Raw genomic sequence first — 54920 nt, 5'->3', positions numbered from 1 at the left:
GCTGGCCCGGCTTCGACGCATGGGTCGCCGATCACCCGGCCGAAGATCCCGGCATGACAACGGAATCCGACGACGTGGCGTTCCTGATGTACACCTCAGGCACCACCGGCCCGCCCAAGGGCGTGATGCTGAGCAACCACAACTACTTCAGCAAGGCCGCGGGCATCGCCGAGCGGTGGCGGTTCGACTGCGACAGCACGAGCCTGGCGGTGATGCCGATGTTTCACATGGCCGGTTCGGGTTGGGCGTTGGTCGGGCTGTCCGAGGGCTGCACCACGGTGGTGCTGCGCGACGTCGATCCGCGGGCGATCCTCGATGCGGTTGCGCGCCATCGCATCACCAACATGCTTCTGGTGCCCGCGGTGATCCAGATGCTTGTGTCCACCCCCGGCGACAGCGACTTCTCCAACGTGCGCGCCGTCGTCTACGGGGCATCCCCCATCACCGACGACGTCTTGGTGAAGGGGCTGAAGCGATTCGGCTGCGAATTCCTGCAAGTCTACGGACTGACCGAAACCACCGGCTCCATAACGCAACTCGACGACCACGACCCGGTTCGCCGGCCGGGCCTGCTGCGGTCGTGCGGCAAGCCCTATCCATGGGTGGACGTCAGGATCGTCGACAAGGCAGGCGTGGACGTGCCGTCCGGCAGCGTCGGCGAATTGTGGACACGGTCAGCGCAGAACATGCTCGGCTATTGGAACAACCCCGATGCGACGGCTGCCACCCTCACCCCGGACGGCTGGCTGAAGACCGGTGACGCCGGCTACGTCGACGACGAAGGCTACCTCTATCTGCACGACCGGGTGAAGGACATGATCGTGTCCGGCGGCGAGAACGTATCGCCCGCCGAAGTCGAGAACGTCCTCATGACTCATCCGGCCGTCGCCGACGTCGCGGTCATCGGCGTTCCCGACGAGCGGTGGGGCGAGGCGGTCAAGGCCGTCGTGGTTCCCGTTGCCGGTGCCACCCCGCGTGACACCGAGTTGATTGCCTACGCCCGTGACCGACTCGCGGGCTTCAAGCTGCCCAAATCGGTGGACTTCACCTCAGCGCTGCCGCGCACGCCCAGCAGCAAGCTGCTCAAGCGCGCACTGCGGGAACCGTATTGGGAGGGTGTCGGGCGCCAAATCGGCTGACCCGGCGTGATAGACACTGGAGCATGGAGATCCTGGCCAGCCGGATGCTGATACGGCCGGCCGACTATGAGGCGTCGCTGCAGTTCTACCGCGACCGGCTCGGCCTGGCGATCGCCCGCGAGTACGGCGCGGGCACGGTGTTCTACGCCGGCCAATCCCTGATCGAACTCGCGGGCCACGGGTCACCGTGTGCCGGTGGGACGATGTGGCTTCAGGTTCGCGACGTCTACGCCACCGAAGAAGAGCTCACGAGCCGAGGCGTCGAGATCGTGCGCAGCGCAAAGCAGGAACCGTGGGGTTTGCATGAAATGCACGTCGTCGATCCCGACGGGGTGCTGCTGATCTTCGTGCAGGTGCCCGAGGACCACCCACTGCGGCGTGACACCAGGCGCTGAGCTCAGCGGACCGGCGCCGCCAGCGGCCACCCGACGGACGCCAGCCGCGCAGCGACCTGGTGGATCTCCTCGGGGTTGGGTTCCTTCTCGATCACCGCATGCACCGCCTCGCGGATCTCACCCTCGGTGACGGTGTCGGAATCGTTTGCCCTGAGGATCGCCTGCGCCGCCTTGACCACCTCTTCTTCGGTCAGCGACCGCTTCAGCAGCGCCAGTAGAGGGAAGTAGTCCTTCTGCGGAATGCCTTCGGGATACCCCGCGAGAAGCCACCCGAGCACGTTGTCGACGACACTGCGGTTCTGGGTCATCAGCCTCAGCTCTTCTTCAGCATTGGGAACGGGTCGATACCGAGGTGATGGATGATCGTCGTCCTGGTGATCCACAGGATCGCGATCAGGATCACCACCCCGACGAACGCGAACAAGGCCAACCCGAGAAACTTCAGCGCGGGGTTGGGTGCACTGACGGTGCCGTCCGGATGTTCGCCGCCGTCGCCAGCGGAGAACGCGACGATGCCCGCCGCGAAGACCGCGGGCAGTCCGGCGCCAAGGATGAGTCCCACGATGAGGACCTTGATGATGGCTTCGAGATACGTCATCGCAGATTTCCTTTGCTAGCCGGGAGCGGCGATCAGACCGTGGCCTTTGGCGTGGCTTCCTTCGAAGCCTCGCGCACCTCGACGGGCACGACCGAATTTGTCGAGGCGTCCCAATCGGCGTTGACGTTGTTGCTGTCGACCTTCTGCTGCTGGGCCCGCCACCACATGTAGCCGGAAAGCGCGACCAGGATGACGAAGATCACGCCGTCTCCCGCCAGTTCCGACCCGGTGACCGACTCGATTCCGCTGGAGAGCCAATAGGCAAGTGCCCCAACGAATGCCGCGGCCGGCAGGGTGATCAACCACGCGACGGCCATGCGCCCCGCAACGGCCCAGCGGACCTCCGCGCCCGGCTTGCCCACGCCGCTTCCCAGGATCGACCCGGTCGCGACGTGGGTGGTCGACAGTGCCATTCCAGCGGCGCTGGAGCTGAGGATTATCGCGGCCGAGGAGGCTTCTGCGGCCAGGCCCTGCGGCGACTCGATCTCGACGAGACCCTTTCCGAGTGTGCGGATCACCCGCCAGCCACCGATGTAGGTGCCCAGACCGATGGCGAGGGCACAGCTGAAGATGATCCAGAACGGCAGGCCGTTCTGCTTCACGTCGCCCGTCAGGTGGCCGGTGGTGATCAGCGCGAGCGCGATGACACCCATCGTCTTCTGAGCGTCGTTGGTGCCGTGAGACAGCGCGACCAGCGACGCGGTCGCGATCTGGCCCCAGCGGAAACCCTGTTCACGGCGCTTGGCCATCACGTTGCGGGTGAGCCGATACACCAGCCAGGTTCCGCAGGCGGCGACGAGGCAGGCGATCACGGGGGCGGCGACCGCGGGGATGAGCACCTTGGAGGTGATGCCACCCCAGTTCACTCCGGCGGTGCCGAGCGCGGCCAGGCCGGCGCCGATCAAGCCGCCGAACAACGCGTGCGACGAACTCGACGGAATGCCGAACAGCCACGTCACCAGGTTCCACAGGATCCCGCCGATCAGGCCGGCGAAGATGATCGTCAGACCCATCGACGGGGTGATGGCCGGGATCAGGTGGCCGGTCTTGCCGTCCTGCACCTTGAGCACCGAGGTGGTCACCGTGACGGCCACCTCCACCGAGAGGAACGCACCGACGAGGTTGAGGACGCCCGCCAACAACACGGCCGTCTTCGGCTTGAGCGCACCCGTGGCAATCGACGTCGCCATGGCGTTGCCCGTGTCGTGGAACCCATTGGTGAAGTCGAACGCCAGCGCCGTTGCTATCAGCAACAGCAGGATGATCGTCTCTGCGCTCATGGCGCTAATTCTGCTGCGCAAACCCGGCATTTGCCTAGCGACCCGCCGCCCCGCTCGCGCTGTCCGACCAGTGAGTTTGCCCCGCGGGCCGAGCTGTTCATCAACTATTCACCAGCTGTCCGGCGACCGTTAGCGTGCGTCGCTGCCAGGTCCGAGCACTACCATCGGTCCGGCATGTGAGTCGAGGCTGCCGGGCCGTCCGTGGGGAGGTGACACTGTGACCAAATTTCTCGCCAGAATCGTGGCGTGGATCACCGCCGGCTATCCCGAAGGGGTACCGGGTCCGGACCGGGTTCCGCTGTTCGCCCTCCTCAAACCGCGGTTGACCGACGACGAGGTGAAGACGGTTGCGACCGAGTTGATCAACCGCGGCGAATTCGATCACGTCGACATCGGCGTGCTGATCACCCAGATCACCGACGAACTTCCGGCGCCCAATGACGTGGAGCGGGTGCGGAATCGACTGGCCGTCAAGGGGTGGCCACTTGACGAGCCCCGCGACGACGAGGAGTCAGAATAGCCGAGCTTCAACCCGTTGCCGTCCCATCGGGCGAGTCAGCGCTGTCACTGCTGCCGGTGGTGGCCGACGCACTCGCCGGTCGAGTGTGCATGCTTCCGGTGCCCGCCGACGACGAAGGTCAAACCTCGCTGCTGACAACGTCATTGCGGGCCGGCGAGCCGATCGACGACGACGTCGCGGTGGTGGTGTCGACATCGGGCACAACAGGGACACCCAAGGGGGCGATGTTGACCGCGGCGACGTTGACCGCCAGCGCAGATGCCACGCACCGCCGGTTGGGCGGTCAGGGGGCGTGGTTGTTGGCGCTGCCCGCTCATCACGTCGCGGGCCTACAGGTGCTGGTGCGCAGTGTCATCGCCGGCACCACCCCGGCCACGGTGTCGCCGGCATTCGACGCGCCCGAATTGGCCTCCGCTATCGCTTCATTGGGCTCGGGCAGGCGATATGCGTCGTTGGTGGCGGTGCAGTTGGACAGGGCGTTGCGTGACCCGGTTGCGACGGCGGCACTTGCCGAGCTGGACGCCGTGTTGATCGGCGGCGGGCCGATGCCGTACGGCGTGGCCGAAAAAGCCTCTGCGGCAGGGATATCAGTGGTACGGACGTATGGGATGAGCGAGACCGCGGGCGGTTGTGTGTACAACGGCGTGCCGCTGGACGGGGTTCAGGTGCGCATCGACGACAACCGGGTCGTGCTCGGTGGCGCGACGCTGGCCAAAGGTTATCGCAATCCTGTGCAGCCGGATCCGTTCGACGAGCCGGGCTGGTTCCGCACTGATGACGTTGGTGTCCTTGATGATTCGGGCGTATTGCGGGTTCTGGGCCGGGTCGACGATGCGATCAGCACCGGCGGATTGACGGTGCTGCCCCAGCTGGTGGAGGCGGCGCTGGCGACACATCCGGCGATTGCGGAGTCCGCGGTGTTCGGTGTGGCCGATGATCGGTGGGGCCAGCGGGTGGTCGCGGCGATCGTCGTCGTATCCGAAGGTGCCGCACCGACGTTGGCCGAGTTGCGCACGCACGTCGCATCGACACTGCCTGTCACGGCCGCGCCGCGGGAGGTTCACGTCGTCGATGAACTACCGCGTCGCGGCATCGGAAAGGTGGACCGCAGGGCACTCGCTGCGCGATACGGCTAGTCCGACGGATTCGCGCAAACTGGGGCAGCGGCGAAACTGTATTCCAGCAGCGAAAGTGCGAGAAACGGCCTGCTGGAATACAGTTTCGGCGATTCGGTTCGTCAGATCTGGTTGATGCCGCCGTCGACGGGGAGGTCGGCACCGGTGGTGAAGCTGCTCAGGTCCGAGGCCAGGAACACCACTGCATTCGCCACCTCCTCGACTGCGGCGTAGCGGGCCAGCGGGACGCCGCTGATCTGATACTTCTCGAACTGGCTGGCCGCGTCGGGGCCGGGAAACAGGAGTTCGGCAAGCGCGTTGATGCCGGGTGTCTCGGTGGCGCCGGGGCTGACGACATTCACGCGAATGTTGCGCCCCCGCAACTCACTTGCCCACGTACGGGCCAACGACCGCAACGCCGCCTTGATCGCCGCGTACACCCCGATGCCGTCGCTGCCCTTGGCGTTGGTGTTCGACGAATTCAGGATGATCGAGCCACCGTCGTTGAGCAGCGGCAGCGCCTTCTGCACGGTGAACACCGCGCCCTTGAAGTCGATGTCCAGCAGATGGTCGAGGTGCTCCTCGGTGATGTCCCCGATCCGAGCGACGTCGATGACGGCGGCGTTGGCGAACACGACGTCGATTCGACGACCACTGTCACCAATCGCCGCGTACAACCGGTCGAGGTCTTCCGCCTTGCTCACGTCGCCCTGTACACCGGTGACGTTGTCACCGATTTCCTTGACGGCCGCATCGAGTTCGGCCTGACGACGCCCGGTGACGAAGACGTATGCGCCCTCTTCGACGAACCGCTTGGCGGTGGCCAAGCCGATGCCCGTGGTGCCGCCGGTGATCACCGCTGTCTTGCCCTTGAGGAGTGCCATAGCTGTGCCCTTTCCAATTCTGGACCATACGGTCAAGAACTAGGACACCGCCCGCGCGGAATCTATTCCGCTATGCGGACAGCAGGTCGATCATCTCCTCAGCGGCCGCCTTGAGCGCGGCGGGTTTCGTCCCGCCCTTGTGCAGCGCCTCCTGGCCACGCATGAACGCCAGCACGGTCGTGCCCAGCACCTGCGGGTTGCGCTGCTTGTCGATGTCACCGTCGCGCTGAGCCTCCTCGATGCACTGGCCGAGCTCAGCCGCCCATGTGGCATAGGCACTCTCGACGGCCCGTTCCACCACGTCGTCGGTGGCGCTCAGTTCGGCGGCGCTCTTGGCCATCATGCAACCGCGCCGCGACTTGTCCGCCGCGATGTCCTTGACCTGGCCGCGGATGTGCCGCACTAATCGGTCATAGGCGCTGAACCTCGGATCCCGCAACGCGCCGCGAACGCGGTCCATCGCAGCGTCGATGTAGTCGTCGAGGGCCCTCATGAACAGTGCGTGCTTATCGCCGAACGCCCCGTAGAGCGACCCCTTGCCCAGACCGGTCACCGACGTGAGGTCGTCGACCGATGTGGCGGCGTATCCGTGCGACCAGAACTGGTCACGGGCGGCGGCGATCACGTCGCCTTCGTCGAACTTGCGGGGTCGTGGCATGCGTCCAGCGTACGTCAGTTATGGAACGAACGGTACGGATCAGCTCTTGACCAGCACCGCACGCGTATACAGCAGATGAAAACCCCTGCGCTGCACGTTCTGCTGCGACTTCGATCCTGGCGCGGTGGTGACGACGGCGATGTCGCAGCCCGCACGCACGGCGTCGGCCAGTCGCGCCGACAACAACGCGGTCTGCACTCCCCGCCTGCGATGGGCAGGCGCGGTCGCCGCGCCGGTCAACTGCGCGACGCCGTCCGACACCCGCATGCTTGCACCGCCGGCCACCGCGCCGTCGCGGAACGCGAGATAGGGTGCGGCGCCTGCCCGTTGCATATCGTCGATCACCCGCGCGATCGCCTCGCGTGGAAAGTCCTCGTGCGTGGGCACGTCCTCCTCGTCCGGGTGAGCGAAGCCGTCGACCACCACATCGAGCCACGCGGCCGGATCGTCACTGGGCCGCACTTGGACTCCCGGCGGTGTGAGCGGCCGCGGATCGTCGTCCAGCGACCGCCCGAGCACGTTCTCGAACGACACCAGTTGATAGCCGCGGGCCGTCAGGGCCGCACCGATCGCCGGATCGGCAAGGTTGGACAACTCGACCTGGGTCGGGACGCCGCGCGCGGCGAATTCCCGCTCGATGCCGTCGATCGCGTCGCCATCCGGCACTCCTTCGAAGCCGAGACCGACGACCTTGTTCAGCGGCGAGCCGTCCTCGGCGTAGCACGCGGCGCCCCCTGCGATCGGGATGACGAACACTCCGGCACCCACCCGCTGCCTGGCGAACTCGGTGGCGGCGGTGATCATCTGTGTCTCGACACGCTCGATGCGCTCGGCCAGGTGTGTGCTGCCGAAGACCGGCGCGGCGTCGGTAGTCATCGAATCGTCAGATTAGCTGCGACGAGCGCCCAATAGGCTGACGTCGTGCGGATCGGTCACAGGGAGGCGGTGGCGGTCGCCGTCGGCGTGCTTCTGGTGGTCGCGGCGTTCGTCGTGCCGCACCTGCACCTGGGCATCGTCACGCCGCTGATTCGCGCGTCGCCCGCCCGGCTGCACAGCTTCGCCGACACCGCGCCGATCTTCGGATGGTGGAATGCTCATGTCGGCTGGGGAACCGTCCCGGCGATTGTGATCGGCATCGCCGCCGTGCTGTGGGGCCGAGCCGTCGCCGCCCGACTGCCGTGGCGGGCGTTGCCGTTGGCCACCTGGGCCACCGCGTGCGCGTGGGCGTTCGCCCTTGCGATGATCGACGGTTGGTACCGCGGCTTCGCTCATCGCCTCGCCGCCCAGCACGAGTACCTGCGCCAGGTGCCCAGCGTCACCGATATCGGAGAAGCGGTGCGCACCTTCGCGAGCAGAATCCCTGACTTTCAACCGAATTCGTGGATCACCCATGTGTCCGGTCATCCACCTGGCGCGTTGTTGACATTCGTCTGGCTGGACCGCATCGGGCTTGGCGGTGGCGCATGGGCGGGACTGCTGTGCCTGCTCGCCGGATCGAGCGCCGCGGCGGCGATCGTCGTTGCACTGCGCGCGTTGGCGGATGAAAGCACCGCCCGGTCGGCGGCGCCCTTCGTCGCCGTGGCGCCGACGGCCATCTGGGTCGCGGTGTCAGCGGACGGCTATTACGCGGGCGTGGCGGCCTGGGGAATCGCACTGTTGGCCTTGGCGGTTCGGCGCACGGCGCGCTGGCCCGTGCTCGCCGCCGCGGGTTCGGGGCTGCTGCTCGGCTGGGGCATCTTCCTCAACTATGGACTGGGATTGATGGCGCTGCCTGCGGTGGCCGTGTTGATCACGGCGGCGAATTGGCGATCGGCCGTCGCGGCATTGGTGCCCGCGGTCCTCGCCGCGCTGGCCGTCGTCGGTGTGTTCGCGCTCGCCGGGTTCTGGTGGTTCGACGGTTACACGCTGGTGCAACACCGGTATTGGCAGGGCATCGCGAACGACCGGCCGTTCCAATACTGGTCGTGGGCGAACCTCGCGTCGGTGGTGTGCGCGATCGGGCTTGGCAGCGTTGCCGGCATCGGCCGACTGTTCGACATCGCGGCGATCAGGCGGCGGTCGGGATTGCACCTGGTCGTGCTCGCCGCGCTGTTGTCGATTGTGTGTGCAGATCTGTCGATGCTGAGTAAGGCTGAGACGGAACGCATTTGGTTGCCGTTCATGGTGTGGCTCACCGCGGCAGGGGCGGCGTTGCCGTTGCGGACGCAGCGTTGGTGGCTCGCCGTCAACGTCGTCGGCGCGCTGTTGGTCAACCACTTCATCCTGACGAACTGGTAGTCAACGGCGCAGCCGGGTTTCGCGATTCACGTACGACAGCTTCTCGGGATTGCGCACGATGTAGAGCCCCGAAACCAGACCGTCGTCGATGCGTACCGCGACCACGTTGTCGATCTGGTTGTCGAGACGAATGATCAGCGCCGGTCCGCCGTTGATCTGCACGGTTTCGACGGAGAGTTCTCCGACGATCTTCGGCAGGCCGAGCGCCAGCATGCGCGCCACCCTGTGCGCACCCCTGATCGGCCGCTGCAGCGCCTGTTTGACCCCGCCGCCATCGCTCAACAGCACCACGTCAGGGGCGAGGACGTCGACCAGGCCCTGCAGATCACCCGTTTCCACCGCCCGCCGGAACGCCTCGAGCGCATCCCGGGTTTCGCCGGTGGACACGACGCCCCGCGGTCTGCGGGCCGCCACGTGCGACCGCGCCCGGTGCGCGATCTGGCGGACTGCGGCCGAACTCTTGTCGACGGCTTCGGCGATCTCGTCGTACTCCAACTCGAACACCTCGCGCAGCAGGAACACCGCCCGTTCGGTGGGCGTCAGCGTCTCCATCACCAACAACATCGCCATCGAGACGCTGTCGGCCAATTCGACGTCGTCGGCGACATCGGGGGTGGTGAGCAGGGGCTCTGGCAGCCACGGCCCGACGTAGGCCTCCCTGCGGCGGCCGAGCGTGCGTAACCTCCCAAGGGCCTGTCGAGTGGCGATCCGGACCAGGTACGCCCGCTGGTCACGCACCGTTTCGAGGTCGACGTCCACCCACCGCAACCAGGTTTCTTGTAACACGTCTTCGGCGTCGGCGGCCGAACCCAGCAGCTCATAGGCGGCCGTGAAGAGCAGGTTGCGATGAGCGAGGAAGACCTGGGTGGCGATGTCGGACATGTCCATCAGACACCGGTGGGCCCCGATTTGTGACATCGGATCGATTGTCACAAACGGCGGCCCGCCGGCATCTCATGTGCACCACGACAGAGGAGGAAGAATGGACGCCCGAATCGACCTGATGAACAACGACCTGGCCGCCGCGTTCGCCAAGCGGTTCGTCAACGCCAGCCTGGTGATCGACCAGTCGACGCTGCCGAAGGCCACCCAGGAGTTGGTCAGCCTGCGCGCCAGTCAGATCAACGGCTGCGCCGTGTGCGTCGACATGCACACCAAGGAGGCCGCGGCGGCCGGAGAAGATGCGGTGCGGCTCAACCTGGTGGCGGCGTGGCGTGAGGCGATCGTGTTCACCGATGCCGAACGCGCCGCGCTGGCGCTGGCGGAGGAAGGCACCCGGCTCGCCGACGCCAACGGCGGCGTGGCCGACCAGACCTGGGCGCTGGTCCGTGAGCACTACGACGACGACCAAGCTGCCGCGCTGGTCTGCCTGATCGCGCTGATCAATGCGGCCAATCGGCTCAACGTGATCGTACGCAATCCTGCCGGAACCTATCGGGCCGGGATGCTCGCCGGTATGTCCTGAGCAGTCGCCGAGATTCTCATTTCGCGACCAGGCTGGCCACCACGCGGCGGCCGATCGGGTGGATCCCTGCGACCGTGAGACCCACGTCGTCGGCTAGCCGCGCCGCGCAGTCGACGCCGACCGACGCCCACTGGAACCAGGGGCCGATCGCCCGCGCCGATTCGAGCCGGACCCATCCGGTGTGGATTCCCTCGACGGCCGAATCGAATTCGGCCAGACAGCGTCCGCCCTGGCGTAGCAGTTCGCCTGCCCGGCGCAGGATGCGCCACGGATCACCGCCGAGGCCGACGTTGCCGTCGGCCAGCAGCACGGTGTGCCACCGACCGGCCCCCGGCAACGGGTCGAACACGTCGCGGCGTAGGGCCGGGGCGCCGCTGCGGCGCGCGAGCGTGACCGCGGTGGCCGACTGGTCGACTCCCAACGCGGGCACTCCGCGCTGCACCAGGCGGACCACCAACCGGCCAGGGCCGCAACCCAAGTCGATGGTCGGGCCGCTGCACAGCCCGACAAGCGTGCGGTCGAAGTGGGCATCGGCGTTCCGGCCACCCAGCCACCTGCGTACCGGTAGCCGATCGAGGCGGCCGTCGTCGTGTCGTAGCCAGCAGCGCTCGCCGTTCAATGCGCGGTCGTAGAGGTTACCGAGCATGGGTCACACCCCGGGTCGCGCGCGCGAACCGACTTTCCGGCGCACATTGCGCGCGGACCACGTCGACGTCCTCGACGGTGTCCACGTCGGCCAGGGTGGGAACAAGGCTGACATTGGCGGTCGTGCCGCCGAGCGCGGCCAGCGTTACCGCTCCGGTGTCGGGTCGCGACATCGGGACCGAGCGCAGGCAGTCGGCCGCAGGGGCGTCGGTGACGCCAAGCACCCACCATCCCCCGTCGCGCGCGAGGCCCAGCACCGCGTCGGCAGCCAGCAGCTCACGCGTGCATTCGGCCAGCAGGTCGCCGGTGACCTGCGGGGTGTCCATGCCGATCTGCAAAACGGGAAGTCCGTTCGTGGCTACTGAGGCGTCCGCGTGCGCGTTGGCCAACCGAGCCGCGAAGTCTGCACCGCGCTGCGGCACCACGGTGAAATCAGCCAAGCGCGAACGGATTTCGTCGCCGGAGCTGGCGGCGTCGAGGTTGCCGGTCAGTGCCACCACCCGCGCGGCTACCGGCGCATCGGCCACCGCATCCAACGTGTCCAGCAGCGCGGCCGCCGCGATATCGGCCGCTGCGCGGTCTCCCACGCTGGCCGCCAGCCGCGTCTTGGCCTGCCCGGGCACGGGAGCCTTGGCCACCACCAACACCACCACCGGGATCACGAGATCACTCGCCAAAAGTCCAGTGCGGCAATGAAACTCCCCCGCAATGACCCGCTCACCTTCGACTTTCCGCCGGTGCGCGGGCCGTATGACACGTCGCGTTCGACCACCCGCCAGCCGGCTTGGGCCGCACGAACCAGCAGTTCGAGCGGATAGCCGGACCGCCGATCCGTTACGCCCAGCGCCAGCAGCGCCTCGCGGCGCGCCACCCGCATCGGTGCGATGTCGTGAACGGGCAACCCGTAGCGGGTACGCAACCGCCAGCACACCGCGGCGGTGCCGAGGCGGGCATGCCACGGCCAGCGCAGTCCCGCGACGGCGCGGCGACGACCGATGGCCATATCGGCGCCGCGGTCGAGTTCCTCGACAAGCGCAGGCAGCTCACGTGCGTCCAGCGAGCCGTCGGCGTCGATGACCGCCACGATCGGCGTCGAGGCCGCCACCACCCCGGCGTGCACCGCCGAGCCGTAACCCGGCCGCCGTTCGGCGACCACGTCGGCGCCGTGCCTGCGTGCGACGTCCGCTGTGCCGTCGGTGCTGTTGTTGTCGACCACGAGCGGCCTGTACCCATTAGGCATGGCGGCAAGAACCCCTGGCAGCGATGACGCCTCATTGAGGCAGGGCAGCACCACCGTGACGTCCGGCATGGTTTTCGACGGTAGGCCGTCCAAGTTGCCCGCGGCAACGAATGAACAGTGACGGAACAATGACATAGGCGCTGGTAGTGGCGTCGCGAGATTAAGGTCGAAAACATGACACGGGTGTTGATCGCCGATGACGACACCGTGGTGCGCGATGTCGTGCGCCGCTATCTGGAGCGCGACGGCCTCGACGTCTCGATCGCACACGACGGCACCGAGGCGCTCCGGCTGCTCGGATCGCAGCGCATCGACGTCGCGGTACTCGACGTGATGATGCCGGGACCGGACGGCCTGACGCTGTGCCGCAGCCTGCGCCAGCAGGGCGGCTACGCAATGCCGGTGATCCTGCTGACCGCACTCGGTGAGGAGGACGACCGGATCGCCGGACTGGAGGCGGGCGCCGACGACTACCTCACCAAGCCGTTCAGCCCACGAGAGCTGGCGCTGCGGGTCCGTTCGGTGCTGCGGCGGACATCCTCACCGATCGGGGGGCTGCCGCAGGACGTCACCGTCGGCGAAATGACGGTCTCGACCGCCGCGCGTTCGGTGACCATCGCCGGCGAGCCGGTCAGCCTGACCAACCGCGAGTTCGACCTTCTGACGTTCTTCCTCACCCATACCGACACCGTGTTCTCCCGCGAGGAGTTGTTGAAACAGGTGTGGCGCTGGGACTTCGGTGATCTGTCTACGGTCACCGTGCACGTCAAGCGGCTACGATCCAAACTCGGCGAGCACCATCGCGTGCAGACGGTGTGGGGCCGCGGATATCTGTGGAGCGGCGACGAGCGCTCGCGCGAAGAGCAGAAGGCCTAGATCGTGCCGAATGATCTGTGGGAGATCGCGGCGTGGGCGCTGGCATGTTCGGTGCCCGTCGTGCTCGCTGGGGCGCTCGTGATCCGACTGGCGCGGTCGTGGTCGCTGGCGGTCAGCATGGTGGCGCTGGTGCTGATCCCGGTGCTGGCGACCTTCTCCGGTGTGCTTGGCGCCAGCGGGTTCATGATCACCGAGACATTTGAGCGCACCGCAGTGGTACTGGTGATCGTGTCGGTGGTGACCATCCCCGCCGCGGTGATGCTGGCCCGCTATCAGGCCCGAAGAACGGTGTGGGAACAAGAGATCCGCGATTCCGAACGTGCGGCCGAGCATTCGCGCCGCCGACTGGTGGCGTTCGTCAGCCACGACCTGCGCACGCCGTTGGCGGGTATCCGGGCGGTGTCTGAGGCGATCGCCGACGGTGTGGTGCCGGATCCCGAAGTTCGAGTGCACGCGAAAACCATTGAGCAGGAGTCTATTCGGCTCTCTGAGATGGTCGACGACCTGTTCGAGATGTCGAAGATCAATGCGGGCGCGGTGGAACCGGTGCTCGACAGGGTGGCGCTCGACGAAGTCGTCGACGATGTGCTGGCCGCGCACCGGATCGCCGCCGAGCGAGCCGGGGTGCTGCTGAAGGCGGAGTTGCCGGAAAAGCCGGTGCAGGTCCTCGGCAGCGACCGGGCGCTGGTGCGGGTGTTGTCGAATCTTGTCGCGAACGCAATCGCACACACGCCTGCAGGCGGCAAAGTATTGCTGGCGTTGGGTTCCGACGAGAAGAGCGCGTGGGCCCGCGTCGACGACACCGGAGTCGGCATCGACGAGGCCGACCTGCCCAGGGTGTTCGACGTCGCGTATCGCGGTTCCAACGACCGAGTGCCGCGAGCCGATTCGTCGCTGCCCAGCGGTTCCGGGCTGGGCCTTGCGATCGCCGCCGGGTTGGTGCAGGCGCATCGCGGCACGCTGTCGGCGCACAACCTCGCGACGGGGGCGCGCTTCGAGGTGCGGTTGCCGTTGGCCGACTGAGCGCCGCCCGCCGACGGGCCGGTGTTTCGACCGTCCGGCGAAGGGCAACACCCCCGCCATGAAATCGGGTGCAAAAACGGGGATGGCGCTGTTCGGCGGCGCGGCGGCGATGGTGTTGGTGGTCGGCTGCGGCGGCGGTGACAGCGGCAACGAGACAACCACGACCACCACGACCACCACGACCACCACGACAACCACGACCACCACGGCGACGACCACTGCACCGGTGACGACCACCGACACGGCGGTTCCCGGCGGGCCCACCGGAGGCGGCGGCCCTGAGGGTGGTGGCGGCGGCGTTCCCGGCGGCCCCACCGGCGGTGGCGGCCCTGAGGGTGGCGGCGGCGGCGTTCCCGGCGGCCCGACCGGCGGCGGCGGTCCCGGTGGCGGTGGTGGCTCGATCCCGGGTGGACCCACCGGTGGCGGCGGACCAGGTGGAGGCGGCGGCTGCGTTCCGGGTGTGGGCTGCGTCAGCGTGCCGTAACGCGCTCAGTCCGGCAGCGAGTTGCTCAACCGCTCCGTCGCCGCCAGATAGTCCTCGATGAATTCGCGCACCACTTCGCGGGCGGGCTTCACCTTGTTCATCAGGCCCACACCTTGCCCGACGAAGTAGGTCGCCAACGCCTGGGCGCCCTGGTGACCCTGCGAGGCCAATGTGTCGACGCGGCGGATGATCGGCTCGCTCAACATCGACTGCAGTGGTAACGGCAACGGCTTCTGGCCGCCGTCATTCGGCAGCCAGGCGTCCGTCCACTCCGACTTCAGTTGTCGCGCAGGCTTTCCGGTACGCCCGGCGGACCGCACGGTATCCCGTGACGATGCGGCCAGCATCTTCTGCACGGTGTGCGGCGCCGTCTCGGCCTCCTCCGTCGTCAACCACACCGATCCTGTCCACGCGCCGTCGGCGCCCATCGCGACGGTGGCGGCCATCTGCCTGCCTGTCACGATGCCGCCGGCGGCGAGCACAGGGACCGCGCCCTCGATCGCTTCGATCACTTCGGGGATGAGCACCAGCGTGGTGACCTCGCCGCAGTGGCCGCCGGCCTCGGTGCCCTGCGCGACGATCAGGTCGACGCCCGCCTGCACCTGCTTGACCGCGTGCTCCTTGGCGCCGACCAGCGCCGCGACGGGAACACCTCGCTCCTTGCCCGCCTCGATCATGTAGTCCGGCGGCACGCCGAGCGCGTTGGCGATCAGCTTGATGGGATGACCGAACGCGACGTCGAGCAAGTCCTGACCGGTGTCGCCTGACAGAAACGAGGGACCGGTGCGCGGCGCCTCTTCCGGTTCGATGCCGTGGGCTGCGAGTAGGTCGGCGATGAATCCGCGGTAGTCCTCGGGAATCCGCGATGCCAACTCGCCAGGCGCGAGCTTTTCGCCCTTGCCCTCGAATTTGGCAGGCACGATCAGGTCGACGCCGTACGGCCTGCCGCCGACGTGCTCGTCGAGCCAGGACAACTCCTTGTCCAGCCAGTCCGGCGTGAACGCCGTCGCACCGAGCACCCCGAACCCACCGGCGTTGGTGACGGCGGCCACCACGTCGCGGCAATGACTGAAGGCGAACAACGGGAAATCGATACCGAACTGTTCGCAGATCGCTGGCTTCATGCCACCAGTATCACTAGGTGAAACGTCTACCCCCGCAGCGGGGCGTGCGCGAACTCACGCAGTCCGTCGCGCGGATCGACGGCCGCCACGAAGCCGAGCACGTCCGCGGCACGGGTCGGGTCGGCCACGATATGGCGCACATCGCCGCTGCGGTACTGACCCGTGACGACCGGCAGCACCTCACCGCGGGTCTCACACAGTTCGGTGGCCATCTCGAGGATGGAAATCGGCCGACCGGAACACACGTTGAACGCCGAGAATCCGGGCAGTTGACTGCCGACCGCGGCCACGTTGGCAGCGGCGACATCAGCAACGTGGACGAAGTCACGCATCTGCCCGCCGTCCTCGTAAACCCTTGGCGCATCGCCCGCTTCGAGCTGACTGCGGAAGATCGCCGCCACGCCGGAGTAGGGCGTGTCCCGCGGCATGCCGGGGCCGTAGACGTTGTGATAGCGCAGCGCGACCACGGAGCCACCGGTCGACTCGGCCCACGCCAAGGCGTAGTGCTCCTGCGCGGTCTTGCTGGCCGCGTACAAGCTGCGCGGACGAAGCGGCGCGTCCTCGCCGACCAGCCGCCACCGCACCTGCTCCCCGCAGATAGGGCAGCGGTGTTCGAAGATGCCTGCATCGAGATCGGCTCGCGTGCGCGCCGACGGATCGACCAACCCGTGCTCGTCGCACTCGAAGTTGCCCTGTCCGTACACCACCATCGACGACGCCAGCACCAGTCGCTGACAACCCGCCGCGAACATCGCGGCGAGCAGCACCGCGGTGCCGTAGTCGTTGTGGCTGCCGTAGGACGGCGCGTCGGCGGCATTGACGCCTGCGCCGACCACCGCGGCCTGATGGCAGACCACGTCGACACCCTCGAGCAGTGGCGCCAGCGCCGCGGCGTCACGCACGTCGACACGCGCAACATTCTGTGGCAGTTCGCCATTGGATCCGTGCGCGGCGGGCAGCATGGCGTCGATCGCCACCACGTCGTGCCCGTTGTCGGCCAGCGCGGCGGCCACCCTGGTCCCGATGAAGCCGGCCGCGCCGGTCAGCAGCACTCTCACGGCAGCTCGAACGGAAGTTGAACGCCCTCGTGCGGCAGGCAGTGCGTACAGCCGCGTTCGGTCGTCACACGGTCTATGGCCTCGTGCATCAACTTCTTGAACGGCACCATGTTGCGTTCGAACTCCGCGAACACGTCAACGGCCCGCACGGCCGTGTCGGCATCGATGCCCGCATCCAGATCGGTGACCAAAGCAATTGCGGCATAACACATTTCGAGCTCTCGAGCCAACACAGCCTCGGGATAGCCGGTCATGTTCACCAACGTGAAACCCTGACGGGCGTACCACTGACTCTCGGCGCGGGTGGAGAACCGAGGTCCTTGGATCACCACCATGGTGCCACCGTCGACCACGCCGGGCAGGTCGGCTGCCGCTGCTCGCAATGTCGGACAGTACGGATCGGCGAAGCCCGCGTGGATGCCGCCAGAATCGAAGTAGGTGTCCGCGCGGCCTGTGGTGCGGTCCACCAGTTGATCGGGCACCACCATGGCCCCCGGCCCAAGCTCGGCGGTGAGGCTGCCGACCGCGCAGGGTGCGAAGATGCGGCGCACGCCGAGCGCCCTCAGCGCCCACATGTTGGCGCGATACGGCACGGTGTGCGGCGAGAATTCGTGCTTGACGCCATGCCGGGGCAGGAACGCGACCTCGTGCTCGCCGACCGTGCCGACTGTGATCGGCGCGCTCGGCGCACCATACGGCGTATCCAGACTGATGCTGCGGGCGTCGGGACCGAAGAAGGTGTAGAAACCGCTGCCGCCAATGACTCCCAACAAGTCTGTGCTCCTCACGTCCGCGCAACTGGTCCATTGTCGGGCATCGCGCAAGGTCACCCTCAGGTTCGGGTGCTTGACTCGCACGATGGGGCTTGCGCAGCTATTCGGCCGGGACGGGCCGGTACTGGTTCGGGTGGGCATTGCCGTTCTGGTCGGCGGCGCGGCGGCGCTTGCCGTCGGCGTCACCGCGGGCTGGCCGTACGCGCCCGCGGTGGGGTGGATCCTCACCGCCGCCATCTATCTCGGTTCGACGTGGGCGCTGATCTATCACCTGTCCGCCGAGCAAACCCGCGACCACGCATGTCGCCGGCATGAGGAGGACGCCACCCGCGGCTGGTCGCACGCGATCATGGTGCTGGCGAGCCTGGCGAGCCTTGCCGGCGTGGGCTATCTGCTGATGGCGGAGAAGACCCATCGCGGCGATGTCGTCGCCGCGGCCGTCGGCGCACTGAGTGTCGCCGCGTCCTGGCTGGCTGTGCACACGGTGTTCACACTGCGCTATGCGCGCCAGTACTACTCGGGCGGCGGGGAGGGAATCGATTTCAATCAGGGCGGCGATCCGGACGCCGAACCCAGTTACACCGATTTTGCGTATCTGGCCTTCACGATCGGAATGACCTATCAGGTCTCTGACACCAACATCAAGGATCGCGAGATACGCACCACCGCGCTCGGGCACGCGCTGTTGTCTTTCCTCCTCGGCGCGATCATCATCGCCGTCACGATCAACCTCGTCGTCGGGCTGACCAACTTCAGCAGTTGAGGCCCGTGGCACGATTGCGCTCGTGGCCAGTTTCGCGCAGTGGGTGGAGGGCGCCCGCCCGCGGACGCTGCCCAACGCGGTCGCGCCGGTGATCGCAGGCACAGGAGGCGCCGCCTGGCTTGACGCCGCATGCTGGTGGAAGGTGCTGCTGGCGTTGCTCGTCGCGGTGGCGCTGATCATCGGCGTCAACTACGCCAACGACTACTCCGACGGCATCCGCGGCACCGACGATGTCCGGGCGGGGCCACTGCGGCTCGTCGGGTCGAAACTGGCTGCGCCGCGCGCGGTGCTGACGGCCGCCCTGGTGAGCCTCGGCGTGGCGGCGGTGGCCGGGGTGGTGCTGGCGTGGTTGAGCGCGCCGTGGCTGATCGCGGTCGGAGCCGTGTGCATCGCCGGTGCCTGGCTGTACACCGGCGGGTCGAAGCCGTATGGCTATCTCGGCCTCGGCGAGGTGGCGGTGTTCGTGTTCTTCGGGCTGATCGCGGTGCTCGGCACGCAGTACACCCAGGCGCTGAGGGTCGACTGGGTCGGGCTGGCACTGGCCGTCGCGATGGGATCGCTGTCGTCGGCGGTGCTGGTGGCCAACAACCTGCGCGACATCCCGACCGACAGGGATTCCGGCAAGATCACGCTTGCCGTGCGACTCGGCGACGCCCGCACCCGAATGCTGTACCAGACACTGCTCGTGGTCGCGTTCACACTCACACTGGTGCTGATGCTGGCGACGCCGTGGTGCGCGGTCGGGTTGATCGCGGCGCCGCTCGCCGCGCGTGCGTCGGGTCCGATCCGGAGAGGCCTCGGCGGCAAGGACCTGATTCCGGTGCTGCGCGACACCGGCCTGACGATGCTGGTCTGGGCCGTCGCGGTGGCGCTGGCCTTGGCGTTTGGCTGACCGGCCTGCGACGGTGTGCGGATACCCTGGCCGGGGTACACAACGCACTTCGTCTCCTCTTCAAGGGCTCGAAAGGCATCCATGACCGCAGCACGCGCGCAGTCGTCCGACATCGCGGACGTCCAGCGCGTCGTCGGTGCCATCGCCGATGCGTTCTCGGCCAAGGTGGTCGGCCAGGAGAACCTGCGCGAATCGCTGCTCATCGGGCTGCTCGCGGGCGGGCACGTCCTGATCGAGAGCGTGCCGGGCCTGGCCAAGACGACAGCGGCCCGGGTGATCGCCGAGGCCATCCACGGCGGATTCCAGCGCATCCAGTGCACACCGGACCTGCTGCCCAGCGACATCATCGGCACGCAGGTGTACGAAGCGCAGACCCACTCATTCGTCACCCAGCTGGGTCCTGTGCACAGCAACATCGTCCTTCTCGACGAGATCAACCGCTCGAGTGCCAAAACGCAGAGCGCGATGCTGGAGGCGATGGAGGAACGTCAGACCACCATCGCGGGCAAGGTGTATCCGATACCGGAGCCGTTCCTGGTGATCGCCACCCAGAACCCCGTCGACCAGGAAGGCACCTATCCGCTTTCCGAGGCGCAGACCGACCGGTTCATGCTCAAGGACGTTCTGAGCTATCCCTCGTCTGAACAAGAGGTCGAGGTGATGGCGCGAATGGATGCCGGCGTATACGACAAGGGCCGTCGCACCCGCGCTGTGGTCGGACTAGACGACATCCGCCGGCTGCAGCATGTCGTCCGTAACGTGCACATGGACCGCGCCTTGATGCTCTACGCAAGCAGGCTGGTCAACGTGACGCGCGCACCAGAACAGTATCTGCCGAAAAACCTTGGCCGCGTAGTCGAATACGGCGCCAGCCCGCGGGCCACCATTGCCTTGTGTCAGGCCGCACGCGCACTCGCGGTGCTTTCCGGTCGCGGACACGTCATCCCCGACGACATCGCCAAGCTCGCCCACCGGGTGCTGCGGCACCGGCTGATTCTCGGCTTCGAGGCGGTCAGCGCGAACATCACCCCGGAAGTGATCATCGATGCAGTGCTGCAAGCGGTGCGAGTGCCGTAGAGGTCGCGGTGGGCAAGCATCTCAACAGGGCCAAGGCGCATTTCGGCACCGACACCCGCGGCATGCTGGAAGGCGGTCGCTACGCCCTGCTGCACACCCGCAGCATGGAATTCGATGAGTTGCGGCCGTACGTACCGGGCGACGACGTCCGCGATATCGACTGGAAGGCGTCGGCCCGATCGGGCGCCGTCCTGATCAAGCGCTTCGTCTCCGAGAAGCACCACAAGATCCTCCTCGTCGCCGACGCGGGCCGCAACATGTCGGCGCTGGCGCCGAGCGGGGAGACGAAACGCGATGTCGCCACGAACATCTTGGGCGCGATCGGATTGATCACCATCGGGCGCGCCGACCAGATCGGCCTGGTGTACGGAGACGGCCGCGGCTGTGTCAACATCCCCGCACGTCGCGGTGAGACGCACATCGAAAGCATGCTGCACCGGTTCCAGACCCACACCCGCGAACAGCAGGGCCCGAGTGACATCGAGCGTCAACTCGATTATGTCGCAACGCATTACCGGCATCCCCTACTGCTGGTGGTGGTCTCCGACGAACCCGATGTCCGGGATGCCGGTGGCCGCCTCGACGGCACCGTCGCGCGCCTGCGGGCCCGGCACGACGTACTGTGGGCGATGGTTGCCGACATGCCAGCGGTCACGGGTGTCGACGACGACCGCGGCGGCTATGACGTGGCAACGGGACAATTCGTGATGAGCGGCGCCGCGCTCGGCCCCCGGATCGTGGCCGCGTATCGGCGCGCCGAGCAAGACAGAGTCCGCCGGCTCGCGAAATTCATGACCGGGCACGCGATTGCGCACACCACCATCGCGGGCAGCACGGATATCCGGCACCGCATCGTCGAGATGACGGAGGTGTTCGCCCGTGCCGGATGACGTGCTGCGGTTCGTCAGCGGTACTCCGCCGTACTCGCCATGGTGGCTGTGGTTGGGGGTGGCGCTGATAGCGCTGGTGTGCACCTGGTACGCGAGTGTGTTGGTCTGGACACTGCCGTCGCGACAACTGCGCAGGCTACCGGTGATCCGGTCGTTACACGGCCATGTGTTACGACGGCGGTTTCGCCACAGCATCCGCAACGCCGTTGCCGGGCACCGCTCCGGGCGCCTCACCGCAGCCGAAGCGGGCGCGCAGATCAGCCGCACGCTGCGCAGTTTCCTTCACCAGGTCACCGGAACGCCAGCACAGTACATGCACGTCGAAGCGATCATGGACAGTGAACTGGCCGCCACCGGTCCCGTTTTCGCCGCGCTCAACGACGTCCAGTTCAACGCCGAGTCGCGCGAGGACATGACCGACCTGGCCACCACGGCCGAGGAGTTGATCCGGACGTGGAGCTGAGTTGGTGGCCGGTCGCCGTCGTCGGACTGGTGTGCCTGGCCGGGGCCGTAGCATTGGCGGTGCTGTCAGCGAAAGGCGAAGCGCGTCGGGGGTTGCGGCCGTTGGCCAACACCGCGCGGCTGACTGGTCTGCCGGATTATGCCCGGCTGGCGCGCATGCGGTTGATCGCCATGATCGTTGCCCTGGCGCTGTTGCTGACGGCGTTCTGCGCTGCCGTGGTTGCGAGCGCGCGGCCCACGGGTTGGTTTTGGACGTCGAATGACGAGGTGTCGCAGGACATCATGCTGTGCGTCGGGGCACCGGTAGGCGAACCCGCGACCTCGCAATTCCTCACCTATTTCGCAGCCAAGGCCAAGACGTTCGGCACGCAACGCATCGGACTGACATCGCCGTCTCGCCGAGTGGTCCCGATGACGCGCGACTACCAGTTCGCCGCAGGGCAATTCGGGGCGTACGCCACCGCTGGGCGGTCAAGGGCCGCCGCATTCGCGCCTGACGTCACTTATGTCGACTACGCCCCCAGCGTCGACGATGTCCTCGCGCTGTGCATGACCGGTTTTCCGTCGTTCGAGGCCAAGAGCGACCGTGGCCGTTCCCTGATCTATCTGGGTCCCAGTTCGATCCGGGCGCCGGGCGAGACACGACCCGCCTTGTTCGTGGGGCAGCGCGTCACTGAGATGGCGGCCGAGGCAGGCGTCCAGATCAACGCCGTCACCACCTCGCCACGCGGCAGGGAGGCCGGCCTGCGATCGATCACGGAGGCCACAGGGGGACAGTTCTTCCACTACACCGGTGCGGGCACCAACCTGACCGCCGACCTGGACAGTATCGGCACCCGACCGCCGGTGGCCGGGCTTCCCGGTGGCGCAACGGTTCTCGGTTGGCGATCGGACGCGCCGGGGTTCCCTCTCGCCGTCGGAGTGATTGCCGCGGCCCTGCTGTGTATATCGGTGGCGGTGTTACGCCGATGACGTTCGATCCGGTCTTTCCGCCTGCCCTGCTTGCCGCGGTAGCGCTGGCGCTGATCGCGCTTCGACTGATCACGATGTACCAGTTGCACACCGCCGCCGGGGCGCGGTGGGCGACCGTATGGCGCTGGTGCGGGCTGACCCTCGCGGTCATGCTGCTGATGATCGCGGCGATGCGCCCCAGCCTCGCGACGGGCGGTCAGCAGGCCGCGGCGTCGCCGCCGGCAGACGACAACATCAACGTGTTCCTGGTCGTGGACCGATCGCCGGATTCCGGAGTGTCCGACTTTGCGGCCAGCACCCGTATGGCCGGCATCCGCGCCGACATCGCGGGCCTGCTCGACCGCTACCCACATGCCAGGTTCGCGCTCATCGCGTTCTCCTCACGCGCCTCGCTGGATTGGCCGCTGTCCGAAGATGTGTGGAGCCTGCGGCCGGTGACCGCGCGGTTGACACCGTACGATGAGCCTGAAGGGAGGTCGACCGCCGACGCCGGCGCGGCCGCGAATGTGTTGCGCTACCAACTGATTGCCGCCGGACAGCAGTACCGTGACTCGGCCAACCTGGTGTTCTATTTCGGGTCGGGGGCAAGCGGGTCAAGCGCGCCGCAGGCCGAGTTCGAGCCCGTGGCAGGCACGGTCGACGGCGGAGCGGTGCTCGGCTACGGCACCCCGCCGGAGTTCGACCAGGCGCGTCTGGAGCTCATCGCCGGACAACTGGGCATCGCCTACGTGCACCGGGAGCCCGGCCAGCCGCTGCCGGAGGCTGTCGTCAAGCCGAAACTCGGTGCGGCACAGCACGAGATGACGAGCATCGGTTCGTCACCCACCGAGCTCTATTGGGTGTTCACATTCCCCGCGGCGGTGCTGCTGCTGTTCGAGCTGTTCTTGACTGTCCGCGAGATCCGCAGGACTCGGACGAGATATCGGGGGGCGGCGGTGTGAAAGAGGCTCCAGCGCGCCTGCGTCTGCGCCGACGTCTGCTGCTGTTTTCGGCGCCGGTCGTCATCGTTGCATTGCTCGCCGCGGCCAAGATGATCTCGGCTGTGGTCGCGGGACATTCAGCGGGCGCGCATTTCGCCGAGGGCGACGTGTCGGGGCTTCGCACCGCCGTGTCGACGATGCGGATCATCAACGTCATCGAACCGGCCAAGGCGCCGTTCGCCGCTGGCACGCTGGCGGTGCTTCAGGGTCGCCTCGACGAGGCGGACAGCCGCTTCTCCGAGGCGTTGACACGCGCCGATGCCGCACTGGTGTGCCCGGCCCGGGTGAACCTCGAACTGGTGCGTGAGCGGGAGGGCGACCTGGCCGCCTGGGAGGGCCAACCAGACCAAGCGCGAATGTTCTACACCAGTGCGCTTGCCGTCATACAGGACGCACCTGCCGGGTGTTTCGTTGGCAACGCCGACCCGGACGCCGAGCGCCGAGCGGTCCGCAACGACGCTTCGGAACGGCTGAAGGCGAAGATGGCCAATCTTGCTGCGGCGCCGCCCCCACCGCCGCCACCGCCGCCTGCTTCGCCTCCGCCCCCGCCGACGGGAATCGGGGAACGCTCACCGCAACCCGACGAGCTGACCGGACCGCTTCGGTTGCATCCGGGCGAAGGCGACTCGATCGAACGGCTACGCCAACTGCTGCAGGACGCGGCGGGCTAGCCGGTCGACGTGCCCGTCCAGTACTCGACGAACCGGTCGTCGGCGAGTCGAAGGATGTCGTTGCCGGTGAACTGGGCGGGCCCCTGCGCGGTCGACCCCGTCCCTACCCAGCGGGCCGCCAACAGGTCGCGCTCGGTGAACGGCTCGACGTCGACGACGAACTGCAACTCGGAGAACATCGCATGCGTCTCGTCGACCACTGACTGCAGCTCCTCGGGACCGCGCACCTCACGGTTCGGCCAGTGCCCGACGAAGTCCTCTGAGACCAACTCAGCCGCGATCGGCTTGCCCGCCCACAACTCGTTGATCCACCGTTGATACAGCGACTTTGCGGTAGTCATAACGGCCGTCTACCCCGCGGCGACGCCGATTATGCGACCGCGGCGTGATCACGATCGTCAGGCCGAGAACGCGAATCTCGAAGCACATCAGCGCGCCGCCGATCCGCCGACGAGAAACGCGATCGCGGTGAAAGCTCCGGCAATTACCTGGCTGACCAGGTTGACACCGCCGAACAACGCCGCGAAATCGACCGAGCCCCCGATGACAGCAACTCCGATAGTCAAGTGCCACACGCTGTTCGGTGCCAAATGTCGCGGTTCGACACAGCTGAAGAGCACATATGCGAGCACCAAAGACAACAGAAGCTCGGCCCCGAACGCCAACATCAGCACGCGGCCCCCGAGCATCATCTCGGTGACGGCCTGGGACTGATCCGCTCCGACAACGAGCTTGCTCGCGATCGCCGCGAACGCCCCCGCGGCGAGCTGAGTGATCCAGAATCCGGCCGCCGCACCGAGCGGAATCCGGCCCCACAGCGCCGCCGCCAAGGTGATGGCGGGGTTGAGATGCGCCCCAACGCGATACCCGCCCGCATAGATCAGCACCATCAGACTGGTGCCGATACCCAGCGTCGCAACCGATGGACGGCTGCACAGCGCCACACCGACGGTCAATACCAGCCCAAATGTGCCCACCGCCTCAACGAGGTACCTTTCGAGCGTGCGAAGATTCTCAGCGAGCGCGCTCGACGTGTGGAGTTCGTCCAGCCAGTGCGGGGCAATGGTCATGGACAACAACTCTCGCGGCTGGGCGCCTCGAAGTCGTCAACGCTGACTGCCATCCGGCGTTCCCGCTGCCCCGAGAACGCCGTACCCGCTAGCCGCAATCTTGCTGCCTCGACTGTGAGTTCCATGCAAGATTGGTGACCTGCCCTGTTATATTCGGGCGCCGGAAGGATTGCTCATGTCTGCCGTGCAGGTCGTCGTCGCCGACGACGACGTGCTGTTGCGCGAGGGACTCGCCAGCCTGCTCGAACGTTCAGGATTCGACGTGGTGGGGCAGGCCGCAGACGCGACAGAGTTGCTTGCCCTGGTTCGCGACCGCAAACCGCAACTCGTCGTCGTCGACATTCGCATGCCGCCGACACACACCACCGAGGGGCTCGATGCGGCCAAGGTGATCCGCGCGGAACTGCCCGACACAGGCATCTTGGTGCTGTCCGCGCACGTGGAGGTCGAGCACGCGACCGAACTGCTGGCCAGCGGGCACGCCATCGGCTATCTGCTGAAGACGCGTGTCACCGACGTCGCGGACTTCGTCGACACCCTCGAGCGCGTCTCCAAGGGCGCCTCGGTGGTCGATCCCGCACTGGTGCAGGAGCTGGTCTCGGCGCGTCGCCGCGATGACCCGCTGGCCGTGCTCAGCGGCCGCGAACAAGAGGTCCTGATGCTGATGGCCGAAGGCCGGTCGAATGCCGGCATCGCACGGCGGCTGTGGGTCACCGAGGGCACCGTCGAAAAGCACGTCCGCAGCATCCTGACGAAGCTCAACCTGCCCGAGACCGGCGACGACCACCGCCGCGTCCGCGCGGTGATCACCTACCTCGAAGCTCGCTGACCTTCAGCAGGTCACGGATGGCGTCGGGGGTCAACGAGAACTTCTGCAGGAAACCCACTGCCGGGCTGGCGTGAATCATCTCTTCCAGGTCAGACTCGGCGTACGTGGACACCAGGATGACCGCCAGTCTGCTGGCCGCGCTCACACGATCGAGTATCTCCGCGAGCTCGAATCCGTCTTCGCCGCCCAGATCGACGTCGACCAACGCCACGTCGGGGTGCGTGTCCTCGTAAAAGCGAAGCGCCTCAGCGCTATTCGATGCCTTCCCGACCACGTCGATACCCGCGCGCTCGAGCATGGCGCACGCAGCATCGCGAAAGTCGGCGCTGTCGTCAACGATCAGACAACGCATATCGCAACCCACGGCAATACACTGCTTCAGCCTCGCAGATGTCCCTCGGCATTACATTCCGGCTAGCCGGAATGCACCTTATTGAAACCAACTGGAAATCGAACTTATCGCTGCCATCACCACGTCCACGGGCACCGGCAATAAACCGGATGCCGTTCCGTGTTGAAGACACAAGATGAACCAGCAGCAGCCTCCACCCTTTCCAAGCGGACCCGAACCTGGACGTTCGCTGTATGCCCGTCTGCTGGCAGTTGTCGTGCGACCGACGGCACCCCCGGTCTGGCTGGGCATGTTGGTGGCCGCCGCGTTCATCACCGCAGAGACACTTCTGGTGAATCAACTGCATCGCATCGCCCCGTCGAACGCCTTCGGCGCACTGTTCCTGCTGGGAGTGCTGGTGGTGTCGGCCGGGTGGGGTCTGCGCTTGGCGGTGGCCACCTCGCTGGCCAGCGCCACGGTCTACGTGTACTTCCACATGGAGACAATGGGGACGCTGATCCCGCGGCACCCCCAGGACGTGGTGTCCATCCTGATCTTCCTGCCGGTGGCGCTGCTGGCCAACGTCCTTGCCGGACAGGCCCGGTTGCGCGCCGCCGAGTCCGAGCAACGCAGACGCGAGGCCGACCTGGCCGCCGACCTGGCCCGCGTGATGCTGCGGGCCGGCGATCTGCGGCCGGCGCTGGACGCCGCGGGAAAGCGGATCGCGCAGATGCTCGGGTTGTCGTTTGCCGAACTCGATACGGACGTAGTGACCGCGACCGAGAAGACGTCGGTGTTTTCGCTGCGCGAGGGTGACACCGTGCTCGGCACGTTGTCGGTGCCCGCGGACCTGCCCGAGTCGGGGCTGCATCGCGTGCAACGGTTGGTCCCTTCGCTGGAAGCGTTGCTTGCCGCCGCGCGCGATCACGAAGCGATCAACGCCCAACTCGAAACCAGCCGTAAGGAACTCGAGCGGTTCTTCGACTTGACGTCGGACCTGTTCTTCATCGGCGACGCGACGCGAGTCCGTCGGCTCAACCCTGCCGCGGAACGCATATTCGGTTCGCCGCGAGTGGAGTTGCAGTGGCGGCGCTATGCCGAGTTCATTCATCCCGACGATCGCGACCGCTCCAGTTCGTTCTTGGAGACGCTGGCGAACAGCGGCGGCAGAGCGCAATTCGAGAACCGCTGTATCCGCGCGGACGGCGCGGTGCGTTGGCTGGAGTGGAGCATTGTGGCGGTGAACGGGCTGCTGTACGGCGCGGCGCGCGATGTCACCGACCGGCGTCGCGAGCAGGACCGGTTGCGGGAGGCGCAGCGGATGGTGGAGGCCAGCCACGCCGAAGTCAGCGCCCTCGCGGAGCAGCAAGCAGCGCTTCGGCGTGTCGCCACGCTGGTGGCACGGGGCGTCGATCCGGCGCAGGTGTATCCCGCTGCCGTCAGTGAATTGTCCCGGGGCCTCGGTGTCGACAATGTTGCGCTGCTGCGGTACGAATCCGGGGAGGCACTGGTTCTGCTGGCCGCGCGCGATGACACCGGTCTGACGAAAATGTCCATTGGCGAACGTATTCCACTGCACGGCGACAGCACGGCGGCGAGGATCCTGTCGACCGGCCAGCCTGCCCGAATCGACTCGTTCGACGTCGCCAGCGGCCCCGTGGCCGAACGCATGCATCAACTCGGCATCAATTCCTCGGTCGGTGCGCCGATCATCATCGACGGCTCTCTCTGGGGTGCCCTGGTGATCGGAACGGCGCGGACAGTGCCGCTGCCCGCGGAAACCGAAACGCGCATAGGCGATTTCGCCGATCTCGTGGCGACCGCCATCTCGAACGCCGAAACCCGTGCGGAGCTCACCGCGTCCCGCGCGCGCATCGTCACCGCGGGTGACGCGGCCAGGCGCCGCTTCGAACGCGACCTGCACGACGGGGCGCAGCAGCGGCTCGTGTCGTTGGGCCTCGAACTGCGCGCGGTCGAGGCAGCGGTGCCAGAAGAACACCAGGAATTGCGGAACAGATTGTCGAACGTCGTCGACGGGCTGGTCGGGGTGTCGACCGAATTGCAGGAGATCTCCAGGGGCATACATCCCGCGATCCTTTCCAAGGGCGGGCTTGGGCCCGCGATCAAAGCACTTGCCCGACGCTCGGCAGTGCCCGTCGAACTCGACGTGAGCGTCGATCGCCGGTTACCGGAATCGGTTGAAGTTGCGGCTTATTACGTCGTCGCCGAGGCGCTGACCAACGCCGCGAAGCACGCGCAGGCATCCTCGGTCGAGGTGTTCGCGTTCGCCGGTGACTCTGAGCTCACTTTGACCATCAGCGACGACGGCATCGGCGGTGCCACGGCGGGTGCCGGTTCCGGGCTGATCGGCCTCAAGGATCGGGTCGAGGCACTGGCGGGCCGCCTTGGCATCTCGAGTCCCGCCGGGAGTGGCACGACATTGGAAGTCACCATTCCACTGCACTGCGAATGACGTGACCGCACCGGCGTTCAGCGGCGTCCGTCGTGGTGCAGGATCAGCACGGGGCCGAAGAACGGGTATTCGGTCTGGTAATCGACCGGTGGGGGCGTGGCGCTGACTTGTGCGTTTCCAGCCGATTCACAGACGCTGGCCAGCCCGGTGGACGTACACGACGGGGCCGCCTCGGCGAGTGGCGCGACCGCCATCGCCGCGGCGCTCACTCCGGCCGCCAACGCAAGTGGAACAAACCTTCGAACCTTCATCATCGGCGCTACTCCTTTGTCAGCCTCTGTCGGCCATTCCAGGATCGCGCGCGTAGCACCGAAAGTCGTCGCTGCTGTCACCCATCACCGGCTAGCAGTTAGCCCCCACCCGAGCGCCTCGATCAGACGCAAAGTACGCGATTTTCGCGCTTCTACGCGGGCTGGGAACGTAATGCGTCGAGCAACCGGTCCAGATCGTTCTCGGTGTTGTACAAGTGGAAGCCGACGCGCACCGCCCCGGCGCGGACGGAGGCGCGGATACCCGCGGCGGCAAGCTTATCGGCCGCGTCGGCAATCGGTATCGATACGATGGCCGAATTCTTTTGAGGCAGGCCGAGTTCCGCGCAGGCACGGTTAGCCAACCCGACAGTGTGGGACTCGACGGCAGTGGCGTCCAATGTTGCCAGCCACGGCAATGTCAGCCCGGCACCCAGGACGCTGAACCACGTCGGCGAGACATCGAAGCGCCGCGCATTCTCGGCAAGCCGCAGCGGCAGCCCGTATATCGACTGCCACGGGTCCTCGCCCGCGTACCAGTTCGCCGCGTGCGGCGTCATGAACCGGCGGGCGCGCTCGCTCAGCGACATCCACGCGGTGCCTCTCGGCGCGAGCAGCCACTTGTAGACCGCCGCGACCGTGACGTCGGCCCAGCCGAGATCGACGTTCTTCCAGCCGAGGGCCTGCGTGATGTCGATCACGGTCACGGTGTCGGTGCCAGTCAGGGTGTTTCGCAATCCGTCGACGTCGAGCACCTCGCCGTTGGCGGACTGCACCAGGCTGGCCGTCACGACATCGAACTCGGCAGCCCGGGAAATCAGGTCCGCGGGTGTCAACTCGGTGAGCGTCACACCCCGGTCCGCCTGTGAGGCGAACGGGAAGGTGGTGCTGGTGAATTCGCCTGCCAGGGTGGCCACTCGGCTGCCGTCGGGCACCGCCGCCGCCACCAACCCGAGCGCAGCGGACACGTTGCCTGCCATCACGACGGAGTCGACAGGAACTCGGGCCAGCGCCGCATAACCTGCCCGCCCGGCACGGACGTTGTCGTCGAACGACGGCACGTCCATGGTTCCTGCCTGCCATTCGGCGATGCAGTCCTGCAGTGCGTCGATCGAGAACCGCGGCGGTAAGCCGTAGGTCGGCGAGTTGAGAAACCCTTCGGCCCCAACGAATTCGGCGCCGAACGCTTCGCGCGTCGTCATTTCCCGGACGGCTCCTCGCCGCCTGACGTTTCTTCACCGCGCAGCCTGGCCTGCAACTGTTCGCGATCCTTGCGGCGTCGCTCGTCGAAGACGGCGATGCTTGCGGTGGCACGCCGCCGCAGCGGCGCGAACATCCAAATGCCCAACGGCAAAGCGATCACCAAGGCGAACAGCAGCGCCACGACAAGCGGAAAATCGCGCACCCCGAGCAGATGTCCGGCAACGAAGATCACCGCCGTCAACGCGACGACGAGCAGCAGACGGGCCCCGACGTACGCCAGCAGGTCGAGCACCATGCGTGACCGGGGTGGTGGAGCAGACACGGCCCGAGCCTACCCACGACGCGTATATTCAGATAAAGGAGGTTTTTGGTGGCGTATTTGCTCCTCGTTCTCGTCTTGGCCGGATTGATCTACGCCGGTGTGCGGCTGGCACGCATGACCGCGGCGCGGCCGAAGACGCGTGTGATCGGACCTGACGACGATCCGGATTTCCTGCGGCGGCTCGGCCACGGAGACAACAATCCTCGGCCGGAGCGGCCCTAGCCGGACTGGTCTTCGGGCCGCCGTGTGCCGGAGAAGCCATCGGCGACGACCGCCGCCAGTTCGAGCAATGCCTCCCGGGTCTCCGGCTTTAGCCGGTCGAGGCTGATCTCTGCGCCCTCCTCCAGGTGCGGATCGAACGGCACCAGTTTGACCGCGCGGCACCGCCGCGAGAAATGATCGACCACCTTCTTCAAGTCGACCTTCCCCGACCTCGGTCGCACGGCGTTGATGACCGCGATCGAGTTGCGCACCATGTCCTGGTGGCCGTGCGCATCCAGCCAGTCCAATGTGGCCGACGCGCTGCGGGCCCCGTCGACCGACCCGCTGCTGATGACCACGAGCACGTCGGCCTTGTCGAGCACCGCCGACATCGCCGAATGCAGCATGCCGGTGCCGCAGTCGGTGAGCACCACGCTGTAGAACCGCTCGAGCACCTCGAGCGTGCGGGCGTAGTCGTCGGAACTGAACGCCTCCGACACTGCGGGGTCGCTCTCCGACGCGAGCACCTCCAGCCGACTCGGTCCCTGCGAGGTGTAGGCGCGGACGTCGCTGTAAGCCTCGATGCCCTCGGCGTCGCGCAACAGGTGCCGCACCGTGTTCGGCGTCTCCAACGGCACCTTCTGGCTGAGCGTGCCGCGGTCGGGGTTGGCGTCGACGGCAACGACGCGGTCACCGCGGATGGACGCGAAGGTGGCGCCGAGCGTCGCGGTGATCGTCGTCTTGCCGACGCCGCCCTTCAGTGACAGCAACGCGATCCGGTAGCAGCCGCGCAGCGGGCGTCGCACCTGGCCGACGAGGCTGTCGCGCCGGGTGACCCTCGGGCTCTCGCCAACGTTGACCAGCTTGAACGTCGCGAAGTACAACCACTTGCGCCAGCCCTCCGACGGCGCCCGCTTCGGCTGGCCAAGCAGGGCGACGGTGGACAGATCGAGGTAGGGCGTCGGCTGGTCCTGCGGCGGCTCGGGGGGACGTGAGGCGTCCCCCAACGGCAGCACGTTGGGCGGTGTCGGGGCGGTCCATTCGGCCGGCACCGACTCCGCCGGATCGCTGAACCGCTGCTGCGATCGAAATCCGCCCGAGTGGTCAGACAACGCGTTCCCCTCTCGTTATCAGCCGACGCCAGCGTACGAATGCAGTCCGACGGTGACCAGATTGATGAAGAACAAGTTGAACACCATCGCAACGAACCCGACGACGTTGATCCAAGCGGCCTTCTTGTCACGCCAGCCCGCGGTCGAACGCGCGTGCAGATACGCCGCGTAGACCACCCACGCGATGAACGACACCGTCTCCTTGGGGTCCCAGCCCCAGTACCGTCCCCAGGCCTCCTCGGCCCAGATGGCACCGAAGATGACGCCGAACCCGAACACCGGAAACGCAAAAATGGTTGTGCGGTAAGCGATTCGGTCCAACGTTTGGGCGTCGGGCAGCCGCTGCACGAAGGCGTTCTCGGGCAGGTACATCCTCAGGAGGAACAAGATGCTGGCCACGCCCGCCACCAGGAACACCCCGGAGCCCAAGCTGACCACCGACACGTGGATCGGCAGCCAGTAGGACTGCAGAGCTGGCATCACCGGCGCGGCGTTGGTGTAGAGCCAGCGACCCGACACCGTCAGCAGGATCAGCACCGGCACCAAGACGAAGACCCATAGCGCGCGGTACTGCGGCCTGCGCAGCACGATCGCACCCGCGACCAGACCCGAGAAACAGGTCAGGTTGATGAACTCGTACATGTTGCCCCATGGCACCCGGGCCGTGGCGAGGCCACGCAACACGATGCACACGAACAGCAGGCCGATGCCGACGTAGACCAGAGCCAGCCCCGCCTTGCCGACGCGTTCGTCGACCGGGCGCCTCGGTGCGTCAACGACGACGCCGGGGGTGACGCTGTCCGCGCCGACCGTGGCGCCTGCGCCCAATGTCGCCGCCGTGGCGGCTGCGCCCAATGTCGCCGCCGTGGCGGCTCCGACCAGCTCGCGCTGCTCGGTCTTGCGCCCGCGGCTGTACGCCAGCTCCACGGCGAGCAGCAGCAGCGCGGCGACCAGCACCACCACCGACGAGGTGAACGCCCAGTCGGAGTAGCGGGCCAGCCCGATGTCGATGTGCTCGGTATTCATCAGCGTTGTGCCTCCGCTTCCCGCTGGGCGTCGACGTCTAGCAGACGCTGCATCAACCGCTCGAACTCGTCGCCCCACCCGGAGTTGTCGGTGCGCGCCAAGCCGCCCAGCTCGACGCTTACGGTACCCGGGGCGGTGGGTGTCAGCCGAACCCAGACTCGACGGCGACGCACCACGAGCGACACCAGCAGACCGGCCATCATCGTCAGCGCGAACACCAGCACCCAGATCTGGGCGGGATCATGGGATACCTGCACGTTGATGAACGGCACAGCGCCGTCGAACCGGACCACAGTGCCGTCATCGAGCCGGGTCTGCTCGCCTGCGCGCAGGTTGACCCGCGCCTTCTTGGTCAGTCGGTTCTGCTCGATGAGCTTGGGATCCAGCGAGAACAGCGACTGCGGCTTGCCGGTGTCCAGGCCGGTGTCGCCCTTGTAGATGTCGATGGCGACGGCCGGCTTGTTCAGCGCCGGGTAGCTCGACGACAACAGCGTGCCGTCGAGTTGTTCGGTCGGTGCGAACAGGCCCTGGATGGCGATCTGGTTCTTGCGGCGCTCGCCCGGGTCGGGATAGCTGCCGCCGGGCGGGTCGAAGCGCATCGCCCCCGACGACAGCAAGGTTATCTGGTCTTCTGGCCGGAACTGCAGCGTCTGGGTGCGGGTCTGCCCGCCGGGGAACGTGACGGTGAACGTCGGGGCGTACCCGTGGCCCTGCAGGTACACCCGGTCGCCGCCGACCCGCAGCGGCTCGTTGACCTTCAAGTCGTACGGCCGCCAGGTATCGGAGTCCAGGTCGGAGCCGGCCTGATAGTCGATGTTGGCGGCGAAGCTCACCGCCTGCCCGGTCGGCAGATAATGCGCCTGAAAGTCGTTGACCCGCAGGCAAATCGGATACAAGGAGGTGCCGTCGACGGTGTTGCCCGCCCGGAACGAGTCGAATGCGGCCGGCGACGCCGAGCAGAATCCGGGGCCCTTGTCCGCGACGACGATGACATTGCCCTCGTAACCGAACAGCTTTCCTGCGGCCACCGCGACGAGCAGCCCGAGCAGCGAGAAGTGAAAGACGAGGTTGCCGAACTCGCGAAGGTAACCCTTCTCGGCAGACACCTCGGTGACGTCGCCCTCTCGGCGAACGACGCGGCGCCAGCCCTTCAGTTGTCCGGTGATGCTGTCGGTGAGTTGCTGCGAATCTCCGGCGACCTCGGCCGCATGGTGCTTGGGCAGCCGACTCAGGTTGCGGGGGGCGGCGACGGGCGTGGCCCGCAGGCTACGGGCATGCTCGATCAGGCGCGGCGTCAGGCAGCCGACCAGCGAGACGAACAGCAGCACATAGATCGAGGTGAACCAGAAGCTGGAGAACACCTGGAAGGCCTGCACCCGGTCCAGCAAGGGACCAATGGTGGGGTGCTCTACGAGATACTGCTCGACCTTGGACTCGTTGAGGCTGCGCTGCGGCAGCAGGGCACCGGGGATGGCGCCCAGCGCCAGCAGGAACAGCAGCACCAACGCGGTGCCCATCGAGGTCAGGGTCCGCCAGGTGTTGCGCACCAGCGCGAGCAGACGCAAAAGTGGCCCATTTCGGGGCTTTTTAGCCACTTTTGCGTCTGTTCGCGCGGAAATGGTGCTCATATCGGCAACGTCACATCGCTGACAAACGCGTCGCGCACCCAAGACACGAAGTCATTCCACAGCCCCGTTACCAGCGCGGCGCCGACCAAGATCAGCAGTATCCCGCCGAAGATCTGTATAGCGCGGGCGTGTTGGCGCAGCCAGCCCAAACCTTGTACGGCGCGGGCAGAGCCGAACGCCAACAGCACGAAGGGAATGCCCAACCCGAGGCAGTACGCGATCACCAGCGCGACGCCGCGGGCCACGCTGGCGCCGTCGGTCGCCGACGCCACCGCGATCACGCCGGTCAATGTCGGCCCCAGGCACGGCGTCCAGCCCAGCCCGAAGACCGCGCCGAGCAGCGGAGCCCCGCCGAGCGTCGAGACCTGGCGTGGGGTGAACCGGGCCTCGCGCTGCAGCACCGGGATGAAGCCGACGAAAACCAGCCCCATCACGATCGTGATGACGCCGCCGATGCGTTGCAGCAGAAGCTGATTGGTGATCAGCGTGGTCGTCATCCCCAACACCGCCACCGTGCCCAACAGGAACACGGCGGTGAAGCCCGCGACGAACAGCAGGGCCGCCCCGGTGACACGCAGTCGGGCAGTGCGCACGGCGACGCCGCCCGGATTCTCCTCCACACCGACGACCGCCGCCAGGTACGACAGGTATCCCGGCACCAGAGGCACCACGCACGGGGAGGCGAACGAGACGAAACCGGCGACGATGCTGACACCGACAGCGAGGAGCACCGGCCCGGCCGCGGCGATCTCGGCGAACCCGGTCACGCGCCGGCCTGTTTGTGCTGCGGTGCTGGCTCTTTCTCGCCGGCCAGCCTTTCCACCACGGGCTGCAGGTCCTCGGCGAGCAGTTCTCGGAGGAACACGGCGGCGACCCGGTGTTGGCGGTCCAGCACGACGGTCGACGGAATGACCGTCGTGGGATATTTGCCGCCGAACGCGAGCATGGTGCGCATCGGGGGGTCGTAGATCGACGGGAACGTCACCTTGCGGTCGACGATGAAATCCTTTGCCGCGTCGCGGTTGTTGTCGCGGACGTCGATGCCGAGAAATTCAACACCCTCGGCGCGCGTGGCATCGTATACCTTCTGCAACTGGGTGATCTCGGTGCGGCAGGGTCCGCACCACTGACCCCACACGTTGACGACGACCACTTTGCCCGCGAAGTCGTCAAGCGAGACCGTTTTAGCGGGATCCATCAGCTCCGGGCCCGCCAACGTGCCTGGCCGACCCCGGCTTTCGGGCGGATCGTAGAAGATGTCGGTCTTGCCGCCTGGCGCCACGAACTCGAAGGTGCCGCCCTGGGCGACGGCGTCGTCACCGGTGGAGCAGCCAGCGAGCGCGACGACCGCCGCGCTTGCCAGGGCCACCAGCCACTTCACTGCCCGGCCAGCTCCGAGTATCCCCAGCCGACATATGAGTCGCCGTGGAAGTAGAAGGAGGTGACCGAAGCCAAGTTGCACATCCGCCGGGTCGGGAAGTGGTGCAGCGGATGGCCCGTCATCGCGCGGCGCAAGGTTTCCACCGGCAGTTGATGGCTGACGCACACCGCCTCGTGACCAGCCGCCTTGGTCCTGGCCCTGTGCAGCGCCGCCGTCATCCGCGCCGCAATCTCCGCGTACGGCTCACCCCAGGATGGACTGCGCGGATTGCGCAGGTACCACCAGTTGCGAGGATCGCGCAGAGCACCGTCACCCGGCGAAACCCGTTGCCCCTGAAAGATATTCGTCGACTCGATCAAGTCGTCGTCGGTGTCGATCGCCAGACCGAGGGCCGATGCGATGGGCTCGGCGGTCTCCTGTGCGCGCTCCAACGGCGACGCGACGACGTAAACGATGTCACGCAGTGCGAGCCACCCCGCCACAGCCTGTGCCTGCGCCCGGCCGCGGTCGGAGAGATGATAGTTCGGCAGCCGGCCGTACAGGATCTTCTCCGGGTTGTGCACCTCGCCGTGCCGCATCACGTGCACCACCGTTTTCTCGGCCTCGCCGGCCTCGGCCGCCTTCTCCGTCATGCAGGCTTCTTCACTTCCGCGGCGGCGCGCGCCGCGCCGGGCAGGGCGTCGACGATGCGCTCGAACGCCTCGTCATCGAGAGCCGTTGAGACGAACCAAGTTTCGAAGGCACTCGGCGGCGGGTAGATCCCCGCATCGAGCAGTGCGTGGAAGAACGCCGGGAACCGCCACGTCTGACTGGCGCGCGCGGACGCGAAGTCGTGGACGGGCTCGTCTGTGAAGAACACGCTGAGCATGTTGCCCGCACGCTGGACCTGGTGGGCCACGCCGGCTTCCGCGAGCGCCTGGCCGAGCAGCGCCGCCAACCGGTCCGCGTTGGAGTCCAGCGCGGCATACGCGGCGTCATCGGCGGCGCGCAGCGTTGCGAGGCCCGCGGCCATCGCGACCGGGTTACCCGAAAGGGTTCCTGCCTGGTACACGGGGCCGAGCGGCGCGAGTCGCTCCATTACCTCCGCGCGGCCACCGAACGCCGCGGCGGGCAGGCCGCCACTCATCACCTTGCCGAACGTGAACAGGTCGGCGGCTACGGGATCGATGCCGTACCAACCGGATCGGCTGACCCGAAAGCCGGTCATCACCTCGTCGGAGATCAGCAATGCGCCGTGCGCGGCGGTGATGCGACGCAGTGCGGCGTTGAAACCGTTCAGTGGCGCGACGGTGCCCATGTTGCCGGGACTGGCTTCGGTGATGACGCAGGCGATCTCGTCGCCGAACTGCCCGAAGACCTCCTCGACAGCAGGAACGTTGTTGTACGGCAACACGATGGTGTCGGCGGTGGCGGCACCCGTCACCCCCGGCGACGATGGCAGGCCGAGGGTGGCCACGCCCGACCCGGCGTCGGCAAGCAGTGCGTCGCTGTGGCCGTGGTAACAGCCGGAGAACTTGATGATCTTGGCGCGGCCGGTGTAGCCACGGGCCAGCCGGATCGCGCTCATGGTGGCCTCGGTGCCGGAGTTGACCATGCGCAGCCGTTCGACCGGCGCGACGCGGCTGATGATCTCTCCTGCGAGTTCGGTCTCCGATGGGGTCGGTGCGCCGAAGGACAGTCCGTCGGCGGCGACGCGCTGCACCGCCTCGACGACGGCGGGGTGCGCGTGGCCGAGGATCATCGGACCCCACGAGCTGACCAGGTCGACGTAGCGGTTGTCGTCGGCGTCGGTCAGCCAGTAGCCCGCCCCCGAGGTGATGAAGCGCGGGGTGCCGCCGACCGAGGAAAACGCCCTGACCGGCGAGTTCACTCCACCGGGGATCACGGCGCACGCGTCGCTGAACAGCGCAGCGGAGGACGCCGTCGACAACGAAGTGCGGTGCATGACCTCTAGTGTTCCAGCCCCGTGGACCAGGTCAACTACAGGGTGTAGTGGTCGGCGTTCGAGCTGTTCACGGTAATAGCTCAACGTACCGACCACGGACGTGGGTAACGGCGCGGCGTGGTGACGTGACGAAGACCGCCGAGTGAGGTGCGAGCTGTCTAGAAAGCACGCCTGAGATGAAGGTTGGTCACTGCGTAGAGCTGTTGAGCGGTTCAAGGTTCGGATCTTGCGCCGCGGCCACGCTGCTGCGTGGCACCGTGGGTACATTGGGGACGGTGCGCATACCGCCGATTCGTGGGCGGCACGACGAGCTCGAAATGGTTGGTGGGCTGGTTTCCGCGGTGGCTTCCGGTCACGGGGGTGTGCTGGTCCTCGAGGGACCGCCGGGTATTGGGAAGAGCCGGTTGCTCACCGAGGTGTTGAGGTTGGCCGACGAGGCCGGAATTCGTGCGCTGTTTGGTGAGGCGTTTGAGTATCAGCAGTCGGTGCCGTTTTTCTCGTTGTTCATGGCGACGCTGCGTGCGGATCCTCCGGTGGGTGATGCCGAGGCGTTGCGCAGGTTGGGTGGTTCGGCGGATCTGCGGTATTGGGTGGTGCACGATCTGGCCGAGGCGATTCGGGTGGCGGCCGCGGAAACCCCGTTGGTGATCGTGTTGGAGGACATTCACTGGGCCGATAACGGCACGCTGTTGGCGTTGCGGTCGTTGGCCACTGCGCGGCCGGATGTGGCGGTGTTGTGGGTGTTGACTGCGCGTACCGGGGCCGGTGGACCGGCAGTGCAGGGCACGTTGTCGGTGTTGCAGCGGGCCCGTGCCACGGTTGTGCGGTTGGGGGCGATCGCGGCGGACGCGGTCGCCGACATGGTGCAGGACGCGGTGCGCGCGAAAGCCGATGTGTCGCTGTTGAATTTGGCCGCCAAGGCGCACGGTAATCCGTTTCTGGTCAACGAACTGGTGGGCGGGCTGTGTGAGGAGGACCGGCTGAACGTTGCCGGTGGGCGTGCGGTGGTGACGGGGGAAGGGTTGCCGCGGCGGTTGGGTGCCACGATGCATCAGCGGCTGGACCTGCTTTCTGCGGAGGCCTCGGACGCGGTTCGGGTGGCCGCGGTGTTGCCGGATCGGTTTTCGGCCGGGTTGTTGGCGACGATGCTCGACCGTCAGCCGGTGTCGTTGCTGTCGGCGTTGCAGGAGGTGGTGCGTGCCGATCTGCTCGTCGAAGACGGTGAGCAGTTGCGGTTTCGGCACGACTTGTTGCGGGAGGCGACCCGGCAGTCGTTACCGCAATCGTTGCTCCGGGCGATGGAGCGCCAATCGGCGTCGGTGATGCTGGACATGGGTGCGGCGCCGGCCGAGGTGGCCACCCAGTTGGCGCGCAGCGCCGAGCCCGGAGATATGGAAGCAGTCGATGCGCTGCGCCAGGCCGCCCAATCCGTTGGGCGCGGTGATGCGAGCGCGGCCGCGGACTTGAGCAAGCGGGCATTGGAGTTATTGCCGGTCGACGATGCTGAGCACGGGTCATTGGTCGCCGAAACGGTGGAGTGGCTCAACCGGGCCAGCCGCTACGACGAGGCCGAAGAGTTGGCCGTCGTGGCGCTCGCCGAGGCGTCCTCGCCCGAAGTGCAGGCCGAGATCCGGCTCCGGCTTCCGACGCATACCAAGCACAGCACGCAGTGGCGGGTGCAGGAGCACCGCCGGGCGCTGCGGTTGAGCGGGATCAGCGAGGTCACCCGGACACGGCATCTGGCGTGGCTGGCCTACAACCTGGTGTTGCAGGACAAGAGCGGGCAATGGCGCACCGCAGCCGACGAAGCCGCCGCCGCCGCGGCAGCCACCGGTGATCTCGAGGCGACGATCATGGCCGAGGTCACTCACGCGTTGCTCGATTCTGGTGAGGGGTACCCGGCTCAGGCGCTGGGCCGCCTCGAGCAGCTTCGCCTATTGGCCTACACGAACGAAACGGCATCGGCACATGCCTATGCCGGGATGTACCACGCAAACCTGCTGGCGGTGGTCGGGCGATTGGACGACGCGACCGCCAGGGTCGCCGACGGCATGGGACAGGCCCGCCGGGAAGGCAACTCGTTGGCGCTGGCTACTTGGGCCGTCTTGAGTGGGTGGGTCCATCTGGCTGCGGGTCGGCTGTCGGCCGCTCGCGACGCGGCCGAGTCCCTGCCGCCTCCACCGCCGACCGGCGCGACCGAGCAGGACGTACATCGTATGCTGATCCTCGCCGAGGTGGCGGTGCACACCGATGACCGAAACTTGTTGCAGCAGACCGCTAATGACGCCCGCGATGCCCACACCGGATCACCTGGGCAACGTCGGGCATCGGCGTATGTGCTGGCGCGCGCGGCGTGGTATCGCGACGACGTTCATGAAGCAGCGCGCTGGCTTGGCGACATCAGCCTGTTGGGGACACCCCTTTTCCCCCACGCGTTGGTTCGGCTGATCTTGAGTGCGCGGGTGGCCTCGGCGGCAGGTGATGCCGGTTTGCGTGCGCGGGTCTTGCAGGCCAGCGAGGTGCTGGAGCGTGAACGGCCACCGGTGCCGTTGTTGGCGGCGGTGGCCGGATATGCCCGCGGGATACTGGAACGTGATGCGCACGCACTGGTGGGTGCTGCCGGGTTGCTTGAATCATCGCAACGGCCGCTTCTTTACGGTGGCGCTGCCGAGGATGCCGGTGCGGAACTCGCACGCATCGGCCGCAGTGCCGAGGCGGTCGATCAGCTCAATGCCGCATTCGACACCTACACCCGGTATGAAGCGATCGCCGATGCCCGCAGGGTGGGCCGCATGCTGCGCGGGTTGGGTGTCGCACGGCGCATTGTCTCCCGCGCGCGGGCAAAAACCGGCTGGGAGAGCCTCACCGAGTCGGAGTTCAAGGTCATCAACCTCATCGCCGAGGGCGCAACCAATCGCTCCGTCGCGGACGAACTGCAACTATCGCCTCACACCGTCAAAACCCATGTGCACAACGCGTTCGCGAAGCTCGGCATCACCTCTCGGGCTCAACTGACCCAACTCGTGGGCCGCTGACAGTGACGACTACGGCCGTGGCGTTCGGCATCACCCTCCTCGAGGGAGGCATCAACGTGCACCGCCGAGGCGTGTGCATGCTTAGTTGTGTTCGTCAGCGCCTCTGCGACGACGTAATACGCTGCGACCTCTACTTATTCCGCGAGGCGGCAACCAATGTCGATGGTCGACGAGGTCGATACCGCCGACCGGCGCGCCAGTGCCGTGATGGCTGGACCCAATCCACCCCCTGGACATGATCGCCGGATGCATGCCACGCGAGAACTCGCGAAGGTCGGCGTGCACGTCCATCGAAGACTCGACTGCGCGGCTCACCGTCTCGCGATACTCGGCCGGCACCGACGTCTCCAGGTCGCGAAGTCCATGCCCAACTTCACCAGCCGCTGTTGGGCTCTATCACCCGAATCGGCCTAGGCGGCAGCATTACTCACCCGGGTGAACGCGGGGGTGGGCGATGACACCTCACCCACTCTTGCCGCATTGTCAGTACATCCAAATCCCCGCGGGGTTGCAGGCCAGTTTGCGAGGCCACCGCAGTTGCGATGCGTTCGCCGTCATCGAGATGACGCATCGCGGTCGAATGGGATCCGCACCGCTTCATGGCCACCACAATGAAGATGAGGAGAATCTGATGAAGGCAGTACGCCAGCACGCTGACGGGTTGCGGCTTGAAGAGATTGCCCAACCCGAACCGGGTCCCGACGAGGTGCTCATTCGAGTCCACGCCGCGGCGATCACCAGGGATGAGTTGACCTGGTCGACGGATCGGCTGCCTGCGACTCCCTCCTATGAGCTGTGTGGCGTCGTCGAGTCGACACGACAGGAGGTCATCGCGCTGACTCCGTTCGATCGCGATGGCGTCGCCGCCGAGTTCGCGGTCGTGTCGAAGTCCCTACTTGCGCCGAAGCCGTCCGCACTGACTTATGAGGAGGCGGCGGCGCTACCGATGCCAGGGACGACCGCTTGGCAGGCGCTAGTCGTCCACGGCAAGATCAAAAGCGGCGAGCGATTACTGATCACCGGCAGCCGTGGCGGAGTTGGACACATAGCCGCCCAACTCGCACCTCACCTAGGGGCGGTTCTGGTCGGCGACGGCGAGGCCTGTGACCTCCTCTTCGACACCACGGGCGGGGAGCCGCTCGCGCGTAACGCCGGCGGCGCGGCGCGCATCGTCACGGTCGCGGCTGAGGCGCCCGGCGCGCAGTATTTCGTTGTAGAACCGGACGGTGCGCAGCTCAGTGCGCTGCCAGAACTGCAGCCGCAGATCGACAGCGTCTTTCCGCTGGACCAGTTCGAAGCCGCTTTCGCTCGCAGCGCCGAGCACGGCAAGAAGGGGAAGGTTGTGCTTCGCGTCTCCTAGATATAGCCGAACCGCTTGATACTGACGGTTATTGGCGAGCGCCAGGCCAAGTTCGGCCCAATGTAGCGCTCGTCCAGCCGAATCGGACGCTGTCACAACCTTCTAGGGGCCGCAATCCGCATATATCAACCTGACCCGAGCTTCTCCGGTGACATGCAGCGATGCGGCAGGACGGCCAGGACGGTAACAAGGGTGCCGCCGGCACCCCGGGGCGCCGCGCGGAGGACCGGCTCAGCGCCGCGGCTTCACGCGTGCCGGGATGGGCCCGTCGGCGACCGTGGTGAACGGTACGTCACACGTGAAATCGCTTTCCACAGAACGGATTTCGAGTGCGCGGACGATGGTGGCCAGGGCCAGCGTGGTTTCCAGCCTCGCGAAATGCTCACCGATGCATGGCCGCCCGCCGCCGAGGAACGGAAGGAATTCCCATCGGTTGCGGGCCGTGGTGTTCTCCGGGCTGAACCTCTCGGGATCGAACACCATGGGGTCGGGCCAGATCGCAGGATCATGGTGCAGCCCATAGATTCCCACCGCAATCAAACTGCCTGCCTGCACGCGGTAGCCGGCCACCGCGATGTCGCGCGTCGCCAACCGGGCCACTCCGGCGGCGGGCGGGCACAACCGCAGCGACTCGTGCAGCACCTGCACGGTGTAGCCGAGCCGGGGCACGTCCCCGGGTGTCAGCTGGCGATCGCCGATCGCGGCGGCCTCGGCCGCGACCCGATCCTGGATGTCGGGGTGGTGGCCGAGCACCCACAGCGAATAGGTCAGCGCCGTCGCGGTGGTGTCGTGCCCGGCGAGCATGAAGATCAGCAAGTCGTTGGAGATGTCGTCGTCGGAGAGCGGCCTGCCAGTTTCGGGGTCGGTGGCGGCGATCAGCGCCTGTACGAGCGGCGCGTCGCGCGTGGGGTCCGCGCGGCATGCGCGCACCATCTCGTCGGTGATTTCGCGCATGGCGAGCACCGCGGCACGCGCCCGGCGGCGCGACAGAGTCGGCAGCCACCGCGGTGCCCGCACGGGGCGCAACGCCCGGTCAGCCGTATACGAAGACGCCACGTGCATACACCGGGCGATGGTGTCCGCCCGCTCGTTCAGGTCGATGCCAAGGACCGAGCGTCCCAGTGACTGCATCGCCACCTTGCGGCATTCCCTGTCGAGGTCCACGTCGCCGCGGTCCGGCCACCGGTCGACAAATTGCTGGGCCGCGGCGGCCATGTGGCCGCCGAAATTTCTGACGTTCTGTTTGGTGAATACGGGCTGAAGGGCTCGCTTACGGGGGCGCCACTGCTCGTTGGGCAGCACGAAAAGGCTGTCCCCCGCCATGTTTTGCACTTCTTCGTGAATGACGCACCGTTCGGAGGATGCGTCGCTGCGCCCCAGCACGTCGCGCATCGCGTCGGGCGACATCACCGCCACGATCGGCGGGAACAATTTCGCGGGACCGAATTGAATCCTGGTGATCGGGCCGCCCGCGTCGCGGATCACCTCCTGGCCCGTGTCGAGCCTGCGGACCAGCTTCACCAGTTGCCGAAGCGGCAGTGGGTTTTTCGGCACCAGCGGCAGTGCGCTGACGTCGACGGCATCGGTGATCGTCGGGTTCATGAGGCGGTCCAGGTGAGCGTTTCGCCTTCACCGCTGAGCATCGCGGTGCCAGGCATCACCCGCAGCCGATATGGGCTCAACCGCAGCGCGGCGAATTGCTCCGAGGTAGGGCCGTCGGCCCACATGGGGACGATGCGAGGGTCATAGCCAACGGGCGCCGGCGCGTCGGCGAACCTCTTCCAGACCGCGGATCGGGTCTCGTCGTCGTGATACCACTCCACCAGGCAGTCGGCGCTGCAGGTGTCGTGGTTCGTGGTCCAGTAGCTGACCGCCATTTCCGGGTGGACGGCGAGATGCGCCTTCTTCACCGGACTGGGCACCGTGGCGATCCAACCGAACAGATCCATGCCGTCCCATTCCCAGATCGGATGAAGGATACGGGTACGCGGACGGCTGTTCTCGTCGACGGTGGCGACTGAAGCCCACACGATCGAGTGAGCCATCTCGACAAAGGCCGGGGCGATTACCTCAAGGGGTGTCACGCCTTTCAAGCCTAAGCATCGACGCGCACGCCCGGGCTGGAAGGCTCAGTACTCTCAGGACTCCTGGATCTTCTTGAATTCCTCCGTGTTGCGGTATTCCACCTTGCCCTCTTCGGCGGAGGTTTCGATGTTGCCCTTGTCCTTGTCGTCCACCCAGTCGGTGACCGCTGTCCCGGAGACTGTCCCGCCGCTGCCGGGCAGCGTGGTGGTCTCGAGGTCCTCGTACGCCCTGGCCATCTCCTTGGCCTTTTCCTTGTGCTCGTCGGTGACTTCGGGCTTCTCAGTCAACTGACCCGATTCAGTTTCGTTTGGTTTCTGTTCGTCGGTACCCATGAGCTATGGCTTGCCCGATGCTGTGATCCACCAAACACAGCGCGTCTAACCAGCGGGTATCGCCCTCAGCGCGACCGGCAGGCTCGGCAGGAAGTGCTGTCTGGCGAATGCGCGGATGTCGTCGGCGGTGTCCAACGGTTGGGCGCTGGGCAGCAGTAGCACCATCGCGGCGTAGCGCAGGATGGTGTCTGCCAAGTCGGTGACGGCCTGCTCGCCGATCCGCTCGGCGAACCCAGCAGGAAAAATGACCCGCAATGCCTCCGCCATCCGGTCGATGGCGGAGGCGTAGTGCTGATCCGCCAGCTCGAGCACCAAGCCGGGCTCGTCGGTGATCATCCGATCGAGCACCCGGTGCCGACGAAACTTCAGGATCGAAAGCGTAAACGCCTCGGCATAGTAGTTCGCTTGCGGCCCAGCATTTTTCAGCTCGATGGCAATGTCGGCAAACAGGCGGAGGTTCTCACGTTCGATGACGGCCGCGACCAGCTCGTCCTTGTTCGCGAACCGCCGGTAGATGGTGGTGCGGCTGACCCTGGCCCGGCGCGCGACGTCGTCCAGCGCCACCCGACGGAAGCCGTGCTGTTCGAACTCGACGACCGCGGCGTCGAGGATGGCCTCCAGAGTGGGATCAACCGCGGGCATAGCCCTTCAATGCATAACCGTTGTAGCGCAGTCGCATTGGAAGATGATCCCACAGCCAGTTCACCGGCCGCGACCGCCAGAATGCGGCGAACCGTTGGTAGCGCCGCTCTTGGCGGTCGGTCCACGGCAAGCCGAGAAGATCGCGGGCCCGCGGCGGCAGCCCGCCGGTGGTCAGGAATGCGGCGGCAGGATTGAACACCACCGCGATGACGCGCCACAGCGCTGGTGACGCAGCCTTCGGACACGGGAAGCCCTTCGTCACATAGCCGACGCCATACTTCGCGGTCGGATGCGCGACGACGATCTCCTCGATCATCCGGTCCCAATATCGTTCGAAATCGGCGTAATTAACGGGCATGGGCCGGTCGCTGACGCCGTAGCGGCGGTACCACGTCTTGGATTCGAGGTAGATCTGTTCCTTCTCGGCCCGCGTCAATCGTTTGACGAAGGTGTCGGCGAAGTAGAGCACCTGCTCGACGAACGTGGCATGGGCCCAGAAGTACGTGTCCGGATCCAGTGCGTGGTATCGGCCGACTGGTCCGTCGGGGCCGGGCATGTCGCCCTTCACGTGGTGGTGGAAGTCGCGGACCTGGGTGCCTGCTACGGAACCAGAGGGGTCGTCGGCGGAGCCGTAGACGGTGTTGAAGATCGGCGGGATGGTGCGCTTGAGACGCTCCGCGGTGTCGGCGAAAAACGTGGAGTGGTCGAGCACGCCCTGGCCGAGTTCGGCCAGCATGTTCTGCAGCACCGCGGGGCGCGGGCCGATCAGATACATCCTGTTGTCGCCGAAATACCGCCAGACCAGCGACTCGGGCCCCAGTGGGAGGGCGTCGGTAGCTGTGGGGCGTTCGGCTAGCTCCGTCATGTGGAACAGTGTTACAGATTTCGAACTTTGTACCAACCGAGTGTGAGCGCGCTCACGGCACCCGATTACGTCGATCTCGACGGCAAGGTCAGGAGCGACGCAGCCGGGCGATACCCAGCACCGCCAGCACCCCGGCGATCGTGGCCAGTAGCAGCGACAGCACCAGCAGCAGTGCGCTGTAGACCACCGACATCGTCTGGGGTTCGCCGTCCAGCACCGGGGCGACCACCACAGTCGAGCTGGCGCCCAGCCAGCTCAGCACCGAACCGACGCCGGCGACCACCGCGCCGATCAGCTCGAGCCGGGCCCTCACGACCGGGGCTCCGGTGGAATGCGCTCCTCGACCAGATGCGTCAGCGCGGACCGCAGTTGGTGGTGCTTACGCGCCCAGGCCTGGGCGGTGCGATCGTTGGTCAGCCGCAGGCCGATACCGGTGCGCCCGCGCGGCACCCCGGTCAGCTCGCCGAGCGCCCGCGCCGACTGCCATTTCGGCTCGTCGGGACCGGTGGGCTCGGGGTAGATCCGCACGATGTCGTCGATGCGCAGCCGTTCGGTGCCCTGCCGCAGCACGTCCGGGGTCAACTCCACCGAGGTGTGGATGCGTGCGGCCTTGACCTGAATCGCCAGGAATCCGCTGACGAGCACGAAGAAGACGCCAGGAACCAGCAGCTGGATGCCGTAGCCGGCGGACAGCTGGATCAGCGCCATGGCGAGCCCGGCGGCGGGCCCCGCCGAGAGCCACCACCAACTGGCGCCCTGTTCGTAGAACAGCACCTCCGGCGGCGAGCCGACCCTGGTCACTGCGACTCCTGTTCCTGTGCCGCGGCGGGGCGGGTGATCAGCACGGTTCCGGCTACCAGCGGGAACACCGCCAGCAGCGTGATGCCGTTAGCCAGCCGGAACAGTGCCGCCAGCGCGATCAGCACGACGGTGGCCAGCGCGAGGGCCAGCGCGGCTCGACGAAATCTAGTGTCGCCGCCGCGGCCGCGGCCCGCCAGAAACGCCAGCGCGCCGCCCGCCAACGCAAAGATGACGCCCGCGCCGCGGAAGACGATCGGAACGTCCAACGACGCAGCGATCAGACCGCCCAGCATGAGCAGGAAAGAGGCGGCGACCCAGCACCAGAATGCGGCGGTGACGACGCGTGGACGCGACTGTGGGGCTGTCATGACCCGGCCAGCCTAACGGCTCACCGGGTGAAGAACGTGTGTGCGTCCTTGCGATGCAGCAGAAACACACCGCCCACGATCAACACCGACCCGACGATCGCCGCGACCGCGTACATGATCGCCGGTGCGGTGGGCCGGTCCACACCGAACAAGTTGCTGGCGGTGTACACCACCGAAGCAATACCGCCACCGGTGAGCAGCGTGCGCGCCCACCGATAGCCCTGCCGCATCAGGATCAGGAACGTCACCACGATCGCCGACGCCACGAGGACGAACACCAACGAAACCGCGTACACGATCGCCCGCGGGTGGTCGCCGGGCGTGGCGAAGAGGTCCACGACGTAGCCGGTCACCATCAGCGGCAGCGCCGCCACCCACAGCCAGAATCCGGTGTCGACGTCAACAGGCCTGCCCGGCGCGGTCGTCGGCTGTCGCTGATCCGTCAAAGGTCGTCGGCCTTCCGGCTCCGTCACGCCAGCCAACCGGCGACGTCGGCCGCCCAGTACGTCAGCACGATGTCCGCGCCGGCGCGCCGAATGCTGGTCAGTGTCTCCAGTGCCACCGTCTGCAGATCGATCCAGCCGTTGGCGGCGGCGGCGCTGATCATCGCGTACTCGCCGGACACCTGGTAGGCCGCCACCGGCACGGGCGAGATGTCCGCGGCGGCGCTGACCACGTCGAGATAGCTCATCGCCGGCTTGACCATGATCATGTCGGCGCCCTCTTCGAGGTCCAACTCGATCTCGTGACGAGCCTCGCGGGCATTGCCCGCACCCTGCTGATACGTGCGGCGATCACCACTGAGGCTGGACGCGACGGCTTCACGGAAGGGGCCGTAGAACCCGGACGCGAACTTCGCGGCGTAGGCCATGATCACCGTGTCGATGTGCCCTGCCGCGTCGAGGCCGTCGCGGATGGCGGCGACCTGGCCGTCCATCATGCCGCTCGGCCCCACCACGTGAGCACCCGAATCTGCCTGCGCCACAGCCAACTCCACGTATCGGGTGTTGGTGGCGTCGTTGTCGACGCGACCCGCGGCGTCGAGCACGCCGCAGTGGCCGTGGTCGGTGAACTCGTCCAGACAGGTATCGGCCATCAGCACGGTGTCCTCGCCGAGGTCCTTGGCCAGATCGCGCAACGCGACGTTGAGGATGCCGTCCTCGGACACGCCGACCGAACCGGTGGCGTCTTTGTCCTCGTCGCGTGGGACGCCGAACAGCATCAGCCCGCCGACCCCCGCAGCCACCGCATCAGCGGCGGCCCGCCGCAGCGAGTCGCGAGTGTGCTGCACCACGCCCGGCATCGAAGCGATGTCGCGAGGCTCTTCTATACCGTCGGCGACGAACATCGGCAGCACCAAATGCCTTGGTTCGACTGAGGTTTCGGCTACGAGTCGACGTAGCGCGGGGGTCGACCGCAGTCTCCGGGGTCGGTGACGCGGAAACGACATCAGCGCCTGCGGCTCTTCTTGCGCGGCGGCGGCAGCGCGCCCTCGGCACGCAGCCGGGCGGCGTGCTCGGCCAGCGCGTCGACCAGCGGGCCCACCGCGGCCACCTCGGGTTGCACGTCGACGCGCAGACCGAACTCCGCAGCCGTCTCAGCGGTTTTCGGGCCGATGCAGGCGACTATGGTGCGCGCATGCGGCTTGCCTGCGATGCCGACCAGGTTGCGCACCGTCGAGCTAGAGGTGAAGCAGACGGCGTCGAAGCCGCCGGTCTTGATCATCTCGCGGGTCGCCGCGGGCGGCGGCGCCGCGCGCACGGTGCGGTAGGCGGTGACGTCTTCGATCTCCCACCCGCGTTCGCGCAGCCCCTCGGCCAGCGTCTCGGTGGCGATATCGGCCCGTGGCAGCAGCACGCGGTTCACCGGGTCGAAAATGTCGTCGTAGGGCGGGAATTCGTCGAGCAGACCCAGCGATGACTGCTCACCGGAGGGCACCAGTTCGGGGTTGATGCCGAAGGCGCGCACCCGGTCTGCCGTGGCCTGTCCGACACAGGCGATCTTCACACCCGAGAAGGCGCGGGCGTCGAGACCGAACTCGTTGAACTTCTCCCACACCGCGCGCACCGCGTTGGTGGAGGTGAACACCACCCACTGGAAACGGCCGTCGACCAGACCCTTGACCGCGCGCTCCATCTGCGCCGGGCTGCGAGGCGGCTCGACCGCGATGGTGGGCACCTCGACCGGCAACGCGCCGTGCCCGATCAGCTTTTCGCTCATCTCGCCGGCCTGGTCCTTGGTGCGGGGCACCAGCACGGTCCAGCCGTACAGAGCGCGGCTCTCCCACCAGTTGAGCTTGGCGCGGTTGGCGACGGTCCTGCCGATGGTCACCACCAGCGGGCCCGCCAATGGGCCTGCCGGTTCGCTGCCCGCGGGCTTGTCCAGCACAGCCTTGTCGAGCAGCCCCGCAAGGGTGGTCTCGACCGAACGTTGTTGGCACGTCGTGCCATTCGCGGTCACCACAGTGGGAGTGGTGTCCACCAGACCGTGCTCGATCAGGGTGCGCGCCGCCTCCGGAAGGTGAGATGCGGTGGCGTGCAAGATAAGTGGACCAGGTGCGGCGGCCAGCGCCGCCCAGTCGACGTCACCACGGACGTCGGCGACGGTGTGCGCCGAACCCAACGGCAGACCCGCGTACGTGGGCACCGCAGTGGTGTCGGGCAGTCCCGGCACGATCTCGAATTCCAGATGCGTCTTCGCCAGCGCGTTCACCTCGGTGATCACCGCGTCCACCGACAGCGGATCGCCCGCGACCAACCGGACCACGTCGACGCCGGTGCGCGCCTCGGTGGCCAGCGTCTTGGCGACCTCGGCGGGATCGCCCAGCGCGGGCCGGATGTCGGGGCCGCCTGGGCCCCCACGCCAGTAGGGGAGGATGGCGGTCACCGTGGCATTCGAATCGCTGTCGGTCTCGCCCAGCTTCGCCTCGGCCGGTTCCGGGCCCGACGGCGGAGGCAGCTCGCAACCTGCAAGTGCAAGCACCCCTTCGGGCACATCGGGATCGGTGAACACCAGCGCGGCGTTGGCGAGCACTGCGCGCGCCCGCGTCGTCAGCAGGCCGGGGTCACCCGGACCCGAGCCGACGAATGTGATGCGGCCGGGCTTAGTCTTACGCCCTCGGCTGGAGTGCCCAGTCATCTCTCTCTCCCAGCATCGCCCAACAGATCGCGTGCGCCCAGTTCGAACAACTCCGCGGCCACCGAGAGCCCCAGCTCTCGTGCCCGCTCGGGTGTCCCGATGCCGGACGCACGGATCACGTCGGATCCGTCCACCGTCGCCACGCAGCCGCGCAGCGACAGCTCTTCGAAGACGCGGCCGTCCTCATCGATGGACTCGACCACCTCGGCGATCGCCCCCACCGGTGCGGAACACCCCGCCTCCAGTTCGGCGAGCAGAGCACGTTCAGCGGTGACCGCGGCGCGTGTGTCGGCGTCGTCCAACTCCGCCAGCAGCGCGGCGAGCGCGGTGTCGTCTGCGCGGCACTCGACCGCGAGCGCACCCTGAGCCGGCGCTGGCAACATCTGCACCGGCTCCAGAGTCTCGGTGACGTCCGCGAGCCGTCCGATGCGGGCCAGTCCCGCCCGTGCGACCACGATGCCGTCGAGATCACCGTTGCTAACCCTGTTCAACCTGGTATCAAGGTTGCCTCGTAGGGGGCGGATTTCCAAACCGAGACCCAATGCTCTAAGCTGCGCGGCCCGTCGCGGGCTCGACGTGCCGATCACTGAGCCGGCTGGCAACTCGCCGAGCACCAGCCCGTCGCGGGCCACCAGCGCGTCCCTGGCGTCCTCGCGCGGGGGTATCGCGGCGATGTTGAACCGCGGATCGGGCGCCGTCGGCAAATCCTTATAGGAGTGCACGGCCATGTCGACCTGACGCCGGTCGATGGCCTCGCGCAGCGCGGCGGTGAACACGCCGACACCGATGTTGGCAATCGGGCCAGACGACCGGTCTCCTTCGGTGGAGATGATCACCAGTTCCGCGGCGTGCCCGTTGGCGGCAAGGGCGTCCTTGATGGCACCAGCTTGCGTCGTCGCCAACAAGCTGCCCCGGGTACCGATCCGGATGATATCTGTCAAGCGTTACTCGGTCTTGTCGAGATCGTCTGTGAACAAAGGCAATTCGCTTGCCGCGACGGCGTCGACAGCCTGCTGGTCGAGCTCGAACAGCTCACGCAGCGCCTCCGCGTAGCTGTCACCACCCGGCGCGCTGGCCAACTGTTTGACCCGCACGGTCGGCGCGTGCAGCAGCTTGTCCACGACACGGCGCACGGTCTTGGCGACCTCGTCGCGGTGCGCGGCGTCGAGTCCTGGCAGCCGGTTGTCCAGCCGCAGCAACTCCGCCTCGACCACGTCGGCGGCCCGTTGGCGCAGCGCGGTCACGGTCGGCGTGACCTCGGCCATACGCTGCCCGGCGAGGTAGTTGGCAACTTCGGCCGCCACGATGGTCCGGGCGGCCTCGGCGTCGGAGGCCGCGGCGCGCGCCGACGGGTCGCGCTGGATGCGGTCCATGTCGACGACGAATACGTCAGGCAGGCCCGCGACAGCGGGATCGACGTTGCGCGGCATGCCTAGGTCGCAGATCACCAGCCGCTTCGGCTCGTGCCCGTGGGCAAGGCCGCGGTGCACGTCGGCGAGCGACACGACCGGCCGCACCGCGCCGGTGCAGCAGACGACCACGTCGGCATCGGTCAGCACCGGCGTCAGGTGGTCGAAAGGGAACGCGTCGGCGGTGACGCCGAGTTCGCGGATCTTGTCGGCCAACCGCTTCGCGCGGGGCAGGGTCCGGTTCACCACATGGATGCGCTGCACGCCTGCGCGGGCCAGATGCTTGGCGGCCAGCGCGCCCATCGAGCCGGCGCCCACGACCACGGCCGCACGGCCCGCCAGCGTGTCCAGCTTGGCTTCCGCCATGCCGAGCGCCACCGACACCACCGACGCACCCGCTGCGTCGATGCCGGTCTCGGAGTGCACCCGCTTACCCACCGACAGTGCGCGCTGAGACAACTCGTGCAACGTGCGGCCAACGGTGTGGTTTGCCTCGGCCGCGGCATAGGCACGGCGCACCTGGCCAAGCACCTGCGCCTCACCTATCACCGCGGAATCCAAACCGCTGGCCACGGCGAACAGGTGCTCGACGGCCGCCTCGGCGTACCGCACGTAGGCGTATTTCGTCAGATCGTTCAGCGACATCCCGGAATGTTTCGAGAGCACCGAGCCGATCACCGACAGGCCGCCGTGGAACGCCTCGACGACCGCGTAGACCTCCACGCGGTTGCACGTCGACAGCACCATGGCTTCGGTGACCAATGAGGACTGCAGCACCTGCTCGACGATCTTGGCTTGATCGGATTCGTCGGTGCTCAATTGCTCGAGCACCGAAACCGGCGCGCTGCGGTGCGAAACCCCGAAAAGCAGCACGCTCACGGCCTCATCACCACGTCATCCAAGGTAATGGTTTACCAGCTGGGCTACCAAATTTGCTCAGGCGTTCATCAGGTCCGCAGATCCGCGCGCAGCCGGGGCTCGTCGACCTCCCAGTAGCTGTGCTCGGCGCCGTCCAAGATCACCACAGGCAGCCGGTCACCGTATTCGGCACGCAGCGAGGAATCGCCGCCGGCGGCGACCTCGTCGACGTCGGTGAAGCTCAATTCGAAGCCCAACTCGTCGGCCAGTTGCCGCAGTTGCGAAGCCGCTGCCGAACAGAGAGTGCAGCCCTGTCGTGTGAGCAATTCCACGCGTCGGTTCACCCCGCCAGTATGGCGACCGCGTGACCTAATGTTGATCCGTGTCCGACACCGGGGGTATCGACGCCGCCCATCAGGAACTGGCCGGCGAGGCCAGTGCGGAGGCCGCCGTCACCGATCTCCAAGACGACGCCGCCGCCGCGCCGCCTCCCCCGCCGCCGGACCTGACCGCCGCCGCGTTCTTCGATGTCGACAACACGCTGGTGCACGGATCGTCGCTGGTGCACTTCGCCCGCGGCCTGGCCGCCCGCAAGTACTTCACCTATCATGACCTGGGCCGATTCGTCTACGCGCAGGCCAAGTTCCAGCTTCTCGGCCGGGAGAACAGCGACGACGTGGCGGCAGGCAAGACCAAGGCCCTGGCGTTCATCGAGGGCAGGTCCACCGCGGAGCTGGAAGCGCTCGGCGAGGAGATCTACGACGAGATCCTGGCCGACAAGATCTGGCCGGGCACCCGCGCGCTGGCTCAGATGCACCTCGACGCGGGCCAACAGGTATGGCTGGTCACCGCGACGCCCTACGAACTGGCGGCCACGATCGCCAAACGGCTCGGGCTGACTGGCGCGCTCGGTACGGTCGCCGAGTCGATCGACGGCGTGTTCACCGGCCGGCTGGTCGGCGACATCCTGCACGGCACCGGTAAGGCGCACGCAGTGCGCTCGCTGGCCATCCGCGAGGGGTTGAACCTCAAACGCTGCACGGCCTACTCCGACAGCTTCAACGATGTGCCGATGTTGTCGCTGGTCGGCACGGCCGTCGCGATCAACCCCGACGCCGACCTGCGGGAGCTCGCCCGTGAGCGCGGCTGGGAGATCCGCGATTTCCGCACGGCGCGCAAGGCCGCGAGAATCGGTGTGCCGTCGGCGCTGGCGCTCGGCGCGGTCGGCGGGGCGTTGGCAGCGATCGTGTCCCGCAGGCAAGACGGCAGCTGAACACGAGTTGATAGGCTCGCGCCGCTAACACAACAGGGGAAGACACGCACGATGGCAATCGCGGAAAACATCATCGGTACTCACTACCGGTACCCCGACTACTTCGAGGTCGACCGGGAGAAGATCCGCGAGTTCGCGAAGGCCGTCAAGAACGACCATCCGGCTCACTTCAGCGAGGAGGCCGCCGCGGACAGCGGCTTCGACACGTTGATCGCGCCGCTGACGTTCCTGGCGGTGGCAGGCCGCAAGGTGCAGTTGGAGATCTTCAACCAGTTCGACGTGCCGATCAACATGGAGCGGGTGCTGCATCGCGACCAGAAGATCGTGTTCCATCGCCCGATCGTGGCCGGCGACAGGCTGTACTTCGACTCCTATCTGGACTCGGTCACCGAGTCGCACGGTGCGGTGGTCACCGAGATCCGCGGCGAGGTGACCGACGCCGACGGCAAGCCGGTGCTGACCAGCGTCGTCACGGTGATGGGCGAGGCTGCCTCAGACTCCGAGGCCGACGAGGTGAGCGCGCAGATCGCCGCCGCGCGTGATGCCGCGATCGCAAAAATGATTGCTGGGCAACGCTCGAAGGGAAGTTGAGCTCTCCCGCGAGCAGACATAAACCTGCCCAAATTCGGGGGCGGTTTCTAGCGCTGGGTGCAACAGCTTCTTGTTGAGGGGTTGTCATGAGGGTTCCGCGTTATCCGTTTGTGGGTCGTCGGTTCTGGGAGTT

At 66.9% G+C, this 54920-nt stretch carries 64 protein-coding genes (1 of these 64 running past the window's edge); 24 read left to right on the top strand and 40 right to left on the bottom strand.

What is annotated here, in order from left to right; genetic code table 11:
• Together ACGFK1_RS30965 and ACGFK1_RS30960 are read left to right on the top strand one after the other, a co-directional pair.
• Nucleotides 1-1139: the 3' portion of a long-chain-fatty-acid--CoA ligase gene (locus ACGFK1_RS30965; RefSeq protein ID WP_393438942.1), read on the top strand. It extends 409 nt beyond the left edge of the window; 1139 of the gene's 1548 nt are visible here — the last part of the coding sequence; the start codon falls outside the window, past its left edge; its stop codon occupies nt 1137-1139.
• 23 nt (nt 1140-1162) lie between these two features.
• On the top strand, nt 1163-1534 hold the full coding sequence (locus ACGFK1_RS30960) for a VOC family protein (RefSeq protein ID WP_393438940.1): 372 nt from the start codon (nt 1163-1165) through the stop codon (nt 1532-1534).
• Nucleotides 1535-1536: 2 nt separating this feature from the next.
• On the opposite strand, the gene ACGFK1_RS30955 is transcribed toward ACGFK1_RS30960, so the two are convergent.
• The 3 genes from ACGFK1_RS30955 to ACGFK1_RS30945 are packed head-to-tail and all read right to left on the bottom strand — an operon-like array spanning nt 1537 to nt 3412.
• Nucleotides 1537-1842, bottom strand: coding sequence for a DUF3349 domain-containing protein (locus ACGFK1_RS30955; RefSeq protein ID WP_393438937.1), 306 nt, complete (start codon nt 1840-1842; stop codon nt 1537-1539).
• 5 nt (nt 1843-1847) lie between these two features.
• Nucleotides 1848-2132 (bottom strand): hypothetical protein, encoded by a 285-nt coding sequence (locus ACGFK1_RS30950; RefSeq protein WP_393438934.1) that lies wholly within the window; start codon nt 2130-2132, stop codon nt 1848-1850.
• Between the two features lie 32 nt (nt 2133-2164).
• Entirely contained in the window at nt 2165-3412 is a 1248-nt protein-coding gene (locus tag ACGFK1_RS30945; RefSeq protein ID WP_393438931.1) for an anion permease, read from the bottom strand.
• A gap of 217 nt (nt 3413-3629) precedes the next feature.
• Here ACGFK1_RS30945 and ACGFK1_RS30940 point away from each other — a divergent pair, with 217 nt between their 5' ends.
• The gene (locus tag ACGFK1_RS30940) at nt 3630-3932 is read left to right on the top strand and encodes a DUF3349 domain-containing protein (protein WP_393438929.1); all 303 of its coding nucleotides are present in this window, start codon (nt 3630-3632) and stop codon (nt 3930-3932) included.
• The gene (menE, locus tag ACGFK1_RS30935) at nt 3929-5068 is read left to right on the top strand and encodes an o-succinylbenzoate--CoA ligase (protein ID WP_393439020.1); all 1140 of its coding nucleotides are present in this window, start codon (nt 3929-3931) and stop codon (nt 5066-5068) included. The genes ACGFK1_RS30940 and menE overlap by 4 nt, the downstream gene beginning before the upstream one ends.
• 101 nt (nt 5069-5169) lie before the next feature.
• On the opposite strand, the gene ACGFK1_RS30930 is transcribed toward menE, so the two are convergent.
• The 3 genes from ACGFK1_RS30930 to ACGFK1_RS30920 all read right to left on the bottom strand — a co-directional run bounded on the left by ACGFK1_RS30930 (nt 5170) and on the right by ACGFK1_RS30920 (nt 7465).
• Nucleotides 5170-5931, bottom strand: coding sequence for an SDR family NAD(P)-dependent oxidoreductase (locus tag ACGFK1_RS30930; protein WP_393438927.1), 762 nt, complete (start codon nt 5929-5931; stop codon nt 5170-5172).
• A 70-nt stretch (nt 5932-6001) separates the two neighbouring features.
• Nucleotides 6002-6589: a TetR/AcrR family transcriptional regulator gene (locus ACGFK1_RS30925; protein WP_393438924.1), complete on the bottom strand. Its 588-nt coding sequence runs from the start codon at nt 6587-6589 to the stop codon at nt 6002-6004.
• Between the two features lie 39 nt (nt 6590-6628).
• Nucleotides 6629-7465, bottom strand: a complete 837-nt coding sequence (locus ACGFK1_RS30920; RefSeq protein WP_393438921.1) for a GNAT family N-acetyltransferase — start codon at nt 7463-7465, stop codon at nt 6629-6631.
• A 45-nt stretch (nt 7466-7510) separates the two neighbouring features.
• Between ACGFK1_RS30920 and ACGFK1_RS30915 the strand changes: the two genes are divergently transcribed.
• The gene (locus ACGFK1_RS30915) at nt 7511-8866 is read left to right on the top strand and encodes a hypothetical protein (RefSeq protein ID WP_393438919.1); all 1356 of its coding nucleotides are present in this window, start codon (nt 7511-7513) and stop codon (nt 8864-8866) included.
• On the opposite strand, the gene ACGFK1_RS30910 is transcribed toward ACGFK1_RS30915, so the two are convergent.
• A complete protein-coding gene (locus tag ACGFK1_RS30910; RefSeq protein WP_393438916.1) occupies nt 8867-9784 on the bottom strand; it encodes an RNA polymerase sigma-70 factor in 918 nt (305 codons plus the stop codon).
• A 64-nt stretch (nt 9785-9848) separates the two neighbouring features.
• Between ACGFK1_RS30910 and ACGFK1_RS30905 the strand changes: the two genes are divergently transcribed.
• Nucleotides 9849-10331: a carboxymuconolactone decarboxylase family protein gene (locus ACGFK1_RS30905; RefSeq protein WP_393438914.1), complete on the top strand. Its 483-nt coding sequence runs from the start codon at nt 9849-9851 to the stop codon at nt 10329-10331.
• A 16-nt stretch (nt 10332-10347) separates the two neighbouring features.
• Here ACGFK1_RS30905 and ACGFK1_RS30900 read toward each other — a convergent pair whose 3' ends face one another.
• From ACGFK1_RS30900 to ACGFK1_RS30890, 3 genes are read right to left on the bottom strand one after another with little or no spacing between them, the layout of a single operon-like run.
• Nucleotides 10348-10977 carry a methyltransferase domain-containing protein gene (locus ACGFK1_RS30900; protein ID WP_393438911.1) on the bottom strand — a complete coding sequence of 210 codons (630 nt, stop codon included), beginning with the start codon at nt 10975-10977 and terminating at the stop codon, nt 10348-10350.
• Nucleotides 10967-11638 (bottom strand): DUF2064 domain-containing protein, encoded by a 672-nt coding sequence (locus ACGFK1_RS30895; protein ID WP_393439018.1) that lies wholly within the window; start codon nt 11636-11638, stop codon nt 10967-10969. Before ACGFK1_RS30895 ends, ACGFK1_RS30900 begins: the two co-directional genes overlap by 11 nt.
• The gene (locus tag ACGFK1_RS30890) at nt 11635-12285 is read right to left on the bottom strand and encodes a glycosyltransferase family 2 protein (RefSeq protein ID WP_393438909.1); all 651 of its coding nucleotides are present in this window, start codon (nt 12283-12285) and stop codon (nt 11635-11637) included. Before ACGFK1_RS30890 ends, ACGFK1_RS30895 begins: the two co-directional genes overlap by 4 nt.
• 105 nt (nt 12286-12390) lie before the next feature.
• Here ACGFK1_RS30890 and ACGFK1_RS30885 point away from each other — a divergent pair, with 105 nt between their 5' ends.
• The 3 genes from ACGFK1_RS30885 to ACGFK1_RS30875 are packed head-to-tail and all read left to right on the top strand — an operon-like array spanning nt 12391 to nt 14599.
• On the top strand, nt 12391-13092 hold the full coding sequence (locus tag ACGFK1_RS30885; RefSeq protein ID WP_393438906.1) for a response regulator transcription factor: 702 nt from the start codon (nt 12391-12393) through the stop codon (nt 13090-13092).
• The gene (locus ACGFK1_RS30880; protein ID WP_393439015.1) at nt 13093-14115 is read left to right on the top strand and encodes a sensor histidine kinase; all 1023 of its coding nucleotides are present in this window, start codon (nt 13093-13095) and stop codon (nt 14113-14115) included.
• 58 nt (nt 14116-14173) lie between these two features.
• Entirely contained in the window at nt 14174-14599 is a 426-nt protein-coding gene (locus ACGFK1_RS30875; RefSeq protein WP_393438903.1) for a hypothetical protein, read from the top strand.
• A gap of 5 nt (nt 14600-14604) precedes the next feature.
• On the opposite strand, the gene ACGFK1_RS30870 is transcribed toward ACGFK1_RS30875, so the two are convergent.
• Genes ACGFK1_RS30870 through ACGFK1_RS30860 form a run of 3 tightly spaced genes read right to left on the bottom strand, consistent with a single transcriptional unit; the run spans nt 14605 to nt 17554 of the window.
• On the bottom strand, nt 14605-15723 hold the full coding sequence (locus ACGFK1_RS30870) for an NAD(P)H-dependent flavin oxidoreductase (protein WP_393438901.1): 1119 nt from the start codon (nt 15721-15723) through the stop codon (nt 14605-14607).
• 26 nt (nt 15724-15749) lie between these two features.
• The gene (locus ACGFK1_RS30865) at nt 15750-16781 is read right to left on the bottom strand and encodes an NAD-dependent epimerase/dehydratase family protein (protein WP_393438898.1); all 1032 of its coding nucleotides are present in this window, start codon (nt 16779-16781) and stop codon (nt 15750-15752) included.
• Nucleotides 16778-17554 carry an S-methyl-5'-thioadenosine phosphorylase gene (locus tag ACGFK1_RS30860; protein ID WP_393438895.1) on the bottom strand — a complete coding sequence of 259 codons (777 nt, stop codon included), beginning with the start codon at nt 17552-17554 and terminating at the stop codon, nt 16778-16780. The genes ACGFK1_RS30865 and ACGFK1_RS30860 overlap by 4 nt, the downstream gene beginning before the upstream one ends.
• A gap of 85 nt (nt 17555-17639) precedes the next feature.
• On the opposite strand from ACGFK1_RS30860, the gene ACGFK1_RS30855 reads away from it, so the two are divergent.
• From ACGFK1_RS30855 to ACGFK1_RS30820, 8 genes are all read left to right on the top strand, one after another.
• Nucleotides 17640-18317 (top strand): DUF1345 domain-containing protein, encoded by a 678-nt coding sequence (locus ACGFK1_RS30855; RefSeq protein ID WP_393438893.1) that lies wholly within the window; start codon nt 17640-17642, stop codon nt 18315-18317.
• A 22-nt stretch (nt 18318-18339) separates the two neighbouring features.
• Entirely contained in the window at nt 18340-19209 is an 870-nt protein-coding gene (locus tag ACGFK1_RS30850; protein WP_393438890.1) for a 1,4-dihydroxy-2-naphthoate polyprenyltransferase, read from the top strand.
• Between the two features lie 81 nt (nt 19210-19290).
• Nucleotides 19291-20286, top strand: a complete 996-nt coding sequence (locus tag ACGFK1_RS30845) for an AAA family ATPase (protein ID WP_393438887.1) — start codon at nt 19291-19293, stop codon at nt 20284-20286.
• Nucleotides 20287-20294: 8 nt separating this feature from the next.
• Nucleotides 20295-21176, top strand: coding sequence for a DUF58 domain-containing protein (locus ACGFK1_RS30840; RefSeq protein ID WP_393438885.1), 882 nt, complete (start codon nt 20295-20297; stop codon nt 21174-21176).
• Nucleotides 21166-21639 (top strand): hypothetical protein, encoded by a 474-nt coding sequence (locus ACGFK1_RS30835; RefSeq protein WP_393438883.1) that lies wholly within the window; start codon nt 21166-21168, stop codon nt 21637-21639. The genes ACGFK1_RS30840 and ACGFK1_RS30835 overlap by 11 nt, the downstream gene beginning before the upstream one ends.
• Entirely contained in the window at nt 21630-22610 is a 981-nt protein-coding gene (locus tag ACGFK1_RS30830; RefSeq protein ID WP_393438880.1) for a hypothetical protein, read from the top strand. The genes ACGFK1_RS30835 and ACGFK1_RS30830 overlap by 10 nt, the downstream gene beginning before the upstream one ends.
• A complete protein-coding gene (locus tag ACGFK1_RS30825; protein ID WP_393438877.1) occupies nt 22607-23551 on the top strand; it encodes a VWA domain-containing protein in 945 nt (314 codons plus the stop codon). Before ACGFK1_RS30830 ends, ACGFK1_RS30825 begins: the two co-directional genes overlap by 4 nt.
• Nucleotides 23548-24261 (top strand): hypothetical protein, encoded by a 714-nt coding sequence (locus ACGFK1_RS30820; protein WP_393438874.1) that lies wholly within the window; start codon nt 23548-23550, stop codon nt 24259-24261. Before ACGFK1_RS30825 ends, ACGFK1_RS30820 begins: the two co-directional genes overlap by 4 nt.
• Here the strand turns inward: ACGFK1_RS30820 and ACGFK1_RS30815 are convergent.
• Together ACGFK1_RS30815 and ACGFK1_RS30810 are read right to left on the bottom strand one after the other, a co-directional pair.
• Nucleotides 24258-24602 (bottom strand): ester cyclase, encoded by a 345-nt coding sequence (locus tag ACGFK1_RS30815; protein WP_393438872.1) that lies wholly within the window; start codon nt 24600-24602, stop codon nt 24258-24260. The two genes, ACGFK1_RS30820 and ACGFK1_RS30815, sit on opposite strands and share 4 nt — an antisense overlap.
• An 87-nt stretch (nt 24603-24689) precedes the next feature.
• Nucleotides 24690-25331, bottom strand: a complete 642-nt coding sequence (locus tag ACGFK1_RS30810; protein ID WP_393438869.1) for an aquaporin — start codon at nt 25329-25331, stop codon at nt 24690-24692.
• A gap of 175 nt (nt 25332-25506) precedes the next feature.
• On the opposite strand from ACGFK1_RS30810, the gene ACGFK1_RS30805 reads away from it, so the two are divergent.
• Nucleotides 25507-26160, top strand: coding sequence for a response regulator (locus tag ACGFK1_RS30805; protein WP_393438867.1), 654 nt, complete (start codon nt 25507-25509; stop codon nt 26158-26160).
• Here ACGFK1_RS30805 and ACGFK1_RS30800 read toward each other — a convergent pair.
• A complete protein-coding gene (locus ACGFK1_RS30800; RefSeq protein WP_393438864.1) occupies nt 26138-26512 on the bottom strand; it encodes a response regulator in 375 nt (124 codons plus the stop codon). The genes ACGFK1_RS30805 and ACGFK1_RS30800 overlap by 23 nt on opposite strands.
• Before the next feature lie 289 nt (nt 26513-26801).
• On the opposite strand from ACGFK1_RS30800, the gene ACGFK1_RS30795 reads away from it, so the two are divergent.
• Nucleotides 26802-28964, top strand: a complete 2163-nt coding sequence (locus ACGFK1_RS30795) for a DUF4118 domain-containing protein (RefSeq protein ID WP_393439012.1) — start codon at nt 26802-26804, stop codon at nt 28962-28964.
• A gap of 17 nt (nt 28965-28981) precedes the next feature.
• Here ACGFK1_RS30795 and ACGFK1_RS30790 read toward each other — a convergent pair whose 3' ends face one another.
• The 3 genes from ACGFK1_RS30790 to ACGFK1_RS30780 all read right to left on the bottom strand — a co-directional run bounded on the left by ACGFK1_RS30790 (nt 28982) and on the right by ACGFK1_RS30780 (nt 30710).
• Nucleotides 28982-29215 (bottom strand): hypothetical protein, encoded by a 234-nt coding sequence (locus tag ACGFK1_RS30790; RefSeq protein WP_393438862.1) that lies wholly within the window; start codon nt 29213-29215, stop codon nt 28982-28984.
• Nucleotides 29216-29367: 152 nt separating this feature from the next.
• Nucleotides 29368-30414, bottom strand: coding sequence for an aminotransferase class V-fold PLP-dependent enzyme (locus ACGFK1_RS30785; RefSeq protein ID WP_393438859.1), 1047 nt, complete (start codon nt 30412-30414; stop codon nt 29368-29370).
• Complete coding sequence (locus ACGFK1_RS30780) at nt 30411-30710, bottom strand: DUF4229 domain-containing protein (RefSeq protein ID WP_393439009.1); 300 nt, start codon at nt 30708-30710, stop codon at nt 30411-30413. The genes ACGFK1_RS30785 and ACGFK1_RS30780 overlap by 4 nt, the downstream gene beginning before the upstream one ends.
• 75 nt (nt 30711-30785) lie before the next feature.
• Here ACGFK1_RS30780 and ACGFK1_RS30775 point away from each other — a divergent pair, with 75 nt between their 5' ends.
• The gene (locus ACGFK1_RS30775; protein ID WP_393438857.1) at nt 30786-30959 is read left to right on the top strand and encodes a hypothetical protein; all 174 of its coding nucleotides are present in this window, start codon (nt 30786-30788) and stop codon (nt 30957-30959) included.
• Here ACGFK1_RS30775 and ACGFK1_RS30770 read toward each other — a convergent pair.
• The 7 genes from ACGFK1_RS30770 to hemL form a co-directional block, all read right to left on the bottom strand.
• Nucleotides 30956-32050: a MinD/ParA family protein gene (locus ACGFK1_RS30770; protein ID WP_393438854.1), complete on the bottom strand. Its 1095-nt coding sequence runs from the start codon at nt 32048-32050 to the stop codon at nt 30956-30958. The two genes, ACGFK1_RS30775 and ACGFK1_RS30770, sit on opposite strands and share 4 nt — an antisense overlap.
• Nucleotides 32051-32068: 18 nt before the next feature.
• Complete coding sequence (gene ccsB / locus ACGFK1_RS30765; protein ID WP_393438851.1) at nt 32069-33076, bottom strand: c-type cytochrome biogenesis protein CcsB; 1008 nt, start codon at nt 33074-33076, stop codon at nt 32069-32071.
• Nucleotides 33076-34593, bottom strand: coding sequence for a cytochrome c biogenesis protein ResB (locus ACGFK1_RS30760; protein WP_393439007.1), 1518 nt, complete (start codon nt 34591-34593; stop codon nt 33076-33078). The genes ccsB and ACGFK1_RS30760 overlap by 1 nt, the downstream gene beginning before the upstream one ends.
• 107 nt (nt 34594-34700) lie before the next feature.
• Nucleotides 34701-35471 (bottom strand): cytochrome c biogenesis CcdA family protein, encoded by a 771-nt coding sequence (locus ACGFK1_RS30755; protein WP_393438848.1) that lies wholly within the window; start codon nt 35469-35471, stop codon nt 34701-34703.
• The gene (locus tag ACGFK1_RS30750) at nt 35468-36085 is read right to left on the bottom strand and encodes a TlpA disulfide reductase family protein (RefSeq protein ID WP_393438846.1); all 618 of its coding nucleotides are present in this window, start codon (nt 36083-36085) and stop codon (nt 35468-35470) included. Before ACGFK1_RS30750 ends, ACGFK1_RS30755 begins: the two co-directional genes overlap by 4 nt.
• On the bottom strand, nt 36082-36717 hold the full coding sequence (locus tag ACGFK1_RS30745; RefSeq protein ID WP_393438843.1) for a histidine phosphatase family protein: 636 nt from the start codon (nt 36715-36717) through the stop codon (nt 36082-36084). The genes ACGFK1_RS30750 and ACGFK1_RS30745 overlap by 4 nt, the downstream gene beginning before the upstream one ends.
• Entirely contained in the window at nt 36714-38030 is a 1317-nt protein-coding gene (gene hemL, locus ACGFK1_RS30740) for a glutamate-1-semialdehyde 2,1-aminomutase (protein ID WP_393438840.1), read from the bottom strand. The genes ACGFK1_RS30745 and hemL overlap by 4 nt, the downstream gene beginning before the upstream one ends.
• 275 nt (nt 38031-38305) lie before the next feature.
• Between hemL and ACGFK1_RS30735 the strand changes: the two genes are divergently transcribed.
• Together ACGFK1_RS30735 and ACGFK1_RS30730 are read left to right on the top strand one after the other, a co-directional pair.
• A complete protein-coding gene (locus ACGFK1_RS30735) occupies nt 38306-41065 on the top strand; it encodes a helix-turn-helix transcriptional regulator (protein WP_393438838.1) in 2760 nt (919 codons plus the stop codon).
• Nucleotides 41066-41696: 631 nt separating this feature from the next.
• Nucleotides 41697-42425, top strand: a complete 729-nt coding sequence (locus tag ACGFK1_RS30730; RefSeq protein WP_393438835.1) for an NADP-dependent oxidoreductase — start codon at nt 41697-41699, stop codon at nt 42423-42425.
• Between the two features lie 231 nt (nt 42426-42656).
• Here ACGFK1_RS30730 and ACGFK1_RS30725 read toward each other — a convergent pair whose 3' ends face one another.
• The 14 genes from ACGFK1_RS30725 to ACGFK1_RS30660 all read right to left on the bottom strand — a co-directional run bounded on the left by ACGFK1_RS30725 (nt 42657) and on the right by ACGFK1_RS30660 (nt 53267).
• Nucleotides 42657-44027 carry a cytochrome P450 gene (locus tag ACGFK1_RS30725; RefSeq protein WP_393438832.1) on the bottom strand — a complete coding sequence of 457 codons (1371 nt, stop codon included), beginning with the start codon at nt 44025-44027 and terminating at the stop codon, nt 42657-42659.
• Entirely contained in the window at nt 44024-44509 is a 486-nt protein-coding gene (locus tag ACGFK1_RS30720) for a pyridoxamine 5'-phosphate oxidase family protein (protein WP_393438829.1), read from the bottom strand. The genes ACGFK1_RS30725 and ACGFK1_RS30720 overlap by 4 nt, the downstream gene beginning before the upstream one ends.
• Before the next feature lie 54 nt (nt 44510-44563).
• A complete protein-coding gene (locus ACGFK1_RS30715) occupies nt 44564-44797 on the bottom strand; it encodes a hypothetical protein (protein WP_393438827.1) in 234 nt (77 codons plus the stop codon).
• A gap of 90 nt (nt 44798-44887) precedes the next feature.
• Nucleotides 44888-45484, bottom strand: a complete 597-nt coding sequence (locus ACGFK1_RS30710) for a TetR/AcrR family transcriptional regulator (protein WP_393438824.1) — start codon at nt 45482-45484, stop codon at nt 44888-44890.
• The gene (locus ACGFK1_RS30705; protein ID WP_393438821.1) at nt 45471-46349 is read right to left on the bottom strand and encodes an oxygenase MpaB family protein; all 879 of its coding nucleotides are present in this window, start codon (nt 46347-46349) and stop codon (nt 45471-45473) included. Before ACGFK1_RS30705 ends, ACGFK1_RS30710 begins: the two co-directional genes overlap by 14 nt.
• Nucleotides 46350-46437: 88 nt before the next feature.
• The gene (locus tag ACGFK1_RS30700) at nt 46438-46662 is read right to left on the bottom strand and encodes a hypothetical protein (protein ID WP_393438818.1); all 225 of its coding nucleotides are present in this window, start codon (nt 46660-46662) and stop codon (nt 46438-46440) included.
• Nucleotides 46659-47150, bottom strand: coding sequence for a DUF3093 domain-containing protein (locus ACGFK1_RS30695; protein ID WP_393438815.1), 492 nt, complete (start codon nt 47148-47150; stop codon nt 46659-46661). The genes ACGFK1_RS30700 and ACGFK1_RS30695 overlap by 4 nt, the downstream gene beginning before the upstream one ends.
• Nucleotides 47147-47518: a hypothetical protein gene (locus ACGFK1_RS30690; protein WP_393438813.1), complete on the bottom strand. Its 372-nt coding sequence runs from the start codon at nt 47516-47518 to the stop codon at nt 47147-47149. The genes ACGFK1_RS30695 and ACGFK1_RS30690 overlap by 4 nt, the downstream gene beginning before the upstream one ends.
• A 20-nt stretch (nt 47519-47538) precedes the next feature.
• A complete protein-coding gene (locus ACGFK1_RS30685) occupies nt 47539-47991 on the bottom strand; it encodes a hypothetical protein (RefSeq protein WP_393438811.1) in 453 nt (150 codons plus the stop codon).
• Nucleotides 47988-48968 (bottom strand): porphobilinogen synthase, encoded by a 981-nt coding sequence (gene hemB, locus ACGFK1_RS30680; protein ID WP_393438808.1) that lies wholly within the window; start codon nt 48966-48968, stop codon nt 47988-47990. The genes ACGFK1_RS30685 and hemB overlap by 4 nt, the downstream gene beginning before the upstream one ends.
• Nucleotides 48968-50656 (bottom strand): uroporphyrinogen-III synthase, encoded by a 1689-nt coding sequence (locus tag ACGFK1_RS30675; protein WP_393438805.1) that lies wholly within the window; start codon nt 50654-50656, stop codon nt 48968-48970. Before ACGFK1_RS30675 ends, hemB begins: the two co-directional genes overlap by 1 nt.
• Complete coding sequence (hemC, locus tag ACGFK1_RS30670; RefSeq protein ID WP_393439005.1) at nt 50653-51588, bottom strand: hydroxymethylbilane synthase; 936 nt, start codon at nt 51586-51588, stop codon at nt 50653-50655. Before hemC ends, ACGFK1_RS30675 begins: the two co-directional genes overlap by 4 nt.
• A 12-nt stretch (nt 51589-51600) precedes the next feature.
• Complete coding sequence (locus tag ACGFK1_RS30665; protein ID WP_393438803.1) at nt 51601-52944, bottom strand: glutamyl-tRNA reductase; 1344 nt, start codon at nt 52942-52944, stop codon at nt 51601-51603.
• Between the two features lie 68 nt (nt 52945-53012).
• The gene (locus ACGFK1_RS30660; protein WP_393438800.1) at nt 53013-53267 is read right to left on the bottom strand and encodes a glutaredoxin family protein; all 255 of its coding nucleotides are present in this window, start codon (nt 53265-53267) and stop codon (nt 53013-53015) included.
• A 38-nt stretch (nt 53268-53305) separates the two neighbouring features.
• Here ACGFK1_RS30660 and ACGFK1_RS30655 point away from each other — a divergent pair, with 38 nt between their 5' ends.
• Both ACGFK1_RS30655 and ACGFK1_RS30650 read left to right on the top strand, forming a co-directional pair.
• Nucleotides 53306-54196, top strand: coding sequence for an HAD family hydrolase (locus ACGFK1_RS30655; protein ID WP_393438797.1), 891 nt, complete (start codon nt 53306-53308; stop codon nt 54194-54196).
• Nucleotides 54197-54247: 51 nt separating this feature from the next.
• Entirely contained in the window at nt 54248-54787 is a 540-nt protein-coding gene (locus tag ACGFK1_RS30650) for a MaoC family dehydratase N-terminal domain-containing protein (RefSeq protein ID WP_393438795.1), read from the top strand.
• The last annotated feature ends 133 nt before the right edge of the window (nt 54788-54920 follow it).

Source organism: Mycobacterium sp. NPDC048908 (assembly GCF_043197955.1).
In the GTDB taxonomy this organism is placed as follows: domain Bacteria; phylum Actinomycetota; class Actinomycetes; order Mycobacteriales; family Mycobacteriaceae; genus Mycobacterium.
Note: the sequence above shows the minus strand (reverse complement) of the source record. Positions and strands in the feature narration are given on the sequence as shown.

Excerpts from the sequence above, each read along its gene's own strand:
- hemL (WP_393438840.1), bottom strand. The coding sequence starts at position 38,030 with ATGCACCGCACTTCGTTGTCGACGGCGTCCTCCGCTGCGCTGTTCAGC.
- hemB (WP_393438808.1), bottom strand. The coding sequence starts at position 48,968 with ATGTCGTTTCCGCGTCACCGACCCCGGAGACTGCGGTCGACCCCCGCG.
- ACGFK1_RS30930 (WP_393438927.1), bottom strand. The coding sequence starts at position 5,931 with ATGGCACTCCTCAAGGGCAAGACAGCGGTGATCACCGGCGGCACCACG.
- ACGFK1_RS30855 (WP_393438893.1), top strand. The coding sequence starts at position 17,640 with ATGGGGCTTGCGCAGCTATTCGGCCGGGACGGGCCGGTACTGGTTCGG.
- ACGFK1_RS30795 (WP_393439012.1), top strand. The coding sequence starts at position 26,802 with ATGTTGGTGGCCGCCGCGTTCATCACCGCAGAGACACTTCTGGTGAAT.
- ACGFK1_RS30950 (WP_393438934.1), bottom strand. The coding sequence starts at position 2,132 with ATGACGTATCTCGAAGCCATCATCAAGGTCCTCATCGTGGGACTCATC.
- ACGFK1_RS30905 (WP_393438914.1), top strand. The coding sequence starts at position 9,849 with ATGGACGCCCGAATCGACCTGATGAACAACGACCTGGCCGCCGCGTTC.
- ACGFK1_RS30870 (WP_393438901.1), bottom strand. The coding sequence starts at position 15,723 with ATGAAGCCAGCGATCTGCGAACAGTTCGGTATCGATTTCCCGTTGTTC.
- ACGFK1_RS30925 (WP_393438924.1), bottom strand. The coding sequence starts at position 6,589 with ATGCCACGACCCCGCAAGTTCGACGAAGGCGACGTGATCGCCGCCGCC.
- ACGFK1_RS30815 (WP_393438872.1), bottom strand. The coding sequence starts at position 24,602 with ATGACTACCGCAAAGTCGCTGTATCAACGGTGGATCAACGAGTTGTGG.
- ACGFK1_RS30690 (WP_393438813.1), bottom strand. The coding sequence starts at position 47,518 with ATGACAGCCCCACAGTCGCGTCCACGCGTCGTCACCGCCGCATTCTGG.
- ACGFK1_RS30875 (WP_393438903.1), top strand. The coding sequence starts at position 14,174 with ATGAAATCGGGTGCAAAAACGGGGATGGCGCTGTTCGGCGGCGCGGCG.
- ACGFK1_RS30955 (WP_393438937.1), bottom strand. The coding sequence starts at position 1,842 with ATGACCCAGAACCGCAGTGTCGTCGACAACGTGCTCGGGTGGCTTCTC.
- ACGFK1_RS30890 (WP_393438909.1), bottom strand. The coding sequence starts at position 12,285 with ATGCCGGACGTCACGGTGGTGCTGCCCTGCCTCAATGAGGCGTCATCG.
- ACGFK1_RS30810 (WP_393438869.1), bottom strand. The coding sequence starts at position 25,331 with ATGACCATTGCCCCGCACTGGCTGGACGAACTCCACACGTCGAGCGCG.
- ACGFK1_RS30845 (WP_393438887.1), top strand. The coding sequence starts at position 19,291 with ATGACCGCAGCACGCGCGCAGTCGTCCGACATCGCGGACGTCCAGCGC.
- ACGFK1_RS30785 (WP_393438859.1), bottom strand. The coding sequence starts at position 30,414 with ATGACGACGCGCGAAGCGTTCGGCGCCGAATTCGTTGGGGCCGAAGGG.
- ACGFK1_RS30725 (WP_393438832.1), bottom strand. The coding sequence starts at position 44,027 with ATGAACCCGACGATCACCGATGCCGTCGACGTCAGCGCACTGCCGCTG.
- ACGFK1_RS30920 (WP_393438921.1), bottom strand. The coding sequence starts at position 7,465 with ATGACTACCGACGCCGCGCCGGTCTTCGGCAGCACACACCTGGCCGAG.
- ACGFK1_RS30745 (WP_393438843.1), bottom strand. The coding sequence starts at position 36,717 with ATGACGGAGAAGGCGGCCGAGGCCGGCGAGGCCGAGAAAACGGTGGTG.
- ACGFK1_RS30945 (WP_393438931.1), bottom strand. The coding sequence starts at position 3,412 with ATGAGCGCAGAGACGATCATCCTGCTGTTGCTGATAGCAACGGCGCTG.
- ACGFK1_RS30675 (WP_393438805.1), bottom strand. The coding sequence starts at position 50,656 with ATGACTGGGCACTCCAGCCGAGGGCGTAAGACTAAGCCCGGCCGCATC.
- ACGFK1_RS30900 (WP_393438911.1), bottom strand. The coding sequence starts at position 10,977 with ATGCTCGGTAACCTCTACGACCGCGCATTGAACGGCGAGCGCTGCTGG.
- ACGFK1_RS30760 (WP_393439007.1), bottom strand. The coding sequence starts at position 34,593 with ATGGGCACCGCGTTGGTGCTGCTGTTCCTGCTGGCGCTGGGCGCCATC.
- ACGFK1_RS30650 (WP_393438795.1), top strand. The coding sequence starts at position 54,248 with ATGGCAATCGCGGAAAACATCATCGGTACTCACTACCGGTACCCCGAC.
- ACGFK1_RS30885 (WP_393438906.1), top strand. The coding sequence starts at position 12,391 with ATGACACGGGTGTTGATCGCCGATGACGACACCGTGGTGCGCGATGTC.
- ACGFK1_RS30805 (WP_393438867.1), top strand. The coding sequence starts at position 25,507 with ATGTCTGCCGTGCAGGTCGTCGTCGCCGACGACGACGTGCTGTTGCGC.
- ccsB (WP_393438851.1), bottom strand. The coding sequence starts at position 33,076 with ATGAATACCGAGCACATCGACATCGGGCTGGCCCGCTACTCCGACTGG.
- ACGFK1_RS30910 (WP_393438916.1), bottom strand. The coding sequence starts at position 9,784 with ATGTCACAAATCGGGGCCCACCGGTGTCTGATGGACATGTCCGACATC.
- ACGFK1_RS30825 (WP_393438877.1), top strand. The coding sequence starts at position 22,607 with ATGACGTTCGATCCGGTCTTTCCGCCTGCCCTGCTTGCCGCGGTAGCG.
- ACGFK1_RS30790 (WP_393438862.1), bottom strand. The coding sequence starts at position 29,215 with ATGAAGGTTCGAAGGTTTGTTCCACTTGCGTTGGCGGCCGGAGTGAGC.
- ACGFK1_RS30960 (WP_393438940.1), top strand. The coding sequence starts at position 1,163 with ATGGAGATCCTGGCCAGCCGGATGCTGATACGGCCGGCCGACTATGAG.
- ACGFK1_RS30710 (WP_393438824.1), bottom strand. The coding sequence starts at position 45,484 with ATGCCCGCGGTTGATCCCACTCTGGAGGCCATCCTCGACGCCGCGGTC.
- ACGFK1_RS30705 (WP_393438821.1), bottom strand. The coding sequence starts at position 46,349 with ATGACGGAGCTAGCCGAACGCCCCACAGCTACCGACGCCCTCCCACTG.
- ACGFK1_RS30730 (WP_393438835.1), top strand. The coding sequence starts at position 41,697 with ATGAAGGCAGTACGCCAGCACGCTGACGGGTTGCGGCTTGAAGAGATT.
- ACGFK1_RS30800 (WP_393438864.1), bottom strand. The coding sequence starts at position 26,512 with ATGCGTTGTCTGATCGTTGACGACAGCGCCGACTTTCGCGATGCTGCG.
- ACGFK1_RS30780 (WP_393439009.1), bottom strand. The coding sequence starts at position 30,710 with ATGGTGCTCGACCTGCTGGCGTACGTCGGGGCCCGTCTGCTGCTCGTC.